Raw genomic sequence first — 57,671 nt, 5'->3', positions numbered from 1 at the left:
TCTGATACCAGTAGAATGATTCTTTTCTACGTCTAGAGAAGTCACCTGTTCCATCATCATATCTTTCTACAAAGATAAAACCATAACGTTTAGCCATTTCACCAGTAGAAGCTGATACTAAGTCAATACATCCCCAAGGAGTATAACCTCTTAAATCAACACCATCTAATACTGCTTCATGCATCTGTTCAATATGACTTCTTAAGTAATCGATACGATAATCATCACGTACTTTACCATCTTCATCAATCTTGTCATATGCACCTAAGCCGTTTTCTACGACAAAGATAGGTTTCTGATAACGATCCCAGATTTCATTTAATGAATATCTTAAACCAATTGGGTCAATCTGCCAGCCCCAGTCAGAAGCTTTAAGATATGGGTTTGATACACCACCTAGGATATTACCTGAACCTGCTTCTTTACTCTTATCTGCTGTCTGACAATTAGACATATAATAAGAACATGTATAGAAATCAACTGGACCAGCCTTTAAGATATCTTCATCGCCTTCTTCCATAACGATGTTGATATTATTTTCTTTAAAGTATCTCTTAATATAGTTTGGATAAGCACCACGGCACTGTACATCTGAACAGAACCAGTTCATCAAATGATTCTTTTCCTGGTTCACAATCTGATCATGAGGATCACATGTTAAACCATAGCTAGTTGCCATAATCTGCATACAACCTACCTGATAATTAGGATCAATTTCATGAGCCATTTTAACTGCAAGTGCACTTGCTACAAACTGATGATGTAAGCCCTGGAAACGATTCTGAGGATTATCTACCTGTTCCATGAAATTCATTGTCTTGATTTCATTTAAAATACCCTGTGATAAGAAACCACCCATTGGTGTAGTCGCTGAGTTGATTTCATTGAAAGTCAACCAGTATTTTACTTTACCTTTATATCTAGTAAAAATTGCTTTACAGAAGTTTAAGTAACAGTCAATCATACGACGATCTGCCCAGGCATTCCATTTCTTAGTTAAGTTAAATGGCACTTCATAATGTGAAATAGTAATTAATGGTTCAATATTGTATTTACGACATTCATCAATTAATTCTTCATAGAACTTTAAACCTTCTTCATTAGGTGTTTCTTCATCACCATTAGGGAAAATTCTAGTCCATGCAATTGAGAAACGATACATCTTGAATCCCATTTCTGCAAATAATGCAATATCTTCTTTAAAACGATGGTAATGATCAATCGCATCATGTGAAGGATAGAAAGTACCTTCTTCTAATACTGGTGTAATGCGTTTACTTACTGTTGCTGTTCCTCCAGTACATACATCAGGGCAGGAAACACCCTTTCCACCTTCCTGCCATCCACCTTCTAGCTGGTTGGCTGCAGTTGCGCCACCCCAATAAAAGTCTTCTCTAAAACTCATTATAATGTCCTCCTTGTTTTCAAGAGTATACTATCAAACATTTAAAGATTAAGCTTATTATTTTCATAATTTGAATTTTATATTGCACAGTGTTATATACTGTTATATACTGTTTATAGGAGGAAGAGATATGCATATTATCATTAATCATTCGTCAATGATTCCTATTTATGAACAAATTGTAGAAGCCATTAAAGAAGCAATACTCTCTAATCAGTTATCTCCTAATGAAGCACTTCCTTCAGTACGTGCTTTATCTAAAGAATTAAAAATCAGTGCTTTAACTGTGAAGAAAGCCTATGATTTCTTGGAAAAAGAAGGCTATACAACAACTGTTCATGGAAAAGGAAGCTATGTATTGGAGGTTTCTCAAAATGAAGTAAAAGAAAATTGTTTAAAAGAAACAGAAGAACTATTATCTCGTGCTATAGAAAAAGGGAAATGTTCTGGCATTACTTATCAGGAAATGCAGGACATGTTATCTCTTATTATGGAGGATGTTTATGATTCACATTGATCATTTGAAAAAGAGTTATGACTCATTTACTCTTGAGTGTAGTTTAGATATTCCTAAAGGTGTGATTACTGGAATTATAGGAATGAATGGTGCTGGTAAGAGTACATTATTCAAAAGCATTCTTGGTATTAATCCTATTGATGAAGGAAACATACAAATACCTGATAAGCAGGATATTGGTGTCGTATTAAGTGAAACAGGATTCAGTGAATTCTTTACTGTATCCGATATAACCAGCATTCTTAAATGCACTTATAAACGTTTTGATGAAGATTTGTTTCATTCTTATTGTCAGCGTTTTGATATTCCTTTAGATAAGAAAACACGTACATTCTCTACAGGTATGAAAGCAAAACTCAATATCATTATTGCCTTAACACATCATGCAAAATTGCTGATCTTAGATGAACCAACTGCAGGACTTGATGTTCTTACTAGAGATGAAATACTTGATATACTAAGAGATTATATGGAACAGGAAGATTGTACTATTCTTATTTCTTCTCATATATCGAGTGATTTAGAATCATTATGTGATGATCTTTATGTAATTGATCATGGGCAGATCATCATGCATGAAGAAATGGATACACTTCTTTCTCTTTTTGGTGTGTTAAAGGTATCTAAAGAAGATTACGATAACTTAGATAAAGATTATCTGCTGGAAGTAATGAAAGAACCGTTTGGTTATTCATGTCTTACAAACGAAAGACAGTTCTATAGTGAAAACTATCCTACTATTGTGATTGAACAGAATCATATTGATACAATGATTCCTATTCTATTAAAAGGAGAGCGCTTATGAAAGGGTTACTCAAAAAAGACTTATTATTACTTAAATCTCAAATAAAGTATATTGTAACGATTGTTGTAATCTGTCTGATTATGGCTTATGCAAATTCTGGATTTGCGTATATTTCTAGTTATCTTACATTCATGGGAACAGGACTTGTCTTCAATTCATTTTCTTATGATATGTATCACAATGAGATGACTTATCTCTTTGCCCTGCCTTTCAGCAAGAAAGAATACTGTTTAGAGAAATATATCTATGCACTCACTATCACATTCATATCATGGCTGATTGCATTCCTCATAAGTTCCGCAACTCATATTAACTTAGAAACAACAATTGTCCAGTTTGCCATGCTCTTTTCCGCATTCATATATATTTCTATCACGATTCCTGTAATGATGAAATACGGTCGTGAAAAAGCAACTATTATTGTCTTAATGTTAATGCTTGTTTTATTTCTTGCAGTCGCAAGTGGTGCCACATCAGTTGGCATGTTGATGAGTCAAATTTCAGCATTCCTACTCATTGGAATATATGCCTTCATTGTACTCGTTGTCTTAATCATCTCATATAGAAGTACAATCTCTATTCTTAACGATAAAGAACTATAAGAAAGAACCGCTACATCTGGTAGCGGTTCTGTTTGTTTATATATTGTCCAATTATTATTCCAAGTAATGATGGAAATACACCATATAATACAATTTCTGAACTTGGTGCAAGAATCTTTTCAATATCTGTCAATGAAACATGAATAAAGCTAAGATAACAGCCAAGTAGCTCCATCATACCAAAGAATAATGTAAGTAAGTAAATAGCACGATGATCTGACTGACCATAGAGTACTGATATAATAAAAGCTGATGCAGGCAATACTAAATACAAAATAAATAATGACACTTCAATAATCTGTCCTGGATGTGTTCTTGACCAGGCAAATAATATATACAAAGACCAAATCACCATATAAATGAGAAATGGAATCCCCTTCTTTAACTTCTTCATACTAACCACTCCCTAATACTATTATATTACAAAATATATGTAATAGTTATGAATTTGATACTTGATCACTAGGAAGCGCTAATAAAAAGATTGTCACAAGAATCATCGCAAAACCAATGAGATCAATACCCTTAAACGGTGTAGATAACCATACAAAGGCAAATAATGTAGCTGAAACAGGTTCAATACTTGCAATCATACTTGCTTTGACTGGTCCAATATCTACAACTCCCTGTAAATACAATGTAAAGGCAGCAGCTGTACCAATAACTATAATACCTATTGTCACAAGTAATCCATCTAAGTCTAATACAGGTGCAAGAGTCCATGTCTTGCCTGCACATAATAGCACAACACCACCAAATAACATTCCAATACCTGTAACTGGTACACTACCATAAACTGCCATCAGACGCTTAGGATAAATAGAATAAGCAGCACTCGTAAAACCACAGGCAATACCCCAGAATAATCCTGTTGGAGTAAGTGCTAATCCGTTTAAACGACCATGTGTTGCAATCACAAAGGCACCACCTAAGGCTAAAACAATACATAATGCTTCAATCTTATTTGGTAATCTCTTTGATGTAAGACAAACGAAGATCATGATATAAATTGGTGAAAGATACTGCAATACTGAGGCAGTTCCTGCATTGGATGTATTAATAGCCTGTAAATAAGTGAACTGACACAACATTAAGACAAAACCAAAACCAAATGTTTTAATCAAGTCTTTCTTTTGACTTACTAAACGTTTCATCGCTTCTTTTTGTGTCAATGCACCAAATAGTGTAATCAATAATCCCGCAAAACACATACGCATAGATGTGAGCCACATCGGATTGGCTTGATAATGAGTAAATAAGAACTGTCCGCTTGCACCTGAAAAACCCCAGCATGTCCCACCAATTAAAGTGAGAAGTACTCCTCTTTTAAAATGTTCCATAATGTCTCCCCCGAAAATATGTCCATATATCATAACACAAAACAATTAAAAGAGAAGTAAAAAAAGGCAGATTTCTCTGCCTTACTTATTGAACTTGAATGTTTTAATACCAGGATAAACTGCACTATCACCTAAAGCTTCTTCAATACGAAGTAACTGATTGTATTTAGCCACTCTTTCAGTTCTACTTGGTGCACCAGTTTTAATCTGACCTGCATTGAGGGCGACAGCTAAATCCGCAATAGTTGTATCTTCTGTTTCACCAGAACGATGAGATACAATGGCTGTCATGTTTGCGTTATGAGCCATCTTAATAGCTTCTAATGTTTCAGATAGCGTACCAATCTGGTTTAACTTAATAAGGATAGAATTACCTGCTTTTAATTCAATACCTTTAGATAAACGTTTAGTATTAGTAACGAATAAATCATCACCTACTAGCTGTACTTTGTCTCCTAATTCCTGAGTCATAAGTGTCCAGCCTTCCCAGTCTTCTTCATCTAAACCATCTTCTAATGAATAGATTGGATACTTTTCAACTAAAGATTTCCAATGTGCAATTAACTCTGCAGATGTATAAGTCTTACCTGACTTAGGTAATTTATAGAAGCCTTTCTTATCTGTCTTCCATTCACTTGATGCAGCATCAATTGCAAGTACAAAGTCTTTACCTGGTTCATAACCTGCATTCTTGACTGCTTCTAGAATAGTTTCAATTGTTTCTTCATCAGTTGATAAGTCTGGCGCAAATCCACCTTCATCACCTACTGAAGTAGCGAGTCCCTTAGACTTTAATAGTGACTGTAATGCATGGAATACTTCAGTCGCCATTCTTAAAGCGTCTTTAAAGCTATCAGCACCTACTGGCATGATCATAAATTCCTGTACATCCACAGTATTTGTGGCATGAGCACCACCATTTAAGATATTCATCATTGGGACAGGAAGCTTATTCGCATTCACACCACCAATGAAGCGATAGAGTGAAATACCTTCACTCTTAGCAGCAGCCTGAGCAGCTGCTAAAGAAACAGCTAGAATCGCATTGGCACCAAAGTTAGATTTATCTTCTGTACCATCTGCTTCAATCATTAGTTTATCAACATGATATGTATCTCTTGCATCAGCACCAATGACTGCTTTCGCAATTTCATTATTCACATGTTCGACTGCCTTAGAAACACCTTTACCACCAAACTTCTTAGGATTGTTATCTCTTAATTCTAATGCTTCAAATTCACCTGTAGAAGCACCACTAGGGCTTGCAGCACGTCCTACTGTACCATCCGCAAGAGTCACTTCTGCTTCTACTGTAGGATTCCCACGAGAATCAATAATTTCACGTCCATATACTTTCTCAATTAAATATTTGTTCATTGTTTACCTCCAAGTTAGTTTTCTCTAACTATGGTTAGTTTAGCATAACCACAGTTATTAAACAAGCAAAATGACCAGAAAAATTAATTTAATATATTTATTGCATTTACCCTATATGTATGATAATATCTACTTGATCAATCCTTTAGAAAAGAGTGGCCACGGCCACTCTTTTTTTACTTGATATTCAATTGTTGTGAGAGACAATGCCCGTCTTTAGAAGTTATCACTATGTTTTTTAGAACCCAATTAAAGATCCTTTTGAAATTAAGCCGATTATTTCGGCTTTTTTACGCTTTATATTTTCTCAAATTATTTTTCATGGTATAGCATACATAGTGATATATTAAATTGGAGGTGTACCCATTACATATTTTCTAAAAAAGGTGAAGCTGAATGGCCGTACTTACCTCTCTATTGTGGAAAGCTACTACTCCCGTGATAAGAGAGGTGCAGCTCATCGCACATATAAATCCTTATCTTCCGTTGAGACATGGAAGGCAAAGGGAATAGATGATCCTGTTGCACATTTTCAAAAGGAAGTTGAAAAACTCAACCAAGAAGCTAAGAATAAAAAAGTTATTAAGATATCAGATAAAACGCCTAAAACGAATCTAGGCTACTTCTCTTTCGTATCCATAATGAATAAGCTTGGATAAAGAAGTATGTGGACTACTTCAATCTATCTAATTCCTTTGAGTATGATATTCTTGAAAGAATACTGCAGTTCAAGGTGCTTAATAACAAATACAGCGCATCAGATATTATGAAATTTACCAGAGGATTTCAGGTAGTTAAAGGTGAAACTAGATATATTAATACAACTCAATCAAGTGATTTTATAATAGATTTAGTAAAGATAACAGATCTTCCACTTACTAATTACTTCCTAACAGAAAGAGAAATAAAGAGAATATTCAGTTACAAAATATAAAATTAACTGTAGATTATTCATTTGTATAACATAAAGAAAGCAGCATGATACTCAAAAGCGAATTTCATGTTACTTTTTTAAAACTATCACTATGTTTAGATGCTGGATTCTAAAGTCATGTATTAAACAAGTAAAATGACCTGATAAATTAATTTAATATATTTATTGCATTTACCCTATGTATATGATAATATCTAGTTAGTTACTACTAACTAGTAACTAAAAAAAACATATCCTTACAATCCTTAAGAAAAGAGTGGCCACGGCCACTCTTTTTACTTGATATTTAATTGTTGTGAGAGACGATGTGATGCAAGCATCACTCTTGTCATTGGTAGATCATGATTAACTGGAGAATCTACACCGAAGTAGACCTTCATAACCATAACCGCAAAAGCATTGGCATCGATAACATATTCAAGATCATGAGGCTGTTCCATATTTGTATAATCCTGATAATAACGTCTTAATTCTGTAAATAACGCAAATAAGGATTTTTGATCTTCCTTCTTAAAAGCATCGATATCAACATATAAGCATCCTTGTTTACCTGATATATATTTCACTAAATGATAGTTCTGACCTTCTGGCATTTCATAAACAACATCTACGCGAGGGACATCCTGAAGACTACAGCCAAAAGAGATCAGTTTCTCTAAATAACGTTTCAACATGAGTCTTACCTCCTTCAACATCACGATTGTGATGTTGGTAGTATTTTACACCAAAAATCAAAAAAAGCAAGAATATCACTTGTAATATTTAAGTAGTAAAATCAAGAAATTATCATTATATATGCTTTTTTAATGCCTCCATATAAGCTTCTCCATAACGTGAAAGAATCATATTCTTTTGTGTAATAGTGCCTACTTTCATAATTTCATCCACTAATAAGGGAACAGAAATAATTGTTTCACCATTCAATTCTTTAGAGATAATACCAGTAGATACTGTATAACCATTTAAACCTATTAATAAGTTAAAGAGTGTCGCACGGTCTCTTACCTTAATATTTCTCTTTCTATCCAATGTACTTAATACTTCTTCTGAGAAATAGAAAGAATTGTATTCTCCCTGTTCAAAAGAAAGATATGGGTAATCTTCTAAGTCTTTAAGAGTTAGTGTCTTCTTATAAGCAAGAGGATGGTGGTAAGAAATAAAGACATGAGGTTTTGCGACAAAGAGTTCTTTAAATTCTAAGTTATTCTGTCTGATCATCTTCATGATGACTTCTTCATTCTTAGGGCATGTATAAAGAACACCTATTTCACTTTTCATAGTAGAAACATCTTCGATAATTTCATGTGTTTCTGTTTCTCTTAATGTAAAATCATATTGGTTAACACCAAACTGTCTAATAACATCTACAAAGGCATTAACTGCAAATGAATAATGCTGGCAGGATACACTAAAATGAGGACTTTGATGTTTATCATTCATATAGCGTTCTTCAAGTAGATCAGCTTGATCTAATACCTGTCTTGCATAACTTAAGAATGTTTCTCCTTCTCTAGATACAATAACACCTTTATTGGTACGTCTAAAGATTGTGATATGCATTTCGCTTTCTAATTCTTTAATCGCATTTGTAAGAGAAGGCTGTGAGATAAATAGTCTTTTAGCCGCCTGAGTAATGCTTCCTGTTTGTGCCACCATGACGACATAACGTAATTGATTGAGTGTCATGAAATCCTCCTTTTCCTGGGAAATTATTTTGTTTTAAGTGTCAGTTCTGCAATCTTTGTCTGACCATCCTGTAAATAGAGTGGTAATGTACGTGACGATGATGTAATAGAATCCTTGTCTGTTTTCTTTAAATAACCTTTAATCCCTTCTTCACTTTCTGCAAGAATGAGATCAGGAACACTACCTACATAGTCTGATAAATCAGGACCATAGGTTTCTCCTGATTCATTTTTAGGATAACCCTTTTCAATGATTTCCTGGCTATCAGGAATAATCAAATGATTATTAATATAGGCAATCTCAAAGCGAGACATCTCATTTGATATATTTTTCTGAAAATAGAGAACACCACATATAGAAATTATAAAAAAGAGGGGAATAACCCAAAGTATTTTATATTTTGACATCCATTACTTCTCCTTCTTGTGTAAATGCGAGAACCTGATCTTTATGATCATATTCTTCTATAAATCTTTCAATGACATCATATTTATTCCAACAATGCATTGGGACAATGTAACGCGTATGACATACTTTTAAGAAGTCTGCAACACCTTCATGATAATTATCTTCTAGACGAGGATCTAAAGGAATAAAGGCTACATCTATATCAAAGTCCTTCATCTTTTCTAGTTCTGTATGATAAAGGTTCTTCTGCCAATCCAGCCACTCTTTATCTTCCCCAGCCCAATTCCAGTTATTGAGATCTCCTGCATGATAAAGAGTATAACCATCTACTTGTACCATAAACGCAATACCTTCATCATTTGATAAATAAGTACTCACTTCTATATTAGAATCAAAATAGACAATATTATCCTTTAAATAAGAGATAGAATCATCTTCTATTTTCTCTATATCACTAGATAGTAAATAATGAACATCTTTGTATTCATTCTTTAAGTCAAAGATCTTCTTAGAATAATGATCACCATGTCTATGACTTGCAAAAACATAAAGTTTCTTTCCTTCAGGTACTTTTGGAATAGTCCCTGTATAATAATCAAATAACAAGCATGTACGATCTGTTTCTATAAAGAAACTGCTATGTGTTATATAAGTAATTTTCAACATAATACCACCTCTATTTTTGTATTATAACACCTTTGATTCTCTCTTCCATCTATTTTATAATACATGAAAAAGGAGAAAAGTATATGACAGCATGTTTATATGTCGGTATGGGTGGTTTTATAGGTTCAGTACTTCGTTATTTAGTCGGTTTGATTCCTTTAAAGACTACACATGGATTCCCATTACTGACTCTATTTATTAATATTCTCGGTGCATTCTTAATAGGTTTTATTAGCACAATAGCTTTAAAGAAGTCTATGAATCCCCACTTAGTTCTATTACTTAAAACAGGATTATGTGGGGGATTTACTACCTTCTCTACATTTGCGTTAGAATCTATTACTTTACATAAGAATGGCAATACAACTCTTGCAATGATTTATATAGTTCTAAGTATAGTACTTGGACTAAGTGCAGTCATTCTAGGTGATTATTGTGCACACTAAAAGGCAGATTTCTCTGCCTTTTTAATTATTTGATTGCTTCTTTTAATGCATGTGCAAGCTGATCTGCACAAGATGTATTTTTCATACCACAGGTATTGCCTTCTAGAATAGCTACGATTTCTTCTGCTTCTTTACCTTCTACAAGTTTACCAATGGCTTTTAAGTTACCATTACATCCTCTAGTAAATACAACGTTATGAATTGTATGACCTTCTAAGTCAAAATCAATAGCAGTTGCACAAGTTCCTTTAGTCTTATAAGTAAAATGTTCCATAACCATATCCTCCATCTCTTATATTAACAAAGGAAGGAATAATGTGGCAAGACCTAAAAAGAAGAAAAAGCCCATACAGTCTGTCACAGTTGTGACAAATACACCTGACGCAAGTGCTGGATCGATATTTAAACGTTTTAAGATAACTGGTACTAAATAACCTGCAATATTAGCTGCAAGCATATTTAAGATCATAGCCAAACCTGCAACTAAACCAAACCATGGGTTACTAGCAAACCACCAGGCACCAATAGCCACAATAATACCAATCACAATACCTGATAATAAACCAACAGTGATTTCTTTACAGAAAATCTGGAAGGCATTGTCTTTATCCACTTCACCTAAAGATAAACCACGACATAAGATAGTAAGTGACTGTGTCCCTGCATTACCACCCATTCCAGTAACAATGGACATAACTGAAGATAAAGAGACAACCTTGGCGATTGTAGATTCAAAGTTTGCGACAACTGCAGCAGCCATAACAGCTGTAAATAAATTGACAATAAGCCAAGGAATACGGCTCTTTGCAGATTCTAATACTGTAGAATCTACACGTTCTTCACCACTCATACCAGCCATTAAGTTGATATCTTCTGTTGTTTCTTCTTCCATGACATCCATAACATCATCAATTTCAATCACACCAAGCATGCGATACTCTGAATCAACAACTGGCATCATATAGAAACCATATTTCATAAACTTCTTAGCCACTTCTTCCTGGTCCATATTAACATCTACTGTTTTTACATTAGGATTCACAATATCCATGATTGGTGTATCGAAAGGAGAAGATACAATATCTCTTAAAGAAATAACACCTTTTAATACCTTTTCTTTATCTAAAACATATAAGTAATAGGTTGTATCTTCTTCAACCTGTGTTTGTAAGTATTCTAATGTCTTTAATACTGTATTATTGGCTTTAATAGAGATAAACTCTGTTGTCATAATACCACCAGCAGTGCTTGGATCATATTTCAACAGGCTCTCAATATGTGTCTTATCCTCTATGTCTAATTTAGATAATACATCTGCACGTTCTTCTGGATCATCTAGTTCACCAATCAAATCGGCTAATTCATCATCACTCATCTCATCTAAGATAGCACTCTGACGATCTTTAAGGAATGTTTTAAGGATTTCATACTGCTCATCCTCATCCTCTTCTTCCTCAATAACATCCGCAATAATATCATTCGGGAGTTTAGAAAGAATATTATTTAACTGACTATGATGATCCTGTAATACATCAAGAATATCCGCGGGGTGAATATCATCTATCGCTTCCTGAATCTGTTCTGAAGTCCCATTTATTAAGAGACTAGTAAGATGTTCTTTTGTCATCTTATCCATGTTATTCACCCTCCTTGTATATATAAAAGTCCTTTGCCATTTTATCATTTTTTATATTAAATCTAAAGTCTTATAATGTAAAACTATTACAAAAAAAGTCATCGTTTAGATGACTTTCATAGCGCCCTGCTGTCTGATATGAGTGACATAGCAACAATGTTTACCCATATACTTTTCTATTTCATTCTTATACTTTCTAGCATAATCATTTTCTACAAATACCTGGATAGTACCTTCAAAACCAGGACCATGTACTCTTACTACACCCTTATCTTTTAGAATCTTTTCACTCATACAGATTGCGAGAGAAATGTTCTGATGAGAAGGATCTTTTGAAGAATAAACATTCTGTAAATATTCAAATGAACTATTACCTGAACGTCTGATCTGAATCTTGAACTCATGGAAGTTACCATCTCTTAATGCCTTTAATTCCTTATTTACACGCTTTTCTTCACTATAGAAATGCATTGCACGTAAAATAGCTCTATCTGAACATACTTTACGCATTGGAATGATATGTTCATAGAATTCATTTTCATCTACTTCTCTTAAGAATTCTTTACCAAAATATTTGGCTACTGATCTCATTTCTTCAATGATAGCACGATATTCTTTCGTTAAGTTAGCTGGTACATCTTTTGTATCTACTATGCATAAAGAATGATTGAACTGTTCAAACTTAATCATCTGTTTCTTAATAAGTGGTTTCTTAGGATCCTTGAAATCAATCTTGATTAAACCACCAATCGCACAAGCCGCCTGATCCATTAAACCACATGGTTTACCAAAATAGATGTTTTCAGCATACTGTGCAATCTGGGCAATAATCAATGGATTAATAGAACCACTATTGTATAAACCATTTAAAATAGTGGCAAGAAGTACTTCTATTGCAGCACTTGATGACATACCTGAATAAAGTGGTACTTCACTTGTAATATAAGCGTTAAAACCGCCTACTTCATAACCTAATTTTTGGAACTGAGATACAATACCTTTAATTAAAGATTCAGTTGTACCCTGTTCATCAAAAGCTAACTTTAATCCTGCTTTACTAATTGTGATAGGGCGAATATCTGGGAATCCTTCAGAAGTAATTCTTACGACATTATCATCTGTAGGTGTAACAACCGCAATAATATCACGGTTAACAGAACATGCAAGCATCTTACCATGCTGATGATCTGTATGCATACCACAGATTTCACTACGTCCTGGTGCACTATAGATTTCTACTTCTTCATCACCATATAATTCAATAAACTGTTTTAAAGCAGTGACATAACGATTCTTCTGTTTTGTAAGTCTGGCATCTTCTGTATAAAGATCCTTGATGAGTGCTTTATATTCCCCTTTGTTAAATCCTGTAATAATCTTACTTGCTTTCTTCACTTGAATCACCTCGAATATATATATGAAATTATTGTTAGTTATCTATTAAGATTTTAACATTTCTTACCATAGTTGTACACTTCTAGACAAATGAATATTCGAAATTAATCACACAATAGTATGTAGTATTCATTTCTTTGACCTTAGAAGTAATTAATTTATTAAGTTCCTTCTTACTATACTTATCATCCTTCATTAATACATCAAAGACAAGGTTTGTATGTGTAGGACCTCTCACTATTCTAAAATCATGGATAGAAAGTGATGAGTCAATAGATTCTACAATACTAGTCACTTTATCTCTTAAATCATTTGTGAGTGTATCATGGATATCAATAGGGTCCATATGGATTGTAGTAAGAATATGGAACTTCTCCATCATTGCACGTTCAATATTATCTATTTCATCATGAGTTGTCATCATATCAATAGAAGCATCTACTTCACAATGAACAGTTAAATAACGACGTCCTGGGCCATAGTCATGCATCATTAAATCATGTATACCCATAACACAATCATAACTCATTAAATAATTTTCTATTTCTTTAATTGTTTCTGGATCTGGTTTGATACCAAGAAGTGGATCAATGGTTGATTTTGCGATAGAGATACCAGAAATGACAACAACTACAGAGACTGCTGCACCAATAAGACTATCCACTGGTAGATCAGTAACTAAAGAAGCCACAAGAGCCACAATAGTGGCAGAAGTTGCCATAACATCATTCATACTATCCTGGGCAGCTGCTTCTAATGCAGTTGAATTGATTTCTTTACCTGCTTTACGATTAAAGTAACCCATCCATATCTTAACTAATACTGAGAATATCAAAGCAATAAGAGCAGGAACACTGAACTTGACTGCTTCTGGATTAAAGAGTTTTAAAACTGCATCCTTTAAACTCATTAAACCAACTAAAATAATTAAAAAAGAAATGCCTAAACCTGTAATATACTCAAAACGTCCATGACCATATGGATGTTCTGCATCTGGATGCTTATTCGCAAGTTTAAATCCAAAGAATGTTGCAATGTTACTTCCTGCATCAGATAAATTGTTGTAACCATCTGCGACAATAGAAACAGAATGAACTAATGTTCCAAAAATAAGTTTAAATACTACAAGTACGATATTACATACTATAGAAATAATAGAACAGACTGTTCCATATTGTTCTCTTACATGTGCATTTTCAGTATTCTTATAATCACGTACAAATGTCTTTATTAATAACTGATACATAAATACTCCCCCTCGTATCTATTAAAAAAGAGAAAGGAACCTTTCTCTAAAAAATTGAAACAATTTTTCTAACGTAAACGTTTCTTCCATCACGTCTTACAAGTTCTAATTCATCCATTTCATCAAGATAGCCTTCAATCTTTGCGGCATTGACTTTCTTATTCGCAATCTTAACTAACATCTCAATAATTGCAGGAGAATCATCTTTTACATAGGCATTATTATCCTGATCATAGTGTGGTTTATTCAATAATGTATTTAATACCGCCACATAAGCCCATTTGACTTCTAGTCTTATAAGGTTATACTGCATCCCATTAAATAATTCACCAGGAATGTAGTATTGATCATTTTTTTCGCTATTTAGTTCTTCTACATCATCTTTTGTAAGTATTTCTATCATCTTTATCTCTCCCATCTCGCCTATTATAACATAGACTTAATTATCTTTCACTCTTTTTGTGAATGTAGTTACATCGTCAAATCCAATATCCTGATAATGCTTTAAAACATCTTCTACATGTTCTCCTACACGATCACTTGTATGAGAATCGGTACCCACTGTAATTATTGTACCACCTAGTTCTTTATAACGCTTCACAATATCAAAATTAGGAAAACCACATGTCTTATTTAATGCATATCCTGATGTATTAACTTCAATACCCTTACCCTTTTGAATAAGTGTCTTTAAGATTTCATCAATAATATCCTGATATAATTCATGTTCTACACGTTTATCTTCATAAGGACCATAACGCATAATATAGTCTAAATGACCTAAACAGTTGAAACAGTCAAATGTCTGTACACATTTCAATGTTTCTTCAAAGAATTCTCTATGTGCTTCTTCTTTTGTTTTACCCTTGAAGAATTCTCCATAATAGAATTCTGTATGATGAATGACATGGATAGAACCAATAACATAATCAAAAGGACATTGTGCTACAAAAGTGTTGATTTCATCAATATGATCCATGTCTAATCCAACTTCTACACCAATCTTAATAATAATACGATCTACATATTCATTCTTCAAGGCACTCAGTTCCATGAAATAAGCATCTGTATCTAGATCAAATGTATCAATAGGATAATCAAAATCACGATGATCAGTAAAACATATTTCATCTAATCCCATTCTAATTGCCTGTTCAATATGTTCACGAGGACTTGCTTCACTATCACCACTAAAATGCGTATGCATATGATAATCAATCTTACGCACTAAGTCCACGCTCCTTCTTATATTCCTCTAATACTTCTGTTTCAGAGAAATGGCGTGTCACTTCATCTTCACCAATCATATAAGTTTCATGACCTTTTCCAAGTAATAAAACAACATCACCCTTACAAGCCATATCTAATGCATGATAAATGGCTTCTTTACGATCAGGAATAATCGTATATTCACCATGATACTTATCAATACCAACCACAATATCATTGCAGATATCTACAATTTTTTCTCCTCTTGGATTATCTGCAGTCAAGATAGAATAACCACCATGTTTTGCGACTACTTCACCAGATTCATATCTTCTAGTCTTAGAACGTTTTCCTCCACTGCCATAAACTACAATTAACTTATTAGGATTATACTGTTCTACAGTAGAAATAATACTTTCAAAAGAGACACCATTATGAGCATAATCGATTAATACACTATAATCAGGTGAGACATGCATAACCTGTCCTCTACCTAATACATGAACCTGTGGTAATGTATTTTGTATATCCTTTGTAGGGACATCAATTAAATAACAGATCATAATTGCGACTAATGCATTATAAGCATTGAACTTACCTGGCATAGAAGCTTTAAAAGAGGCATTAATTAATCCCTTTGTATCAAAGGTAATACCTAATTCACCATTCTCATTATAAAGTTCAATATGTTCCGCTTTTAAATCACTGTCTTTTTCAATGCTGTATGTTAATACCTTGCAAGGAACATCCTTTGTGAACTCTTCAAAATGCTCATCATCCTTATTAAATAAACCAACCTTACAGAAATCAAATAAATGTTTCTTACATGCCATATATTCCGCAAAATCCTTATGTTCATTAGGGCCAATATGGTCAGGTGAAATATTTGTAAAGACACCATAATCAAATTCAATACCAGCCACACGGTTCATCTTTAAAGCCTGACTTGATACTTCCATGACACAATATTCACAATCATGTTCTACCATTTTTCTCATGATACGCTGTAATTCATAAGATTCTGGTGTTGTATTGGCTGTAGGTTCATGGATATCTCCAATAAAAGTACCATTTGTCCCAATAATACCAACCTTCTTACCTGCATGTTCTAGAATAGACTTGATCATTAATGAAGAACTCGTCTTACCCTTTGTTCCTGTAATACCAACAACCTTCAATTCTTTACTAGGATAATTAAAATAAGCACAAGATAATAAAGCCAACGCAATACGTGTATCCTTCACCTTAATATAAGTCATACCTTCTTTTAAAGGGACATCCTGAGAAATCACAATCGCATGAGCACCCTTTTCAATCACCTGATCAATAAAATCATGTGCATTAAAAGCAGCACCAACCATACAGACAAATAGACTGCCTTCTTCTACTTTACGTGAATCATAAACTAATGTTGTAATATCTACATCTTTATTCCCAATGATTTCATATTCAAAACCATTTAATAACTTTTCTAATTTCATACAAACACCTCTCTTACAAGATTATAACAAAAAAAAAGAGAGAATTAAATCTCTCCTCTTGTATGGAATACTTTTTTGTTGCCTGTCACCTTATGTCTTTCCTTTAATTTATCTAAAACATCATCTACAGTTAAGCCATAGGCATTCATTAAGACTAATACATGATAATATAAATCACCAATTTCACCAATCAAATCTTCTTTAGATGTATTTTTAGCTGCAATAACTGTTTCAGTGGCTTCTTCTCCAACCTTCTTACAGATCTTATCAATACCTTCATTTAATAAGTAGTTTGTATAAGACTTTTCTACTGGATGTACTTTTCTATCTTCAATAAGATCATAAAGTTCATGCGCAAAATCACTATTGTCATAAGGAATTACTTCATTAAAGAAACAAGAATAAGAACCTGTATGACAAGCAGCTCCGACCTGTTCTACATAAATAACGATTGTATCTAAATCACAATCTAAATATAGCCCCTTAATATGCTGGAAATGTCCTGATTCTTCCCCTTTATGCCATAACTTATTTCTTGAACGTGAATAGAACCAAGTATCTCCTGTTTCTAACATCTTTTCATATGCTTCTTCATTTACATAAGCAAGCATTAATACCTGTTTAGTCTTGACATCCTGCACAACAGCAGGTACAAGACCATTCATTTTCTCAAAATCTGGTTTCATTGCTTATTTCTCCTTACTGGAATACCTGCCTGTGCACAGGATTCCTTAACTTCATCCACTGTGGCTTCACCAAAGTGGAATAAACTTGCAGCTAACGCAGCATCGCAGTCTGTTTCTTTAAAGACATCTACGATATCTTCTTTACCACCACAGCCACCACTTGCGATTACTGGAATATTGACTGCTGCCACTACTGCTTTCAACATATCGATATCAAATCCATCTCTTGTTCCATCCGCATCCATACTTGTAAGAAGTATTTCACCTGCACCAAGAGATTCACATTTCTTAACCCATTCTATTAAATCAAGTCCAGTATTTGTACGTCCACCTGCGACATAGACATCCCATCCTGAATGATCATCACGTGCTTTCGCATCTACTGCCACAACAACACATTGAACACCAAACTCATCACTGGCTTCCTTAATAATATTTGGATTCTTGACTGCAGCTGAGTTAACAGATACCTTATCTGCACCTGCTGCAAGAATCATACGGAAGTCTTCGACAGTACGAATACCACCACCCACACATAGTGGAATAGAAAGTTCATCAGCCCCTCTTTGGATGAGGTCCTTGATGATGTCTCTGTTTTCATATGTAGCAGTAATGTCTAGAAAGACAACTTCATCTGCACTTTGACGGTCATATTCTTTTGCTAGTTCAATTGGGTCACCAACATCCTTCAAGCCAACGAAATTAACACCTTTTACAACCTTCCCATCTTTAATATCTAGACAGGGAATAATTCTTTTAGCCAGCATTTTCAATGACCTCCTTTAGATTAATACGCCCTTCATAGTATGCTTTACCTACAATACAAGCATAATAATCACGTTTATTTACTTCATAGACATCTTCATCATCTTTTACACCACCAGAGACTACAAATTTAATCTTAGAATTAGCGTGTATTTCTTCATAAAGAGGGAAAGAAGGTCCTGTGAGGGTACCATCTTTAGAGATGTCCGTACATACTATATATTTCACACCTCTCTCTTCTAGTTGATGAATAAATGTCAGATAATCTACATCACTTGTTTCAAGCCAGCCAGCAATACTGACCTTTCTATCTCTTACATCTACTCCTACGACTATTCTTTCTGGTCCATACTTCTTTAATGCTTCATCAAGAAAAGCAGGATTCTTAATAGCAGCCGTACCAAGAATAACGCGATCTACCCCAATCTCCTCTAAATACATAGAGACTGTATCCATATCGCGAATACCTCCTCCTAATTCCATTGGAATAGAAATAGAAGCACGTATTCTTTTAATTGTTTCTTTATTGGTTGCATGGGCATCTTTTGCACCATCTAGATCTACTACATGGAGATACTTTGCACCCATCTTCTCAAATCCTGCTGCTAATTCTTCAGGATGTGATGAATAAACAACTTTCTTATTGTAATCGCCCTTATAAAGACGGACTGCTTCTCCATCTTTTAAATCAATGGCTGGAATAACTAACATGACACCAACTCCTTAAAGGCACGTAAGATCTTCTTACCAATCTCTCCACTCTTTTCAGGGTGGAACTGTGTACCCATGACATTATCTTTATATACAAAAGCAGTAATCTTCTTACCACCATAATTCACATAAGCCCCAATCTCATCTTCTGGACAATGAGCACTATATGAATGTACAAAGTAGACATAATCGCCTTCTTCTACATACTTTAATAAAGGATGAGACTGTTTAATAACTAACTGGTTCCATCCCATATGTGGAAGTTTTGCATCGACTTCCATCTTATCGACAGAACCTTTTAAGAATCCTAATCCTTTTGTATGTCCATTCTCACTGCCTTCTTCAAATAAAAGCTGCATTCCAATACAAATACCAAGTATTGGTGTTCCCTTGTCCTTCACTTCATTCAATACAGGTACAAGATGACATGCTTCTAAATTACTCATAGCTGCAGGAAATGCACCAACACCTGGAAGAATAATGCCATCTGCCTGACGAATAACTTCAGGATCATTTGTGACAACTACATCCATCCCCTGTCTTTTACAGGCATTTGTAACTGATCCTAGATTTCCTACATGATAATCAATAATCGCAATCATTTTATAACACCCCTTTACTTGATACTACCTGCCCCTTATGGGCTTCATCAATTGTGACAGCCTCCTTGATGGCACGTGCCATAGATTTAAATATTGCCTCTATAATATGATGTGTATTCTTACCATAATGTTCATTAATATGTAAAGTCATGAAACAGTTATAGGCAAATGCACGGAAGAATTCTTCTGTCATTTCTACTTCATAGTTACCTAGATGAATATTATCTAGTTCTACATTAAAAACTAAATAAGGACGTCCACTGAAATCTAAGTCAGTCGTTACAAGTGCTTCATCCATAGGGATAGTAAAATGACCATAACGAGTAATACCACGCTTATCACCTAAAGCCTTATTGAAGCACTGTCCTAAGACAATCCCTAAGTCTTCTACAGTATGATGAGAATCAACCTGTAAATCACCCTTACATCTCACCTTTAAATCAAAATTACCATGGAAAGCAAGAAGCTCAAGCATATGGTCCATGAACCCTACACCTGTATCCACATCTGCTTCTCCTTTACCATCAATATTTAAAGAAACATATACATATGTCTCTTTGGTCTGTCTTTCTATTTCTGCCTGTCGCATAAATTAATCCTCAAAACGTACCTTGATACTATTAGCATGTGCATCTAAACCTTCTAGATGTGCAAACTTCATAATATCATCCTTGAATGTACCAAGTACTGCCTGTGGATAATAGCTGAAAGCAGAATGCTTTACGAAATCATAAACACCTAAAGCACTATAGAACTTAGCAGTACCACCTGTTGGTAATACATGGTTTGTACCACTCATATAGTCACCTAATGGTTCTGGTGTATACTCACCTAAGAAGATAGAACCAGCGTTCTTGATATTTGGTAATTGTTCTAATGGGTTATCTACTAATACTTCTAAATGTTCAGGTGCAATCTTATTAGATAAGTTAATACCTTCCTTGATACTATCTACAATAACAGCACCGCCATAGTTATCTAATGAAGACTTGATGATATCTTTACGAGGCAAATCTTCTACCTGTCTAACTAATTCTTTATCTACATTCTTTACTAATTCTTTTGAAGTTGTAATAAGAATCGCACTGGCAAGCTTATCATGTTCAGCCTGACTCATTAGGTCAGCTGCGATATATTTAGGATTTGCGTTCTCATCAGCGACAATAAGAATTTCACTAGGTCCGGCAATCATATCAATATCAACGACTCCATAACATAACTTCTTTGCAGTTGCGACAAAAATATTACCTGGACCCACAATCTTATCTGCTTTCGTAATTGTATCAGTTCCATAAGCAGCAGCTGCAACACCCTGTGCTCCACCACATTTATAAATCTTAGTAATACCAGCTACATAAGCAGCAGCTAAAATAACATCAGAAACCTTACCATCCTTCTTTACTGGTGTAATAATATAAAGATCTTCTACACCCGCAAGCTTTGCAGGTACAGCATTCATCATAACAGTAGAAGGATACGTAGCAGTTCCACCTGGTACATATAAAGCCACTGTGGCGATAGGACGCACTAATTGTCCCATGACAACACCATTATCCTTATACATAGTCCATGATTTTTCAATCTGGTTCTTATGATATTCAGTGATCTGATCCTTTGTGCGTTCTAGAATCTTCATGAATTCAGGTCCTACATTAGTAATAGCATCCATGATTTCCTGTTTAGAAACGATGAAATCATCCTTTCTAGATACATGGAAACCATCAAACTTAGCACAGTATTCCTTTAATGCATCATCCCCATTTTCACGTACATTATTAATGATCTCACTGACTGCCTTATTGACTTCTTCAGATATTTCAGTTTTTCTTGTATGAAGTTTATTTTCTAGTTCTTCATAGTTTCCTTTATAAATCAATTCTTTTAACACTTTAGTGATCCCCCTTCTTTAGTGCATCCACTAGTTTGAATATTTCATCCTTCTTATATTTTAAAGCCACTTTATTCACAACCATTCTTGTAGAAATATCTGAAATCTTTTCAATCACTTCAAGACCATTGGCCTTAAGTGTAGATCCTGTTTCTACAATATCTACAATCGCATCAGATAAACCAACTACGGGTCCTAACTCTACAGAACCTTCCAGTTTAATAATTTCTACATCCTCCTGTTTAGATGCGAAATATTCTTTTGCGGTCTTTGTATATTTAGAAGTAATACGTTTACGACGATTAAATGTCTTTGTGCGGTATTCTGGATAAGCCGCTAACGCAAAATAACATTTACCAATCTCTAAATCTAATAACTCATAATAATCATCAAAATCAGATTCATCCAAAGTATCCTTACCAACAAATCCAACATCCACAATACCGTGTTCTAGGAAAGTCAATACATCATTTGCTTTCGCAAAGATCATTGAAATACCATCCTTTGTCTCTATTAATAACTCACGGTCTTTATTAAAAATAGGATCCATATCAAAGCCCTGCTGTTGTAATAACTTACATACCTGCTTTTCTATTCTTCCTTTAGTAATCGCAATCTTAATCATTGGCTTCATTCTCCTTTCCTATTGCATCCAATACATTATTCAAATGATATGAGAATCCAATAGAAGGTACGTTCTTATAGAAATGATCAAACAAATGGTCATAACGTCCTCCCTGGAGAATTGGATGGGCACTATAATAAGAGAATCCCTTCATCATAATACCTGTATAATAACTTCTCTCAGGTACCATACATAAATCAAAGATAATATTCTCTTTATGCTTAGAGAACTCATACAATGATTCCATCTCTTCAATAGCCTCTAAAAGTTCTTCATCCTTCACAATCTCTTTTACTTCTCTTAAACACTTAATATCCCCAAAAGCACTAGGAAGAATTAATAAGAGTTTATTTAAATCTTCGTCAAAATCATGTGCTTCTACTAAATGTTTCATATCAGAACTTTTCTTTTTCTTTAAGATATCAGTGAGAGAACGATCCATTACAAGAGCCATTAAACGCTTATAGAACTTTGCAGAACCAAGTTCTAGTTTTAAATCACTTAAACCAATATTCTGCATTGTTTCTTCAATTAGTGATAAGCATTCCTGATCTCCCTCACGACCTGGAAGACCAAACAACTCAATACCGCCCTGGAACAATTCAGAACTTCTACCTTTATGTCGTGCCTGAGTACGATATACCTTACCAAAATAACTATAACGTCTTACTTCATCTGTATGAGCATTACTATAAATACGTGCAATAGGTACAGTAAAGTCAGTTCTTAAAGTGATACGCTTCCCTTCATGGTTAATGAACTGAAACATTGTTTCTTCATTTGTCCCAAAACCACTTAACAAGTCTGCATATTCAAATGTAGGTAATAATAACTCCTGGTATTCATGTGCATTGAATGTTCTTCTTAAATGTCCTTCAATCGTACGCATTAAAGAAGCGTCCATTCTAGTTGCATCATTACTTTCTTCAGGAATCAGATATTTAAATTCTTCCAAAGTTATGTCCCCCTTATATATAAAAAGGAACAGGTCCAATGACCTGTTCCTTTATGTCATTGTTTCGTGTCCGTTTTTTTTGAGTTGTATGTCAAAACGGGCTGTATCTAATTGATATAACCCTAACTAGAACCACGATGGTGATGGTGTAAATTGTTGACAAAAATTGTATTTTTCATAAATAATCACCTCAGTTTTTAATATACTACCACATTTTATTCATAAAAAAAAGCATTTTAGTAAAGTTTTATATATAGTTATTGATAAATCATTTGCCTATTTACTGTAAAAAAAAACACCCTTAGGGGTGTTATTTCTCAATTCTAAATGGAGAAGCTGGAATACCTTCTACACTTTCTATTTCTACTTTAGGATTATCATCATTCGCATAAGCTAACATATGATAATTCTGAACTGGTATAATAAGCTTTCTATTTTGAATATGCCCTATACAAGCATGTCCATCTACAATTAAATGAACATCATTTTCTTTCATATCCTGATCATATGTCAAAGTCTCTTCATCTAATATAGGTGTAACTGGTGTATTCTTTTCATAAAGATAATGAGCTACACTATAAGCCAGACGTTTTCCTACTTCCTCTTTACTTGCTGGATGAATATAATCTGGATCACCTGTTTTAAGCGTTGTAACAAGATATGTATCTTTTATAGAACATACAACTTCTCTTTGAACACGTCTTATTTCATCAAAGTGACTATTTTCATATTCAGGTAATTGAATAATAAAGAAAGGAAGATCTTCATCATAAGCTTTACGCCAGCTAGTAATTAATGTCTTAAGAAGTTCACTGTAATACATATACTGTGGACTATCTTCTTCACCCTGATACCATAAAACTGCGTTGACAGGATAATAAAGAGTACGTTTAAACATATGTTCATAAAGACTACCTGGTCTTCGATAATCATAATAACCTTTTGGAGGAGGCCATGGAGTATGTCCAACAATATTCTTAATCTGGGAAAGAGTCATCTCAGGATGTGTGTTAATATATTCCTTCAGTTCTTTTTGATAGTTATTAAATATATTGTAATACTTTTCGGTTTCTTCTTTTTGTATATCTAATGATGGTAAATCATCATAATACGGATCATATACATTCTCTTTAAGTACATTATTACTTTTAAGAACTTCTTCTTCAATCCAGCATGAAGCACTTGTACCACCTTTATTATTAGAAATAATACCGATTGGTATATCTTCATCAAGATAATAACTAAAAAATGAAGCCACTGCAGAAAAGGATGACACTGTTTCTTCATTAAGTTCTTTCCATCTTTGATTATCGTCCTCAAAAGGATAGATATACTTTGGGACTGTCATGATACGTACATTTGAACGATATGAAGGAAGTTTCTTTTCCTTTGACTCTCTCATCTCTAATTCCATATTGGATTGTCCTGCTGCGAGATAAACATCACCTACAAGAATATCATCTAATACAAGCGTATCTCTATCATCTGTAAGAACCATACAATAAGGTCCACCAGGTTTCTCTATTTTAAATGATATCTGCCATCTCCCATCGTTGACAGGCACTTTATATTCCTTTTTTAAAAAAGTCATTCTTACTTCTTTTTCTTCAGAAGTACCTGAAAGAATTATATCTTTATTTCTTTGTAGAACCATATGATTTGAATATGGGTAATCTAATTCCATTTTTAACACCTACTTCTCAAACTTATAATCTATTGAATTCAATATCTCCTTTAATGACTCTAATTTATCTGATTTATTATAATTTAGATAATGTGTATAGATAATATCCGTCATGACTAAAGCAGGAAACTCAGCAGAAATAATATGTGACACTGTCACATTCTTCACATGAGCCACCTTAACAATTTCATCAATAATATCATCATGATAAGCACGCTGCATAGAAGTCATAAGAACTGTTGTCGCATTCTTTTCATGCGCACGTTTAAGTCCCGCAATAACATTTGGATTACTTCCTGAAATAGAAATTCCTATTACTAACGACTCTGACTGAACACGTGGACTATTGGCAGTAATATCACTTTCTGAGTTAATAGCTTCCGCATCAAGACCTAAACGTATTAAACGTGATGCAAATTCCTTTGCGACAAGACCACTTGAACCAATGCCATAAATAAACACTCTTTTTTTTGAATCAAGAAGCTTTGCGATACGTATAATCTGATTATTATCCACTATCTGATAAGTCTGTTCTAATACTTCCTGATATTTATGTATAGAAAATGATGTTAATTGATCTAGTCTCTTATTTTCTTTCATATTCGCATTAAAAGAAAAAACAAACTCTCTATAGCCACTAAAACCTAATTTCTTTGAGAATCGAGATAAAGACGCTTCTGAAACATATATTGTGGAAGCAACAGCCTTACTAGAAAAATCTTCTATTGTTCCATGAAGAAAATAGTCCGCAATCACTTTTTCTACTTGTGTAAAACTATCATATTTCTCTTCAATCATCGTTTTTGTACTCTTTAAATAATTATCCATAATATCACCCAAAACTATTCTATCACAAAATCATAGAATCATTGATAATATGCGTAAGGAGCTGATAGCCCTTCTCATTGGGATGAAGGCCATCTTCAAGTAATAATTCTTTTTTGTTTACAAATGAATCAAAGGCATTAATGTAATTAACACTATCGCCAAGATACTCTATAAAATGTTCATAAATATCTTTTAGAAATGCATTTGAACGTATACCACGCGCATGAGGATATCCTTGAATATCTTCATCACAAGGTAATGGTGAAAGAATAGTAATACGACAATCAGGTAAGTTCTTCTGTATTATACTTACTAACATCTGAATATTCGAGGCAATCTGACGGGGTGAATGTGTCACTGTGTTACCAAGATCATTTGTCCCTACATGTAATAAAACCTGAGCAGGTTTATATTTAATAACTGCTTCATCTACAATCCATAACAATTCATCTGTTGTAGCCCCTGCAATACCACAATTATAAATAGTTTTTTCTGGGAAATATTGATTCATATCATAAAACTCTATAATAGAATCTCCAAAAAATACTGTTTGTCCAGGCTGTGCTGTCTTTTGGTTATAAATAATATCTAACATTCTTTTAAGAGCATCTTCTCTTAATTGGTAAATGCCAGGATTATAAATCATCTGTTCTCTCATTTGAACTTTGCTCCTATCTCAAACATACGATGCCAAGGCATAATAACTTCTATAGAATTAATTGGATACTTATGAGAAATATTTAAAGTAGAATACTCTTTTAATAATGCCTCACCAATTCTTTTTTCTACTAAATCCTCTTTATCTTTAAAATCATAATAAGAAAGTCCGAGTTCAGGTAAATCTTCCTCAATCACCTTTTGTCTTACCTTAGCTTGATAGAAAACATCCTCTATCAAATGATATACAGTATTGGGTGCATGAATCTCTCCTACCTGTATTTCAGAAAGAACAGTCCCTGTTGTATTGCAGTTCGTATTCCATCCTGCATAACCCTTTAATTCTTCTAAAAGATTATAATGATCAAGATATCGAATCAATTCATAATCTCCACCATTCGCATAAGCACTATCAATCACACCTACACTTCTACCTTCTTCAACATATTCCTTAATTCTCTCCACAAAGCTCATTAACTGCCGATAGCTTGAATAAGAGACATCCTTTTTCTTATCAAATGATTCCTGCATAATTTTTCCTGGACAATTCACTGCCAGAACTATATTTGCGTTTGAATCATCCATTACAAGTCTTGCCCCTGTTACAAGAATATGTGATTTTAAGCTTTCAAACATAGGTCTATCCTCATAAAGAGGTACAATCTGTGGACCAAGTATAGAAGCATAAAATGGATAAATCTTAGGATGAACCTGATAGTAATCATTATAAGCTCTCGTCATAAGTGACATACCAACTTCATCAGCACCTGGATAAACCATTACCTTGAATTCTAAACACTTTTCTTTAATTTCTTTAAGAATGATCTTCTGATCTTTTGCGGTATAACCAAAAGGTGAAGAATCATCCTGTGGAATAACAAGAAAATCAATAACATTGTTTTCTAATAATTCAAGTGTTTTTGAATTCATTCTACAGTTTATAAGTCGTCTATCTTCATAGTCTCTGATTACTTCTTCAGGTATATGAAGACTATTCTTTTCAATTTCTTCTTCACTCGTTAATGTTTCTCTTTCTTCTTTATCCTCTAAATACTTCTTTTTAAAGAGTGCATAACCATAATCTTCATAATAATCTGGCTCCTCCTCACTCGAATTATATTGAGGACAACGCATAATACATTGAAATGCATATATTTTAAGATGAGGATTAAGTGTCTTTAATTCCTGAAGAACATCTAGATGTTCTTCTAGAATATCCTCTGTAAGATGATGCAATCTTGAAGAAAGTAATCCTCCATAAAGAAGCATATCTAGTGAAATAACTAAAGCATCCTGAGTGACTGCTTCTTTTAATAAATACTGTCTGATCCTATTAAATGAAGCAGGAATCTTCTTTTTTGGCAAGATATCCAATGGAGGCATTGTAAGATGAACCGAATGGTTAGAAGACGCAATCATCTGAGGATAAATATAATTACATGGTCTTTCATCAAGTGGTAATAATAAGATACGCATACTACTCCTCCTTTATTTTTTCTAAAGCTGCTAGAATACTTTCTACGCAAATAGTACCTTCTACTTCTTCTTTTACATAATAGAATCGATGTGCATATTCCAACATTGCAAGATCACTTTCACTATCACCAATTGCATAGACTTCATCCTCTGGATACATGGTGCGAATAGCTTCTCCCTTAGATATATGTAATGGAACAATTTCTAATGATGTCTTACTTGTAAGAATCGCATCTACCTGTGTAAATTTTTGCTTTATAACTGTTTGGATTTCTTTTAAGCACTCCTCTTTCCCTACAACAAGATAAAGTACAACAGGTTGGTAAGGTATAATGGCTTTAAAATCCTCTTTAATAATTGATGAATCGTAAAATTCTTTTGGAAAATCTGGATTTCTTGGACTCATCCAATAACGATTAGATACTGTATTCATCTCTACTCTTACATCATACTCTGTGAGTAAATCATATATCTTAACAGCTGCTTGTTTATCTAACAAAGCAGCATTTAATTGATTTCCTTGATAAATCACAGCACCATTTTGAGATATTCTCTCAGTAATACCTAGATGATACTTTCTATTGATGGCTACAATATCATGATCTAATCGACCAGTGCATATAGCAAGTCTATAGCCTGATTCTTGATAATCATTAAGGAGAGAAAGGGTCTTCTCTCCTCCAATAATTTCATTCTTTGTATCAAGTAATGTGCCATCTAAGTCAAACACGATTACTTTCATAAATTATTTTTCTTCATCCTTTTCTAATTCTTTATCCATTGCCTTAACAAATGGCATATAAATCAAAACAGAAACAACTAAACAAATAGCAGCTGTGATTAAACCGCCAATCTTACCACCTGTTGCAAGGAAACCACCAATTAGAGGAGGTGTAGTCCAAGGTGTCATAACATATGTATAACCCATAAATCCAGTGACAGTCGCAAGTGTACCAATGCCTAAGCTGACAAGTGTTACAAGAATCATAGGAATAATTAATACTGGGTTCATTACTACTGGTAAACCAAACATGATTGGTTCAGAAATATTGAATAGTGATGGAATAAATCCAAGCTTTGCGATTTGTTTATAGTCTTTACGTTTAGAAACAATTAAAATAGCAAGAACTAATGCAAGCATATTTCCTGCGCCACCCATGAACATTAAAGAATCAGTAAATGGTTTTGTAAGAATATGAGTTGCAGCATGACCTGCAGTAATTGCAGCAGCATTCTGTGTTAAGTTAATTAAGAAAATAGGTTCTAGGATAGGCTGTGAAATAATATAACCTGTATGAATACCAAATCCCCATAAAAGCATATATAAGAAATAAATCACTACAATACCAACTGGAGAAGTGATAATTGCAGTAAGTGGAGTCTGAATAAAGTTAAAGATCAAATCATTTAAAGGTGTACCTACTGCATTTGTAATAAATCTTACAATACCAAAAATAAACATAGTAATAATAACTGGAATCATACTATTAAAGCTTCTAGCAATACCACTAGGAACAGAATCAGGCATCTTGATGATCAATGCTTTACATTTCATTAATCTTCTCATGATCTCTACTGTCGCAAATGCAGCAATAAATGCAGTAAATAAACCAGCAGCACCTAAATAATATGTTCTTATATATTCTCCTGCTTTTGCATCTGTTCCAAAAGTAGTAATAATCAAGAAACATACAACTGCAGTGACTGAAACAGCGTCTTCATCAATCTTATACTCTTTAGCCAAGTTCTTAGCTAATAAATAAACAATTAATAAAGCCATAATATTCATACCAGCGCTACCAATAGCACCGAGAACATTCACAATATCTAATCCCTGGAACCCAAACCATTTATCAAAATAGTTTCCTTTTCCTAAGAATACACAATTCAATAGTGTACATAATGAGCAGCCAATGATAATTGGCATAATAGTTACAAAAGCATTTCTAATAGCGGCTAAGTATTTATTCTTTGATAACACTTCCGCAAATGGCAGAATCTTATCTGCAATCTTATCCATTAAAGCGTTCATTTTATTTTTCTCCTTCTATTACATCTGTAAATCTCTTTGTAATGACTTGTGGTCTTGTAATAATAGAACCTACCACTACGCTATAACATCCTAGTTCTAATACACGTTTTGCTTTTTGAGGAGTATCGATATTTCCCTCTGCAATAACTGGATGTTTAACCTTTTTTAAGATGTCTCTTATGATTTTAAAATCATCCGCATTGATCTGATTCCCCTTGCTTTGGTTGGTGTAACCAACTAATGTCGTTCCAATGAAATCAAATCCTAATTCATCAGCATGTACTGCCTCTTCTACAGTACTGCAATCTGCCATGAATAATTGTTTAGGATGATTTTCTTTTACTTTCTTGAAGAAAGCATCTAAAGATATACACCCTGGACGCGTGCTTATTGTTGCATCCATCGCAATGATGTCACATCCCACCTGAACAAGATGATCTACATCTTCATAAGTTGGTGTAATATAAACATCACTGTCTTTATAGTCTCTTTTAATAATCCCAATAACAGGTAATGGAACTGCCTTCTTGATTGCTTCAATATCTTTAACAGAATTCGCACGAATTCCTTTTGCGCCACCCTGCATTGCAGCAACAGCCATGCGTGACATAATCAAAGAAGAATGAAGCGGTTCATCTTCCAAAGCCTGACAGGAAACTATTAAATGTTTTTTTATTTCCCCAACCATTCTATGTTCTCCTTTCATTACCAATCATAATCAGACTTCCTCATCACTTCAATGAATCTTGCGGGTTTGGAATCTACTTTCAAACAAATAAAAAAAGAACCTCATAACGAGATTCTTATAAGAAAGCACTTTCATATCATCTAGAAGAACTTATATTCCTTTAATAGGGCTTCTAGATCAGAGCCCTCTATTCTTTTTAACAACTCTTTTAAGACAAGACGTTTTGTGAATGACTGACTTTCCATGAAAGTCTCATCACCATATAAAGATGAGAAGACACTTAAATAGTCTTCAATAGAATAACGATAAGCTGGAATACTTCTAGTGATATGTAATAAACTATACACTGCATTCATTGCGGTATGTACGAGATAATCTAAGCTTCCTGGATATTATAAGGTAATGAGACACCTCCTCCTATATAGGCATAGTTTGTTCCATTGGTATGTGCTTCTAGATATTCTATAATAGGTACAATCACTGATTCATACACGCAATACTTAGGAGAAATCATACATTGTGTTGTCAATATATGCATATAACGATGTAATGTCACTTTAAAAGAATAAGCATCATTGACTTGAAATAAAGCATGCCAATAACAGTAGAAATCAGATTCCATAAAGTCCTGACTGAATACATCTTTAACCTGTTTATCTTCTAATTGTTCATCTGAAGTAAAGAAGAAATGAACAAATTCTGATATCAATTGGTCACCCTCAATTGTAAAATAAAACTGGAATTAAATTTTTATATATATTTACCATGTAAAAATTAATATCTTTTCTTAAAATAAGTATTTAACATAATCTTGCAGGCAATGTAGTATTCGTACAATCAAAATAGCTTCTTTAGTATTTTTATAAAATATAATGTAATTATCACATGTTAAAAATCGAAATCCACTATCAATATTATTTTCTAAATACCATACTGGTCCAAGTTGGGGATATTCCTTAAGTTCACTAATTTTATCGAGAATTCCTTTTACTGTTTTTTCTGCTGCAATCGGATTATTCAAATCATCATAGATATAATCATAAATTCTATCCAAATCTTTTCTTGATTTTGGTGAGTAAAATATTTTAATCATTATTGAATCTCTTTTCAAAATGTTTTAGCATTTCATCTTCATCAATCCACCCTTCTTCATTAGCAGAAACAACACTTTCATTTAACATGCTCATAAGTTTCATCTCAGCAACAAGTTTATCGTACTTCATTGCTTTTTCATACATTTCCTCCTGTTCATTGATATCCATAATGGTATAACAACCATGACCATTTTTTGTCAAATAAACAGGTGAACCAACAGATACTTTTTCTAACACTTGATTATAATTTCTTAAATCTGAAATAGGTTTAATAACTGGCATAGCAATCACTCCTTACATCATTATTATACGTATTTATTAAGAATAATTCAAAGTAATATATTTAGAAGAATTCTACTAATAATTGGTTTTCCATTCTTTTATCTAAATGAAAACGGCAGAAATGACTACATGAATAAGACTGCACGCAGGGTGATTGATTACTGTATCAATCATGATATTAGAACTCTTGTTGTGGGATATAATGAAACATTTCAGAAGGATTCCAACATAGTCAAGTTTTTGGGATAAGGATGTCATACCAGTCTATAAGAGTGATGATACTGAAGAATACCATTTCAGTGGAAAGAGAATAAATCTTGAACAGTATAGAACAGCTAGTGGACAAGTTCTGAATGCAGATGTGAATGGTGCATTAAATATCATGCGTAAAAGTAGCGTTGTGGATGCAAATATTGTCTATACAGTAGAGACGAAGTGGACACGCAATAAGAATACGGAGTATTAAGTCGAGGTAGTTCACAAGTAGAAAATGTCATGCCCCTGTTGACATAACATATAAGCGACTGCCTGTCGCACAAAAAAAGAACCTCATAATGAGATTCTTATAAGAAAGTACTTTCATATTATCTAGAAGAACTTATATTCCTTTAATAGGGCTTCTAGATCAGAGCCCTCTATTCTTCTTAATAGTTCTTTTAAGACAAGACGTTTTGTGAATGACTGACTTTCCATGAAAGTCTCATCACCATATAAAGATGAGAAGACACTTAAATAGTCTTCAATAGAATAACGATAAGCAGGAATACTTCTTGTGATATGTAATAAACTATACACTGCATTCATTGCGGTATGCACGAGATAATCTAAGCTACCTGGATATTCATAAGGTAATGAAACTCCTTCACCTATATAAGCATAATTTAATCCATTGATGTGTGCTTCACAATGAGTACTAGTATGAGTGTAAGGAATGGTAGAAGCAGACATCAATGAGAATTCATTGATTTTATCTTGTGGAATACCTAAATGATAAAGCCATTCTGCACATATCTCATAGCCCTTACTTTCTAACATAGACTTTTCTACATAATCACCTGTTTTCTCTGGATGTAATCCATGAAGTAGAATAACACATTCATTCTCTTTCTGGTTCTTATAGTAAGGCTGTCTTGGTATTGTCCAGTTGAGTTCCCAGGCTGATTCGTTAATTGGAATAACACCACCTGTAATATCTTCACCAGAAAGTGGATCTTTTTGAAGAATATTTCTTAAGTAATGGATGATCTTCTCATCCTGAGTTGTAATGACTGCATGAACTATAGAATCTTTACTTTGACTTGTATGAATAAATAGAAGATCCTGATTTGTCAAATCTATAGTTTCTTCCATACCTTCACTCTTAATAGAAAAGGCAGTGGCTTTATTGTCTTCTATTTCTATATGAGTGACTTCAGTATCAAAATGAAAGACTACATGATGTGCCTCTAGATATTCTATAATAGGTACATTCACTGATTCATACATACAATACTTAGGAGAAATCATGCTGTGAGAGGTCAATATATGCATATAACGATGTAATGTCACTTTAAATGAATAAGCATCATTGACTGGAAATAAAGCATGCCAATAATAGTAGAAATCAGATTCCATAAAGTCCTGACTGAATACATCTTTAACCTGTTTACCTTCTAATTGTTCATCTGGAGTAAAGAAGAAATGAACAAGTTCTGATATTAATTGATCACTTAATTGTATATTATGAACAGTCTTCATAGGTGCATCATGATTCAAATAAGTCATTTCATCTAAAACAGTAAGCCCCTCTGTTTCTATAGAAGGTATAGAACGTAATATATCCCATAAATAGAGACTACGATTATCTACAAAGGAAAGATAAGACTCATAATGGTGAAATGAATCTACTGAATCAATAATATGAATATGTTCACCCTTTAATGAACCATCTCTCAATAAATAACAGGCAGTCACTAAACTAGTAAAGTCACTTCCTAATATATATGCATTATGTGCATCAATGTTTTCTCTTTTTCTTGGCTTCACAAATAAATCCATGGCAATCCCCCCTATCCTCATAGTATAGAAAAAATAAAATATAAAAAAATAAACATCCCATACAAGATGTTTATTCTTTATACATTATAGTGTTTTTGTTTAAAAGGTTTCATAGCGTTTTAAAGCTGCTTTGATGTTTCCTTTGATGGCTTTATCTAGTTTACGGATAATAAGTTCTGGGTCCTGTCGCATATCATTATTGATCCACTCTAATGTAAGACCTACAAAAGAATACTTATAGAAATTTGCAAGGAACTCTTTGTCATCTTCTCTGACATTCATTCCTACAGCCTGTTCATCTACAACATCCTTTAATAACTTATATACAATTCTATAAAGATATGTTTCTACATGTTCACGACTGACAGAACGATAAACATTAGTGACAAATGGTTTGTTGTCTAAGATAGCACCAAAGAGTGCATAGAGACCTTCTTCCCATGTATCAGATGTTTTATGGCCCAGCATTACTTCTTCAGCATCCTGAATACATGACCATTCTACGAGATCATAAATATCCTGGAAATGATAATAGAAAGTCATACGGCTGATACCACAGTCTTCTGCAATATCATTAATAGTGATCTTATCAAGAGGCTTCTTTAATAATAAATGTTTCAAAGACGCTTCAATAGCGCGTTTCGTAGTTTGTGACATTTTGGCCCTCCTTATATTCACTATTATGCACGTTGTTTCTACATTTTACAACAAAAACGTATATATGATATTAATAATTGGCATAGTAATAATACATAAAAGAATAGATAATGCGTTAATAACTGAACTTTCAAAAGCATGATTATCATATAATTGCGCAAACTGAGTCACAGTAGATGCAGAAGGCCCACTGGCTGCAAGTAATGAAATCATTAATACCTGTGATGCACTTGGGAATAGTTTTGTCATACCTGTAAAAATAAAAACTAATAAAATAATTGCTGGGAATACAACTAAACGAAGGAAACATACGACATAAGCACGGACATCGGTAAAGACTTCCTTCATATTCATACCAGCAAGTAACATTCCTACTACAAACATACTCAATGGTCCCATTAAGCTGCCCATACCAGATACAGCACTCTGAAACATCGTAGGCAATTTAATCTGTAAGAAGAACATAATGATACCTGCTGCAATCGCAATCATGTTGATGTTCAATAGAATCTTCTTTAAATCAAAATGTGTATCTTCACTAATAATGAACTTACAATGTGTCCACAATAATATAGTCTGTACAATCATATACCCTGAACAATAGAAAACCATTTCGTTCCCTAATACGATAGAAACAAGAGGAAGAATCAAGTTTCCACAGTTAGGATACATGATGGACATTGATTCAATCGCATTAAAATGACATTTCTTTGTGAGTATCTTAGCAAGTATATAATAAATAATATGTACAAGAATAGCTGCACCAATAGATAGTAAGAAACCTTTTAGCTTTTCTTCTGTTAAGTCAATCTGGAATGAATTGATGATTGCACAAGGTGCAGAAACATATAATACAATCTGTGATAAAAGTTTAGATTCTGATATTGTACATATATCTGTTTTAATCAGTACATATCCTACTCCTATCATAATAAATAAAGCGCCAATTTGTGTAGCAAGTGAAATAGCTAAATCCATATCTTTAACCCCCCTAGAAGGCATCATACACTTATTATCTTCTAAAAGCATCTTTTTACATAAGATGAAAAAAGGAATTGGTACAAATTCATAGTGGTAACTTATATATAGCATATTTATAAAAATAACATTTTATATTGTATACAGTGAATTCATTATATATAATTAAATTATAGAAAGCGCTTCCTTATAATTTGGTTGGATATTTGTGTATGCACTACAAAAGTGCATAAAAATGGAGGAAAATATGAATACTCAAGAAAATAGAATTAAGGTATTTGTGAATGATTCTCGTGAAAATTATTCTGTTTTGACTTATTCAGAAAATGGATTATCATTTGATGAAAAAGTAATCGATAATATAGATTACATTGATCTATCTCTATGTTGTTCTAAGGGTGAGGATGGCCGTTATTATTGTATATATAATTTATACTTTGTGTATCTTGATATTGTCACAAAAGATGGAACTTATTTATTTCAACTAATGAATAATGATCAAGTAAATGATTTATTTAAATATCTAATAGCTTCTAACATCAAAATCAATGATCCGTTAGAGTTAATAAAAGCTTATGATACAATAACTGACCCAGTAGAATTATATAAGCATTTTAATAGACATTTTAAAGAATGGAGAGAAACATATAACCTAGAAATCAATAATTTTTATTATTCAGTCATAGAAAATGCTTATATGAAACCATTACAGAATTTGAATCCAGACGAAACACCAAACTTTAGAGAACAATTGAAACAAGTATTTGAAGGATATATAGATATTTTCAAAAAGAATAAATCTGAATAAGTATTATGATGGAGAAGTCCGCTTTGTATAGCTAATTAATGAAAAATCACAAGCTGATATATATCCGTTGGTATTATTATTATAATATAATATATTTATAAATCACTTAACATACGAGGAGAAAATCATGTCTACAAGTATTATTTACTTCTTAATTGTATTGATTCTACAGTTACTCTTATTCCTATTTATCAAACGTAATCATAATAATAGCGTACTACTTGTTTTGATTTCTTTAGGTATTTCTATATCTGCTGCAATATCTTTGTGGAACACAGCTATTCTTATAGATGAATTGGGTATAAGTTCCAGTAGTCTCGATACACTATTCTTTGGTATATCTATCATATTATCTTTAGTTAATATGTATACTGTACTCAAAGAGAAATAATCAGACCATATAGTCATACGACTATATGGTCTTTTTTTAAAAGAAAACACCAAATAGATGCCCATTTGGTATTTCACATGATTTTACATATTCTCCTGTTCTTTCGCAGATTCCTGTAATAATTGATAGTTTTCCATGAACTCTTCACTATTACTCACATAAGCATAAGAAATATACTTATGCGCAATCTTGATCTTATGTTTACTTACTGCCTTGATTGATTTAATATCTTTTACCTCAATCATTTCTGGAAGTAATGCGACATATTTCCATGTATATATCATGATAATATCGCTATATAAGTGAAGATTATAGCCAGCAAGACAGATTAATGCGATAGTGATTGTCATAATAAGAGCTAAGACAAAACGCATCTGTGAATGCCATACAACTTTGGAATAAATAGATAATGCGAGTAATGCAGGAATCATAATAATCATAAATACTGTTACTCTAAAATCTTTGAATTTTTTCATTTATATCACCTTTTCACATTCTACATGGATTAAGGTCATTTGACAAGTTGTTGAATTTGTCTTACACTCATTTCATAAAAATATTGGAGGTATTCAATGAAAATCAAGAAATTTCTGTCTGAACTACTTGGTACTTTCCTACTTGTATTTCTAGGTACTACAGCTTATGCATTACTTGGATCTACAGGATTAGGTTCTACATATAGTACAGTAGCAGGTATTATCGGTATTGCAGTTGTATTTGGTCTTGCAATGACATTCGTTTATTATATGTTCTCTTCTATTTCAGGAGCACATGTCAATCCAGCAGTGTCTGTCGCAATGTATTTTAATGGAACTATCTCTCTCGTAGAAATGATCCTTTATATTGTGGCACAGCTATTAGGTGCACTTCTCGCAAGTGGATTACTACTTGGCATTCTTAAGTGTATTCCTAGTGTATCTATTACTACTTTAGGTGTTGGACAGACAGGATATAGCTCTTTAAGTATGATTTCATTAGATGTAAAAGGTGCTATTCTTATAGAAACTGTATTAACTTTTGTATTTGTATTAGTATACTTACATGTAGCAAATGATGAAAGATTAGAAAGACTATCTGGATTATTAATTGGTGGTGCTTTAACACTTGTCACTATTTTAGGTATCCCATTTACTGGTGCTTCTATTAACCCTGCAAGATCATTTGGTCCAGCAGTTATTATGAAGATACTTGGTAAAGGCACTGCACTTAATCAGTTATGGGTATTCTTATTATCACCACTTATTGGTGCTTTAGTCGCTTATATCGTTTATAAGTTATTAAAAGGTGAAAAGATTGCATAGCTAAACTGATTCAAAAATCTAGGGGCTGTAACGAATAGACAGTATTGACTACTACCTTGAGCGTTACAGCTCTTTTTCATATATACTCTCCTAAAAAATGTTATTCTCTTTTGCATGATGAATACTTATTCATATTTTAGATGCACTTAAAAACATTAGAAAAGAGATAGCTTCCGCTATCTCCCAGAACCCCTGCTATAAGTATGGGACCAAATTCACCAAGATTATTATGTATATACTAGTAATTCGCTTTTTTATTATAACCTAGAATTTGAAGAAGTTTTTAATTTCATCCTTAAAGAAGTAGATAAGTAACACTGTATTTCCAACAAATGGAATTAAAAGACATGAGTGGAAAAATGTTGGTATTGAAACAAACTCAAATAGCGTATCTGCGATAGGGATTGCCACAATTGTTTGATCAGGATAAAAAGAAACTGCAATAAATAAAATCACATAGATAACAAAACAGAAAAGACATTTTATTGTTTTAGCACTCATAAAACTATACCTCTATACATTAAGATTTATATTTAACATCAATATAGGATGCTAGCGTCTTTTTGGAAATATAATTATATGAATTATATAATCCACTTGAATCAAAGTAGTCTGTTCTCATATGTTTTACCAAGAAATCTCCAGATATTCCAAGACGACTATATTTTTTACTATTAGCAGGAATAGTTGTGCTCACAGAAGCTGTATGCGTTAAACTTAAAGTGAAAGAAATACCATCATAACTTGTTTTAAGAGAAGCACTACTGCTCACACCTTTTGCTATTGTATATGATGATGACTTTGTCCAGCTTGGAGTTAACTTATGATATCCAACAAACTTATGCTTCAATGTTTGTCTGGATACTTCACTCGTTTTTGAATATTCCCCACAAGTCATAATATCACCGCTTACTTGTTTATGATTCAAATAAGCCTCATAGTCTTTTTCGGTAGGAAAAAACCATGTCTCTGTTTCGCTTATTTGAACAGGAATAGATAAACTAATATCTGACGCAAATACAGGTGAACATAAAGAAGAAAATAAAGTGATAGAAATTAATAAAGAAATCGTTTTTTTAAATATTTTTTTCATATTTGGATCCTCCTTAAATGTAAACGCTTTCTACACTATATATTATACTGATAAAATAATATTAGTAAATAATTTACCAATTTTTATATATAAATTGTTTTCAATAATCACAATCCTAAAGTATACTAACAAAGTGTAGTTCATGCTTTTTATCACCTTAATCCTAGCTTTATCTTTGTGATAATAATTTCTTATTTTATAGAAATTCTATCATGCGCATAATATAATTAATTTAAGGAGGATTTCGTTATGAAATATGTTGATAAGGTTTTAACAGAATTAAAAGAAAAGAATGCTGATCAGCCAGAATTCATCGAAGCGGCTACAAACATCTTAAAGAGTTTGGAACCAGTTATTGAAGCACACCCTGAATATGAAAATATGGCGATCCTTGAAAGATTTACTGAACCTGAAAGAGTTATTATGTTTAAAGTCCCTTGGGTTAATGATGAAGGTAAGACTATTGTGAACAGAGGTTACCGTGTACAGTTCTCTAGCGCAATCGGTCCTTACAAAGGTGGTTTAAGATTCCATCCTTCAGTAAACCTAGGTATTATTAAATTCTTAGGTCTTGAACAGATCTTAAAGAACTCTCTTACAACTTTACCTATCGGTGGTGGTAAAGGTGGTTCTGACTTTGATCCACAAGGTAAGAGCGATGCTGAAGTAATGCGTTTCTGTCAGTCATTCATGACTGAATTATACCGTCATATCGGTCCTAGCGTAGACGTACCTGCTGGTGATATCGGTGTAGGTGGAAGAGAAATCGGATACTTATTTGGACAGTATAAGAGAATTAAAGATGCTTATGAAAACGGTGTTTTAACTGGTAAGGCTTTACCATTTGGTGGAAGCTTAATTCGTCCTGAAGCTACTGGTTTTGGTGCTGTTTATTATGGTAATGAAGTATTAAAACATTTCAATGACAGCTATGAAGGCAAAACTATTGCTTGTTCTGGATATGGTAACGTTGCATGGGGTGTTGCTCAGAAAGCAACTGAATTTGGTGCTAAGGTTGTTACTATTTCTGGTAGAGATGGTTATGTATATGATGCAGAAGGTGTCAATACTCAGGAAAAATGGGACTTCCTTGTTGAAATCAGAACTAAGAACGATGTTAAGTTAAAAGACTATGCTGAAAAGTTCGGTGCTGAATTCCATCCAGGAGAAAAACCTTGGGGTGTTAAGTGTGATATGGCATTCCCTTGTGCAACACAGAATGAAATCGAAGAAGAAGATGCTAAGAAGTTAGTAGAAAACGGATGTAAGTATATTATCGAAGGTGCTAATATGCCTACTACTCCAGAAGCTATCGCATACTTCACAGGTCATGAAGGTACTTTAGGTCCTGCAAAGGCAGCAAATGCTGGTGGTGTTGCAGTTTCTGCACTTGAAATGAGTCAGAACTCAATGCGTTATAGCTGGACTAAAGAAGAAGTAGATGCAAAACTACATACTATCATGGTAGATATCTACAATAACTCTGTTGCAGCAGCCCAAAAGTATGGCTTAGGTTATGACTTAATCAAAGGTGCAAATATTGCAGGTTTTGAAAAAGTTGTAGATGCCATGATTGCTCAGGGTAACTATTAATATTAACGAGAGTTGTAATGAAATCATTACAGCTCTTTTTTTGTCAAAAAGTATTTTATCATGGTACCCATAATCTTTAGATAGTATTTTTCAAAAACACCTAATTATTTCCTATGGATTGCCATGTAAAAGACTCTTACTAACAATAGTTTATATCTTAATTCTAAATATAATTCAAAAATATAAAAATATTTTTTAAAACTTTTTTTAAATACGTCAAAATGATTGCGTAGTTATCTAGATGAATGTTATATTTAACTTAGATAAAATGTATAAAGTGATGATAGCTATTCTTTCAATAAACAATATATACGAGGTAAAATATGAAAAAGATTATCGCTTTATTAATATGTTTTGTAGCTTTAGTTCCTGTTACTGTATTTGCAAATGAATATAATTATTCTGATAATTATGTTAGCATTATTTTTACTGATGATGTTTATTCTGCCACTAAAAGAGCAGATTACACTACCCATTATGGTATTAGATCAAAAACTGCTTTTGCACAAGTCAAAGCAAATGGTAGAAGCAAAACAAAATCAGGTTATCAAGCAGCTCATGCAAAAATGACAGGTGTTAAGATTGACAACAATCACCAGCACATTTATTGGTATGAATAATTAATCACATAAGTAATAGCTATCATCATTTATAATATAAAAGGAGTGATTGATGTGATTAAAAGACTTCTCAAATGTTTTGTCTTTATCTCGTTGGTATTCTTACTGTGTATATCTGTATTAGATCATTCAGTTATGTATTTCTATACACAAAGTCAATCCGCTATTAATCATTCTAATCATACACTGCTTGTATCCTTCAAATATGGTACAAGTGATGAAGAAAAAGAAGACATAGCCCAATACTTAGATAATAGAAATATCCCCTACTACTTCTCTAACTATGTGAATGACACATCACTTGTTTATGAAATAAGTGATAGTTTTCCTATCAAGCCCTCTATCAAGAAGTTTGGTTCTCCTCTAACAGGTTCACAAACAATCACATATAAGAGAATAAAGAACTGGCATCATATTTATGAAATTACTTTGCTAACAAATGATCAATCTATACAGCGTTACTTAAGTAATGATTCTAATATAATTGTGCAAGAGAATACTGTACATGAAGAAGAGTACTCTATTTTTCTTAAAGATATACTTATGAAATATTCTTTCCTCTATGTTGTATTGTTGTTATCTTTGATTCTATTAAAAGTTTTAGATATGATTGATTATCAAAAACATATAGGTATCTATAAACTCCATGGAATCAATTCAAAGTCCATTCTCTATCAATTAGATCATCAAGAATGGTACAGTTTAGTATTCTTCTATTGGTTTGTATGTCTTATTACAGATTTTATGATTGGTTATAATGGGAATAATCATTGGATACTATTGAAGTATGAAGGACTGTTATTTCTTATTCTATTAGCCTTATATGCCCTTATAGAATTCATATTCTATCTATATATTTCTAGTCATTCAATTAAACAATATATCGTAGGTAGTCACCTCATAGATATGAAATCCTATGTCTTATTTGGTTTTAAAGTGATTGTAGTAGGTATATTATGTGTAATGACTTCTGTATTATATTCTTCTATCTCTAAAGCTCAGTATGAATATAAAACTTTACAGTCAATAAAAGAAAAAACGCAGAATATGGTTGTCATTGATTCCTTTAAAGGAGAATATGTTACAGATCAGCAAGGCTGGAGTGATATATTAAAGAAACTACAAAACTTTATTGATTCACAGAATTCTCTCTATGTAGAATCTCAAGCGCAATTCGATGAAGATATTCTTCATAATATTCCTAATAGTGTACGTGTGAATCAGAATGTATTAGATATCTTTCATATCAAAGATATCAATAATCATTCTATTAAACCTCAATCACAAACATTATTAGTACCACTATCAAGAAAAAATGATTCTTCAATTAAAGAATATGGTGATGGATATGCCATCCAATATATTAAGAATAATCAGAAGATTTATTCTTATTCTACCCATCATAAACATAACGGCTGGTTGATTAATTCTATTATTGTGATAGATGAAAACAATGATCCCTATCTTTATATGATTCCATCACATAATATCAATAAGAAGCTTAAAGAAGCGGGTATTCCACCTGTGCTTAACTTCATAAAGCCTTACAATACACTAAATGAACAGCTAGAAGAACTCAATAAGACAATACAGAAAAATATCATCTCTATTCAATTAACTTCTATTTTGATGTTGATATTAATTTATGAATATATCTTCTTCTATTTCAAGAAATCAATTATGAAGATTTCTGTATTAAAGATTCATGGTATTTCTTTCTTCAAGAGATATCAGGAATATATTATGTTGGAAAGTATATGTTATGTGTTACTGCTTCTACTTTCATTATTTATTCATACTATTCATCCAATCATGATCATTATGATATTGATGGTAGATTGGCTTCTCTCTTTACTTCTCATTTATGCCTTAGAAAAGATCAAGGTAATTTCTTGTCTTAAAGGAGATGAATTAACATGAGTCTAAAAGTATCTCATTTATATAAAAGTTATGATAAACCTATTATCCAAGACTTTAGTTATACCTTTGAAGATAATCATATTTACGCGATTACTGGACCTTCAGGTTGTGGTAAAACCACATTATTATATCTATTAGGATTCTTAGAAAAGAAAGATCAAGGAAGCATACTTATAGATGATAAAGAACCTAAAAGTATTCAGAAACTTTATAAACATACTATTGGTTTCTTATTTCAGAATTATGCATTAATAGAGAATGAAACAATAGAACAGAATCTAAAGATGATTTTAAAGAAAGATCAATATTCTCTTATTCCTAAGGTATTAAAACAAGTGGGTATAGAAGCACCAATAACACAAAAGATATATAAGTTATCAGGTGGACAGCAACAAAGAATTGCCCTGGCAAGACTCTTATTACATGATACAAAAATCATATTATGTGATGAACCAACGGGTAACCTAGATAAAGAAAATAGAGATATCGTCTTTGATATTCTCTATAAGTTATCTAGAAAAGATAAGATAGTCATTATGGTCACACATGATTTAGAACTTGCTTCAAGATGTGATGAAGAAATTAAACTATAAGCTAAAAAGGTGGATTATTCAAATTTCCACCTTTTTCTTATGATTATAGATTATACTTATTATAATATAACAGACTACCACCCCAGCAATCACAAACTTACATTCTTGAGAAAGAAGACCTATTCTCAAAATCAATAAAATCATAAATGTACTGATCATACAAATATTCTCTTGAAGTAGTACTTTTGCGGATTTGTTTTTCTTCATACTTTCAATAAGTTCATAAATAACTACTATTGCATCAAAAATCAAAATAACTGCAGCTATTCCTAAACGATACTTTGATGGAATCGCATCAAGTTCATTAAATATTAGAAATAGGAATGTAATGATTACACCAGTAAAATAATTTAGAATTTTTTTCATAATAAACCCCTCCTACATATAATATTATATTATTTTTTTATTAGACGCTAGGGATTGCGCCTGATTTCTTTTGTTTCTTTTTCTTTCTTCTCTCTTTAATATTATGAGTAATTGCGATTGCCTGGTAAATTATTAGTGAACCTGATAATACTGCACCGATAATCGGATGTACAATACCTAAATGCAAAGGTATAAGAACAATAAGTGAAATAAGCACAAAGATATCAGTTTGTAAAAATACTTCTTTTGATTTGTTCTCTTTCATTCTGTCATTAAAAAGATATCTTAAAATGATTGCATCAAGCACAAAGAGTATAACTAATATAATTGATTGATTTTTTGATAATATTGTGTAAGAATTACCAAACATCAAATACCATACTGTGAACGCAGTACTCAATCTAGTACATATTTTCATGATATTTGTTTTTGTTGAGAATTTCATAATGAATCCTCCTATGAGAGTCTATTATTTTTTGATACTGATTTCATCGATTTCCAATCCTTAACAAAATTGTAGACCAAGCCTATAATTAAGTATAAAATAGCTGCAGATTTTACTTCATTACGATATTTTAATGGACCAACATTAAATACGAGAAGCATGAAAATAGTTGCTGGAACCAAAGTAGAAACAGTATTATCTAAAAACATTTTAATTGAATGATTTTTCTTTCTATTTTCAATAATTGCATATATTGCAAAGATTGCATCGAAAATCAGAATGATAGCCGCTATTCCTAGACGATATTGAGATGGAATCATATTGTTGCCATCTAAAAACTCAAACAAAAACGTAACTACTATACATATACATATATTTAAATCTAATATTTTTTTCATCTCAGCACCTCCTAAATAAAATATGAGTGTTCAAATATAAAGTTTAGTGCTCATCCGCAAACTACTAGTTTTAAGACTATATGACTTTTTTGGACCACTACCAAACTTTATTATAAGAGTTATATAAGTTCTCCTATTATTATGACATTTATATTTTAAACAGCCTTTTACTTGAGTTCCTACCGCTAACTTAAAAGCTGGCATCACTTTTTTAAGGGATGAAATTGAAGTCGCTGTAAAAGCTAAAATACTACCCGCTAGAAATCCAGCTGTTTGATAATCAACAGTGAAATTCATTTTATAATGTGATGCATTTCTAGGATGATTTCTATAGACAAAACATTTATTACTTTTCCCATTAATTGTGAGTACACCTGTCTTTTTATCATATACTATATAATCTACATACTTTGTTTTCTTATTAATTACATCCACATATCTTTTTTCACTATTCTCAAATAATTCATAGGAATAATAATTCAAATTGTTTTCTTCAATATGATCAGCAAAAACAGTAGTTATCGGGATATTTAAAATCATCACAAGAGATAATAGTATTATCATTAATCTCTTCATTGCTTTAAACCTTTCTCTTTTTTAATTTCCATCTAGATGTTAACTAAATGTTATACTATGATATTAAAATTGCCTATAATTCTCGCATAAGAGACACATTTTCATGCATAAAAGACATTCCACAGAAATTACATTTCAATCCAATAAAATAATATGCTAAAATATTACAGAGGTGACGTTATGAATATACTGATTTGTGATGATAATACTGCTTTCGCAATGCAGCTAGAAAAAGATATAAGTGAATACTTTCATAATCCTAATATGAATATAAATGTGGTGACTGATCATTTTGATCAAATAGAAGGTACATATGATGTTATATTCATGGATATTGAATTAAATGAAAAAAATGGTATTGAAATCGCAAAATATCATAAAGATAAGCATAACTGTCTGGTTATATTCACATCAAGTCACGAGAATCTTGTCTTTAATACATTCCAGGTTGAACCTTTTCAGTTCATAAGAAAGAACCATTATGATTATGATAAAAATATTGTCTTTAAGCAGTTAAAAGAGAAACTACTTACTCTTTATATCACTATTACACTTAAAGATAGTAAGCGTTCATTACAGATTCCTATCCAAGATATCCATTCAATTGTTTCTATTGGTCATGATCTCGTTGTGCATACACCTAAAGAAGATTATATGACAACAGGTACTCTTAAAGATTTCTGTAATAATTACATCAATACAACACTCGTTCAGATTCAAAAGAATATGATTATTAACCTTCAATATGTAGAAGATTACAATCGTAATATTATTTTATATAACAATGAAAATCTTTCTGTAGGACGTATTTATAAGAACAACTTTTTACACCACTACAAGGAGTACAAAAAGCTATGATATTTGATTTCTTATTTTTAACTATAAGTATCACAATGCTTTGTTTTTGCATCAGCAGTATTTTATTACCCGAAAAGAAATATTCCTACACTATTCTTTGTACTCCTCTTACTCTCACAGAAATGTTTATTTTTACCAATCCTACTCTCCTCAATAACTTTTTATTGATCTTTCTTATATGTATAACACATGCATATATGCTTTATATTCATAAATATAAATCTGTGATTTATAGTATTTCTACAACACTTCTATTCTTTACTGCTTTACTTTTTGTGAATCTTTTATTTGTTCGTTTATTTTCTATATTAAATATAGGCGATTTTTATGGACTTCTTTTTGGAATTCTATATTGTATGATTTCCTTAGGGTTATTAAAGATATTAAAATATAATAGAAATAATCTTTCCTTCCTTGAAGAGAATAAGACCTTTGGCCTTATTGGGATTATATTACTTATATTAATCTGTTTACTCATGCAAGCTCTTTCTTTTATTAAGCTATCGCAATCTACAATCATCTTAATGACTGTATTAGTATTTGTATTAAGTTTATTATTTCTTTTTCTATTCTTCCAATATAGACAGAATTACTTAGAAAAAGAGAAGTTAAGAATACAAAGAGAAAATAATGATCGAATCAATCATATATATAATTCTTTACTAAAGAAAGAACATCGTATGCTTTATGTATTAAGAAAGCTTGATCATGTAATTTCTGATGAAGAGACACATCAGTTTATTGAGAAAGAAATAGATGATTTAATGAATAAACAATTTGTATCTCATACTAATAATCCTATCTTTGATCATAGATTAACTATTCTTATGCAGAGTTTGAAAGATTATGATATTAAGATGATAGTCATGATTCCTGTTGATACTCGTTTGGATGATGCAAATATTATTGAACAGATGGAAATATTCATTAGAGAACATGTAACAGATCATACAGAAATAAGATTAAAGGTTAAAGATAATCAATTCATTATAAATTGTAATGACAAAACTAAAAACATCCGCTTAAAAACGCCTCATTAACGAGGCGCTTTCTTATAGGTTATAGGATGCAATATATAGCTTATGATCCTGAGCTACTACAATCAGTGATCTTCCTACATCACTTTTCTTATAATACTTATAATCCTGAGTGAAGTCTGGCAACTGCTTTTGTGATACTTTTGCTTCTATGATATATTTATTGAATTCTTCTTCTATTTCATTATTCTTCTTATTATTCAATGTAATGGGAAGATTTTTGTTTTTAACTTCCTGTACCTCATAATATATTCCATCATTAGTAAATGAAGGAGATGGTTTTACTTGATATACAATTGTATTTTCTGAAGGGAAGTCGATATTCCAGTTTTCAGATATAAAATTCATATTCTTATAATAAAGAAGCGTAGAGACAACCACAACAACAATAAGTGTCATAAGAATGATTAGTATTTTCTTGAGTTTCATCATTTCACTCCTTTCCATACTTCAACTCTATATGAGATATGATTCACTGACTATAATTCTTGCACAAGAGACACATTTTTCTGCATAAAAGACATTGAAAAAGTGCAGCCTAAGCTGCACTCTATTATAAGTCTACACCATAATCAGTGACTACAACCTGTCCTGTAATAGGTGCTGCATCATCACTTGCTAAGAAAAGAGTGACTCTTGCAACATCTTCTGGACTACATGGTTTAAGGGATAAATCACTATGAGCACTCATAGCCCCCATCATCTTCATATCCATTGTATCAGGTGTTAAACCTGCTGCCATATCTGTAGTAATACTACCAGGACAAATCACATTACAACGAACATTTTCTTTCGCAAAACGCATTGCAGTATGTTTAGTGACACCAATAATAGCTGCTTTAGTAGAAACATAAACTGCTCCTCCAGCACCAAACTGACCTGCAACACTTGCAATATTTACAATAGAAGCACCACTTGTCATAACCTTTAATGCTTCAGACATACAATACATTGTACCCTTCTGGTTAATATCAATAACTCTATTTAAGTCATCATAATCAATACGATTAATCGCATTTAATCCTTTATCAAGTACACCTGCATTATTCACTAATACATCTACTTTACCAAATGTTTCTACAGTTTTAGAAACTAGATTCTTTACATCATCAATCTTAGAAATATCAGTAGGTACACATAAAACAGTACCTCCTGCTTCTTCAATTTCTTTACCTACTTCTTCTAATACTTCTTTTCTTCTTGCTGAAATAACAACCTTTGCACCTTCACTTGCAAATAATTTTGCAATAGCTTTACCAACACCTGCGTTACCGCCTGTAACGATAGCGACTTTATTATCTAATTTACCCATATCCGAGCCTCCTTGATATCAATAGTATCATAACTGTAAGCGTATTCATAGAGATAACAATCAAATTATTGTATAAAAAAACACCTCAAGAATAATCTTGAAGTGTTTGAGCTATTACTGTTCTTCTGGTAATTCCTTAAGATCATCATCACCAGTTACATAGTGTAAGATAGTCTTTGCAGCAGTTCTAGGACCATCATACTCCTTACCCTTAATACCAAGTCTTGTACGAAGTACACCAACCTGTACACCCTGTTCAAACATCTTATGGAAGAATTCCTGTAATAATGGTTCTGTCTGTTCTTTTCTCTGAACTGGACCAAATGGGTTTGCGAAATAAGAGCCAACTAAACCATATTCAGTAGTAGTACCCTTAGCCATACGGTTACCAGCTCTGAATACCTTTAATGCATCTTCTTCATTATCAAAGAATTCTAAGGCTTCACCTTCAGCTTCATAGTTATTAGCATATAAGAAGATATCTACATCATGATCAGCGATAACATCCTTATAATCAGTAATAGGAATTACGATACGTGCATTGACCTTATCTGGGTTCATGAATACAGATCTATCTAATTCCTTAAAGCTGTAACCAGCATCTAAGTCATCAAGACGAACGAAGGCACCAACTTCTGTACCTGAAGTCTTTACTTTACCGTCAACTAATGATAAGCAACCCATATCATCATAGATAGTCTTGATATCTTCGATATAAGCTTCACCATAAGCCTTGATTTGTTCAATAGTTTCTGATTTACCAGCACCAGAGTCACCCATTACGACGATATTCTTTTCAGAACCATCATGTAACTTCATCTGGATCATAGCACCATGGATAGGTAATTTGTGGTGGTTGATGTTAGATACGTTGTGAAGTGTTAAACACATCTTCTTCATATATCCGAAGTAATCGAATTCATCACTTGCTGATAGTTTAGCAACCATCATATCGTTCTTGTCATCCTGGAAGAATGACTGATCCTTCTTACCGTCTTCATAACCATATACATATACTAGATCTGGTTTATTATGTCTATATTCTGATTCATCAGCAAGTTCAAATAAGTTACATAAAGTAACACCCTGTGCCATGAACTTAGTATTGAAGTAAACGAAACATAATAACTTACCAACCTTTGCAGGGTAACATAACCACTGATCAGGATTAAATGTTAAATCAGTAACTGGATTTGTTCTACTTTCTGGGAATACACCATCTCTTTTATTTCTCTTAGAATAAGTGATAAATGGTGGATGAATAACAACCTGTTCAATGAATGGAACATCCTTTAAACATTCATAATCATCAGGTAAACCTGTAGTTAAGTGAGTAACAGTTAAACCAGCATTCACACCTGCTGTAATCTGTCTTAATACCTTATCGTTCTTACCTACAGCTCTCTGCATTGAACGATATACTTCTAATACAAGTTTTTCAAACTCTTCCTGAGCGTCAGCGAACTGTACACTCTGGTAACCTGATTTCTTTGAGTCATTGAAAACAATTGCATATCTCTGAAGTTTTCTCCAGTATAAATAAATGTCTTCAATTAACTTTACGAACATATCACGATCTTCAAAATACACTGCATATTCTGGTCTTAATGCACAAACCTGTTCTGCATCAAGTACAAGTAATAACTTGAAAATGCTTCTTAAATCTCCTAATAAGAAGAAATCATCCGCATTGCGTTCATGTAAATAAATATATAACTGTGTTTCTAATCTGCGCTGATTCTTAATGAATTTCTCCAATACTTTAGAGAAAGATTCACTTTCCACTAATTCACATCTACTCTGACAGAATTCTTCAGAGAAGTTTAAGATTGCATTACCTCTAGTAATTTCGAATTTCTTAGCCATTTTTTCATCCTTTCTAAATAGATTATGTTAGCTCCTATCTACTTTAACCCCATAATAACAGAGAAATTTACAATATGCAAAGCCTAATTTTGTAATTATCATATGTAAGCGTTATTATTTATGGAATTTAGTAAATTCCAATTTTTCGCTTGCTAAGTTAGTTAAATCTAATATGTAACATAAAAAAGACCTTTACTAGAAGGCCTTAAAGAATACTTTACCAACTATTTCTTTCTTAAAAGAAACAGCACCTATATAACGGGAATCTGTAGAATGGTTTCTATTATCCCCCATAATAAAGACATCACCTTTAGGAACTGTATAAGTCCAGTTAGTGTCTGTCATTTGTTCGTTTATATATGTTTCATTGACTTTCTTACCATTACGGTAGAGTTCATGATCAATACATTCTATTGTATCACCCTGCTTGCCAATGACTCTTTTAATGATCTGTCTCTGCTGTCCTAATATATTACATTTCGCAATGATAACATCACCATATTTTACATCATCATAATGATAGAACTGCTTATTAACTAAGACAATGTTCCCTTCATGATAATTAGGTTCCATAGATTGTCCTTCTACATGAGAAATCTGGACAAAGAATAAGAAACCATATGTAAGAATCACTGTCACAAGAATAACTTTTACATATTCTAATATTGTTTGTTTCATATTTTTCATTTTAATCACCGAAACGATTATATCATAATTTTAAGATAATTCCTTGAATAAACTAAAAATAAAAGGAATAGGAATAATACTTGCGCATAAATCAGATATAGGCTGAGCTAAGGAAAGACCTGTAACACCCCATATATGAGGTAACACGATTACTAGTGGGATAAAAGCCAAACCACTTCTTAAAGCAGCTAGGAATGTCGCTATGACACTTCTACCAATACTTTGGAATAACATATTTGCGCCGATACTAATAGCCATAAAGAATATCGCAATACATTCAAATTTCATCGCAAGCTGCGCAATAGAGAGTACTTGACTATCCTGTGTAAAGAGTAAGAGAAGCGGTTTTGTGAAGCATAAACAGATGACACTAATAATACTTAATAGAATAGTAGAAAGAGTCACAGTGAAGATAAATGCCTGTTTCAAACGGTCATATCGTTTAGCACCATAGCTAAATGCTGATACTGGCTGGAAACCCTGACCTATTCCTACTCCTACCGAGAAGATGAGATTGGATATACGACTCACAACACTCATTGCCGCAATCGCTTCATCTCCATAGATTCCTGCCGCAAAGTTAAGAGTCATCACACTGATACTATTTAATCCCTGACGACAGAGTGATGGGAATCCTACCGCAACAATACTTCCTATAACATATTTTTCTAAACTTACATATTGCCATTTAAAGCAGCTTTGTGTCTTTCCTTTGTGATACATAGAATAGAGAATGAATGCACTGATATATTGAGACAGGGCAGTAGAGAGTCCTGCACCTGTGACACCCATATGAAATATTCGCATAAAAATATAATCACCAAAGATATTAATAATAGAACCGGATGTGAGTCCAATCATTGCAAGTGATGCTTGTCCTTCATATCTTAGTATATTATTCATCACACATGATGAAGTCATAGCAGGTGCTGCAATCAAAATAAAGAAGGCATACGCTCTTGCATAAGGTAATATAGTAGAAGTTGAACCCATTAAATACATAAGTGGATTCAAGAATATAAGGCCTAGTACCGCAATTAAAGCACCAAAAAAGAGTGAGCCAAAAAAGCTTGTAGATGCAAATATACGTGCTTCTTCTACTCTTTTTGCCCCTAGTCTTCTTGATATATTTGCGCCTGCTCCATGTCCAAACATAAAGCCAAAGGCTTGTAATATCGCCATCAATCCAAAAACAATCCCTACTGCACCTGTTGCACTTGTCCCTACTGTAGAAACAAAATACGTATCAGCCATGTTATAGATATTAGTAACCAACATTGAGATTGTTGTTGGTAATGCGAGAGTAAGTATCAGAGAAGGGATTGGCTGCTTGATCATTCTCTCATACTGTGATTCATATTGTGTCATAAAATTCTCCCCTTTTGGTTATTTATTATAGAACTACATCACACTTAAAACAATCAAGGTTCACTTTCTGAAAAAATTGTGATAATGTAAGAGATGCGAGGTATGAGAAAATGTATAAAAAAATATTAACACTAATATTATGTGCTTTCTTTGTATTAACTGGATGTTCTTCTAAAACAGCTGTTAAATCACAAGCGAGTACATATGCAGTCCTTACTAAAAAGAAAAAGGGTGAGCTTCTTAAAATGAAAAAGCATTATGATCTTATTGTAGTGAGAAGTAAAGGTTTAACTACAGAAGATATGAAGGTTTTAAGAAAGAAGTCTAAACAGATTTATTTCTATATGAGTTTAAAGAAACCACATCACAAAGCTGAAACTTTAAAGGCTGATGGTATCTTTATTAGTAAGATTGATGATGCAGATGCATTAGATGCTCTTATCAAGGAAGCAAATCAGAATAAGTTAAAGGTTATTGTGAATAATGCCTATGATTATAGAGAAACTGTTTATAAGAATTCTAAGATGGTTGCAGGTGTAAACCAGACTAGTATGATGACTAAAAAACAAGGGAAGAAGTATGTAAAACAGGATACTGAAGTATCAACACGCTTAAAGAAATATTTAAGTACATGCCAGGAAAAAGGTATTGCGACTTATTTAGTAGAGTATACTAAAAATACTGACTGGAGAGCTGCAATCAATGCTTATTGTAAGAAGCATCATATTACTTACTACAATCCAACTATTAAGTAAGACACATGGTAACATGTGTTTTTCATGTACAAAAAAGACCTCCGAAGAGGTCTATTAATAGAAAACCCGAGCAAACATCGTTTGCACAATGCCGCTACTGTAAAAGAATATCTTTTTCCACCTGTCACGATGATACACTGTCTAAAACCAACTGTCAATGACTGATCTGAGAATTTTGAAGCGTCTTTTTACTTACTACAATCCAACTATTAAGCAAGACACATGGAAACATGTGTTTTTCATGTACAAAAAAGACCTCCGAAGAGGTCTTTTAATAGAAAACCCGAGCAAACATCGTTTGCACAATGCCGCTACTGTAAAAGAATATCTTTTTTCATCTACTGCAATGTTACACTGTCTAAAACCAACTGTCAACTACTAATCCTAGAAATTTGAAAGTTCCTTGGATTAATTTATTTGTCTTATAATAGGTAGAATTTCTATCAATCCTTCTTATTAATTTCTTCAATTCCCCACTTTCATATAAGGCAACTCCTTCACTTCTTACCATTTTCTTATGCATATACAATAATGTAATAATCTGTTGAATTCTCTCGTTACTCATTCTATTCTTTCTGAAATTAGAATTCATATGCGGAATATTCATTAGTTCTTCTGTAATGTCTTTCTTTGTTCGATGTTCTGCAGTATGAGATCTCAAATCATTTAATATACAATTACTATGAGCTGATGCATTTCTAATTTTTTTACAAGTTAACAACCCATAATAATCATATTTCATTTCCTTATCAGAGAAACGATTAGCACAATAGTGATAAAATCCAACCAATTTCCCAAACGATATTATTTCAATAAATGCCCAAACAGGATAATTACCTTCGTATTTTTCAATAATATCCCTGCAATAGATACCTCTTCTGTTCCTATTAATCTCAGATTCAAAATAATTCTTTTGCCTGTCATCCAAAGAACCAATATAATCTTTGACTATTTGATAACCATCTTCATCATACTCATCCATTTTCCTTAATAATTGTAGCTTCGTATGATGTTCAATATCCAAAGCCATTTCTACTACTCTATAGCGAAGACGCATATCAATGATTGACACATCTACTAGATACGCAAATTCCAAATTAATATACTTTCCCTCATTTTTTCCACCTGGATGTTTATCATAATTTTTTCTAAAAGAAGTCAGCTTATAATAATTATTGTTGTACTTGAGATATTGTTTGGCTGATTCCTCATCCATGATATTGAAAAGTATTCCCTTGTCTTTCAAATGTTGAATCTGTTCATCTAGAGATAATCTTGGTTTATCATTTTCCATCATCAGTCTCCTTTAAACGTATCAAAAAAACTATAAGATTACTCTTATAGTCTTCTACTTATTCATACTATTTAAAACTACTTTTTTCTCATTATCAAAGACATTGTTTACATCCAAATCTTCTTGCACATCCATTACATATAGGTTTTGATGCACATTCTATACAATGTTCACTGAATTCTCTTTTATACAATTGATCTTCTCTTAATTCATTATCAAAGAAATCATAAAGATGATATATAGGTTTCTTTCCTTGATAATTCATTCTAGAACGATAGGCTATTCTTGTCTGAGCTACTTTCCCTTTCACTCGATAATGAATACCATCCTTCACAAAATGAGATCCTGTCTCAATAAAAGTGAATGTTGTATTCTTATTCACACATTGATTATGTAAAGATTTAATCCAATCGAAGTCACATGCTCTTGTACCACCATAATTCTCTCCACCGCATGTCACTTCTTCTATGCGTCCATCTAAATACTTTTCTAAATCAATAGGACCAATAAGAGGTGCTAACATCACTCCTTTATGTTTAGCAGGAATATCTAATAGAATAGGTATACGTTCATCAGCACGTTTCTGATTCTCACATGTAACATTAAGTATTACATTCTCGTATCCATCACCCCAGTTATCTGGTAAGCATTCTTTGAGTCTTTCTGCTCTTTTAGTAAGTATATAAAAGATTACATCCTGTCTTCTTCTGATCATTGACCAGACATCATCTCTCCATATATCTGCCTCTTCTAGACAGAAATCACTTGTCATACAGACTCTTATCTTTTCTCCACTTTGTATCTTATATGTACCATCTCTATTTCTAGAGAGTGGATATGCAAAATCATTGGTCTTATATATATGTGAACCATCTTGATTTCTCATCTTATCCAAAACATACATATAACAATTCATACACCCTTCTGAATACTTTACACATCCATGCCAGGGATTCCAAATATCATGCATTACTAACTCCTTATCAAACTTACTTGTTTTATTTCAAACCATTTAATAATACGTCCTACACATATGCCATAGAGTGGTGAACGTGTTACTAAACAGAGAATAATAGTTGCTGCAATCATTGTAATATCAAAACAGTTCTTACACAAGGAATACGCCTTATTATAGTGGTTAAAAATACTTAAGATCACTCCATCTACTGGTGCTAAGACTAAATGAGACTGCACCATTGTATAGACACCAAAAGCTATACATATATTACCTGCAAGTAAAATCACTATACGTAATCCTAGAGATTCAGGAGATGCAGGAATAATGATTTGATACAGATCTAAGATATATCCCATAATAAATGAGAAAGGGACTTCTAGTAACATATCCATTTTCAACTTTCTTTCTATCAATAGCTGAGCAACAACTAAAACCATATATAACATGATATTCGCTACACCAAATGAAATAGGTGTCATTTCTTTGAATGCATAAGGAAGTGTTGCTTGATGATGAATGGGTTCAGAATGGAAATGAATTCTGCAAGAGAATGGTATCTTGTAGGGACACCGCATGGTGGTGATTTGGAATATATCCGGGCAAGGATACCGGAGTAAAGGTCTCTGTACCCCTGGGGGCGCAAGGGTACTTTTGATGGATGGTACGTCTGTCGAAAGTGCTTTTGCGTTACTTTTGACAAAAGTAACAAAACCGCCGTATCCGGCGAATATTTCTTTTTATACCATAGCTGGCAAAGATACAAATTTATGTGCCATGTCTGGCACTTGTTTTAGTAAGCGGGGTGAGGAATATAACGATGAAACGAACAATCAGTGGTATGATCGGGACAGGATCTCTGGCTCATAACAGACGAGCTTTTATAGCAGAAAATGTTGATCCAGACAGAGTGCAATTAAATATTTGTTACCGGAATGAGAATCTGAAAGGGCACTCGGAAGGTTGCTCTTTGGCAATCTAAGAATAGAGTTTTGGGATAGAATATGATAAAATGCAAGAGATAAATCGGGGTTTTTCGGAGGGGCGAATGTAGATGAGTTTTATAGATGATGCATTATCAGAAATTAGTAATGGTGAGGACTTTGTTCAGGCAATGGCAGATATTTATGAATATCCAGAAGTAAGAAGTGAGTTATATAAATTACCATCTTGGATTAGAAATATCATAACAGTCATTGATTATGACACGGAATTAGCTATGAATGGTTTAGATTTTAAATCTTATGGGAATATTATTGATGCTTTGACTAATATGGGATTAACGGAAGAAGCAGAAGTACTAATTACTTTTGAAAAGAAACCTTCACAAGAGGAAGCAGATATTTGCTATTCAAAACTTGCTATTAATAATGATTATGACGCATTTTGGAATAAAGTATATTCGTATGCTGACGAAAATATAAAGAGATAACTTCCAGTTTGTATAATTGAAAAAAATAAAAAATGCATAGACAACTGTGTCTATTAGTGAAAATACGACATTTCTCGCTTTGTGTCGTGTTATTTGCAGATAACAGCTTCTATATTTGATGATGAAAGGAGGAGTTGAGGTGGACCAAGTAAAAATCGGGAATTTTTTAAAAAAACTTCGCAAAGAAAAAGGCATTACACAGGAG

Annotated in this window: 67 protein-coding genes and 1 pseudogene (2 of these 68 cut by a window edge); 17 read left to right on the top strand and 51 right to left on the bottom strand. The window is 32.7% G+C overall.

Going from position 1 to position 57,671, the window contains the following annotated elements; all coding sequences use genetic code 11:
* Nucleotides 1-1,405: the 5' portion of a glycoside hydrolase family 1 protein gene (locus tag H8909_RS01625; RefSeq protein ID WP_187011594.1), read on the bottom strand. Its footprint begins 35 nt before the window's first position; only the first 1,405 of its 1,440 coding nucleotides appear in the window; the start codon lies at nt 1,403-1,405; its stop codon lies off the left edge, out of view.
* A 130-nt stretch (nt 1,406-1,535) separates the two neighbouring features.
* Between H8909_RS01625 and H8909_RS01620 the strand changes: the two genes are divergently transcribed.
* The 3 genes from H8909_RS01620 to H8909_RS01610 are packed head-to-tail and all read left to right on the top strand — an operon-like array spanning nt 1,536 to nt 3,329.
* Nucleotides 1,536-1,922, top strand: coding sequence for a GntR family transcriptional regulator (locus H8909_RS01620; protein WP_187011593.1), 387 nt, complete (start codon nt 1,536-1,538; stop codon nt 1,920-1,922).
* Complete coding sequence (locus H8909_RS01615; RefSeq protein ID WP_187011592.1) at nt 1,909-2,727, top strand: ABC transporter ATP-binding protein; 819 nt, start codon at nt 1,909-1,911, stop codon at nt 2,725-2,727. Before H8909_RS01620 ends, H8909_RS01615 begins: the two co-directional genes overlap by 14 nt.
* A complete protein-coding gene (locus H8909_RS01610) occupies nt 2,724-3,329 on the top strand; it encodes an ABC-2 transporter permease (RefSeq protein WP_187011591.1) in 606 nt (201 codons plus the stop codon). Before H8909_RS01615 ends, H8909_RS01610 begins: the two co-directional genes overlap by 4 nt.
* Nucleotides 3,330-3,339: 10 nt before the next feature.
* Here the strand turns inward: H8909_RS01610 and H8909_RS01605 are convergent, their stop codons facing one another.
* The 3 genes from H8909_RS01605 to eno form a co-directional block, all read right to left on the bottom strand.
* Nucleotides 3,340-3,723 (bottom strand): hypothetical protein, encoded by a 384-nt coding sequence (locus tag H8909_RS01605; RefSeq protein ID WP_187011590.1) that lies wholly within the window; start codon nt 3,721-3,723, stop codon nt 3,340-3,342.
* Between the two features lie 46 nt (nt 3,724-3,769).
* Nucleotides 3,770-4,669, bottom strand: coding sequence for a DMT family transporter (locus H8909_RS01600; RefSeq protein ID WP_238928187.1), 900 nt, complete (start codon nt 4,667-4,669; stop codon nt 3,770-3,772).
* An 81-nt stretch (nt 4,670-4,750) separates the two neighbouring features.
* The gene (gene eno / locus H8909_RS01595; RefSeq protein ID WP_006506063.1) at nt 4,751-6,046 is read right to left on the bottom strand and encodes a phosphopyruvate hydratase; all 1,296 of its coding nucleotides are present in this window, start codon (nt 6,044-6,046) and stop codon (nt 4,751-4,753) included.
* 365 nt (nt 6,047-6,411) lie between these two features.
* Here eno and H8909_RS13865 point away from each other — a divergent pair.
* Nucleotides 6,412-6,761, top strand: a pseudogene (locus tag H8909_RS13865) (IS1634 family transposase); the annotation flags it as partial.
* A 494-nt stretch (nt 6,762-7,255) separates the two neighbouring features.
* On the opposite strand, the gene H8909_RS01590 reads toward H8909_RS13865, so the two are convergent.
* The 4 genes from H8909_RS01590 to H8909_RS01575 all read right to left on the bottom strand — a co-directional run bounded on the left by H8909_RS01590 (nt 7,256) and on the right by H8909_RS01575 (nt 9,740).
* Complete coding sequence (locus H8909_RS01590) at nt 7,256-7,654, bottom strand: hypothetical protein (RefSeq protein WP_129981330.1); 399 nt, start codon at nt 7,652-7,654, stop codon at nt 7,256-7,258.
* A gap of 115 nt (nt 7,655-7,769) precedes the next feature.
* Nucleotides 7,770-8,666: a LysR family transcriptional regulator gene (locus tag H8909_RS01585; RefSeq protein ID WP_022424431.1), complete on the bottom strand. Its 897-nt coding sequence runs from the start codon at nt 8,664-8,666 to the stop codon at nt 7,770-7,772.
* A gap of 23 nt (nt 8,667-8,689) precedes the next feature.
* Nucleotides 8,690-9,073: a hypothetical protein gene (locus tag H8909_RS01580; RefSeq protein ID WP_187011588.1), complete on the bottom strand. Its 384-nt coding sequence runs from the start codon at nt 9,071-9,073 to the stop codon at nt 8,690-8,692.
* A complete protein-coding gene (locus H8909_RS01575; RefSeq protein WP_187011587.1) occupies nt 9,060-9,740 on the bottom strand; it encodes an MBL fold metallo-hydrolase in 681 nt (226 codons plus the stop codon). The genes H8909_RS01580 and H8909_RS01575 overlap by 14 nt, the downstream gene beginning before the upstream one ends.
* A gap of 83 nt (nt 9,741-9,823) precedes the next feature.
* On the opposite strand from H8909_RS01575, the gene crcB reads away from it, so the two are divergent.
* The gene (gene crcB, locus H8909_RS01570; RefSeq protein ID WP_006506058.1) at nt 9,824-10,186 is read left to right on the top strand and encodes a fluoride efflux transporter CrcB; all 363 of its coding nucleotides are present in this window, start codon (nt 9,824-9,826) and stop codon (nt 10,184-10,186) included.
* A 25-nt stretch (nt 10,187-10,211) separates the two neighbouring features.
* Here crcB and H8909_RS01565 read toward each other — a convergent pair whose 3' ends face one another.
* The 29 genes from H8909_RS01565 to H8909_RS01425 form a co-directional block, all read right to left on the bottom strand.
* The gene (locus H8909_RS01565; protein ID WP_022424427.1) at nt 10,212-10,460 is read right to left on the bottom strand and encodes a TIGR03905 family TSCPD domain-containing protein; all 249 of its coding nucleotides are present in this window, start codon (nt 10,458-10,460) and stop codon (nt 10,212-10,214) included.
* Nucleotides 10,461-10,478: 18 nt separating this feature from the next.
* The gene (gene mgtE, locus H8909_RS01560; RefSeq protein ID WP_117458256.1) at nt 10,479-11,822 is read right to left on the bottom strand and encodes a magnesium transporter; all 1,344 of its coding nucleotides are present in this window, start codon (nt 11,820-11,822) and stop codon (nt 10,479-10,481) included.
* Between the two features lie 105 nt (nt 11,823-11,927).
* On the bottom strand, nt 11,928-13,217 hold the full coding sequence (locus H8909_RS01555) for a galactokinase (protein ID WP_187011585.1): 1,290 nt from the start codon (nt 13,215-13,217) through the stop codon (nt 11,928-11,930).
* Between the two features lie 82 nt (nt 13,218-13,299).
* Nucleotides 13,300-14,463, bottom strand: a complete 1,164-nt coding sequence (locus H8909_RS01550) for a cation diffusion facilitator family transporter (RefSeq protein WP_187011584.1) — start codon at nt 14,461-14,463, stop codon at nt 13,300-13,302.
* A gap of 46 nt (nt 14,464-14,509) precedes the next feature.
* Nucleotides 14,510-14,866, bottom strand: a complete 357-nt coding sequence (locus H8909_RS01545; RefSeq protein ID WP_022425662.1) for a hypothetical protein — start codon at nt 14,864-14,866, stop codon at nt 14,510-14,512.
* Nucleotides 14,867-14,902: 36 nt separating this feature from the next.
* Nucleotides 14,903-15,691 carry a histidinol-phosphatase HisJ family protein gene (locus H8909_RS01540; protein ID WP_187011583.1) on the bottom strand — a complete coding sequence of 263 codons (789 nt, stop codon included), beginning with the start codon at nt 15,689-15,691 and terminating at the stop codon, nt 14,903-14,905.
* Entirely contained in the window at nt 15,684-17,153 is a 1,470-nt protein-coding gene (locus tag H8909_RS01535; protein WP_187011582.1) for a UDP-N-acetylmuramoyl-L-alanyl-D-glutamate--2,6-diaminopimelate ligase, read from the bottom strand. Before H8909_RS01535 ends, H8909_RS01540 begins: the two co-directional genes overlap by 8 nt.
* A 44-nt stretch (nt 17,154-17,197) precedes the next feature.
* Entirely contained in the window at nt 17,198-17,839 is a 642-nt protein-coding gene (gene hisIE / locus H8909_RS01530) for a bifunctional phosphoribosyl-AMP cyclohydrolase/phosphoribosyl-ATP diphosphatase HisIE (protein ID WP_006506050.1), read from the bottom strand.
* Complete coding sequence (gene hisF / locus H8909_RS01525; RefSeq protein ID WP_187011581.1) at nt 17,836-18,606, bottom strand: imidazole glycerol phosphate synthase subunit HisF; 771 nt, start codon at nt 18,604-18,606, stop codon at nt 17,836-17,838. The genes hisIE and hisF overlap by 4 nt, the downstream gene beginning before the upstream one ends.
* Nucleotides 18,596-19,315, bottom strand: coding sequence for a 1-(5-phosphoribosyl)-5-[(5-phosphoribosylamino)methylideneamino]imidazole-4-carboxamide isomerase (gene hisA / locus H8909_RS01520; protein WP_187011580.1), 720 nt, complete (start codon nt 19,313-19,315; stop codon nt 18,596-18,598). Before hisA ends, hisF begins: the two co-directional genes overlap by 11 nt.
* Complete coding sequence (hisH, locus tag H8909_RS01515; protein WP_129981340.1) at nt 19,309-19,917, bottom strand: imidazole glycerol phosphate synthase subunit HisH; 609 nt, start codon at nt 19,915-19,917, stop codon at nt 19,309-19,311. Before hisH ends, hisA begins: the two co-directional genes overlap by 7 nt.
* A 1-nt stretch (nt 19,918) precedes the next feature.
* The gene (gene hisB / locus H8909_RS01510) at nt 19,919-20,506 is read right to left on the bottom strand and encodes an imidazoleglycerol-phosphate dehydratase HisB (protein WP_006506046.1); all 588 of its coding nucleotides are present in this window, start codon (nt 20,504-20,506) and stop codon (nt 19,919-19,921) included.
* 3 nt (nt 20,507-20,509) lie between these two features.
* Nucleotides 20,510-21,805, bottom strand: a complete 1,296-nt coding sequence (gene hisD / locus H8909_RS01505) for a histidinol dehydrogenase (RefSeq protein ID WP_187011579.1) — start codon at nt 21,803-21,805, stop codon at nt 20,510-20,512.
* A 1-nt stretch (nt 21,806) separates the two neighbouring features.
* Nucleotides 21,807-22,430 (bottom strand): ATP phosphoribosyltransferase, encoded by a 624-nt coding sequence (gene hisG / locus H8909_RS01500; protein ID WP_055233264.1) that lies wholly within the window; start codon nt 22,428-22,430, stop codon nt 21,807-21,809.
* Entirely contained in the window at nt 22,423-23,385 is a 963-nt protein-coding gene (locus tag H8909_RS01495) for an ATP phosphoribosyltransferase regulatory subunit (RefSeq protein ID WP_202985880.1), read from the bottom strand. Before H8909_RS01495 ends, hisG begins: the two co-directional genes overlap by 8 nt.
* Nucleotides 23,386-23,695: 310 nt before the next feature.
* Nucleotides 23,696-25,069, bottom strand: coding sequence for a sialate O-acetylesterase (locus H8909_RS01490; protein ID WP_187011578.1), 1,374 nt, complete (start codon nt 25,067-25,069; stop codon nt 23,696-23,698).
* A gap of 9 nt (nt 25,070-25,078) precedes the next feature.
* Entirely contained in the window at nt 25,079-25,897 is an 819-nt protein-coding gene (locus tag H8909_RS01485; protein ID WP_129981345.1) for a MurR/RpiR family transcriptional regulator, read from the bottom strand.
* Between the two features lie 22 nt (nt 25,898-25,919).
* Nucleotides 25,920-26,555: an SGNH/GDSL hydrolase family protein gene (locus tag H8909_RS01480; RefSeq protein WP_187011577.1), complete on the bottom strand. Its 636-nt coding sequence runs from the start codon at nt 26,553-26,555 to the stop codon at nt 25,920-25,922.
* Nucleotides 26,552-28,030 (bottom strand): DUF4127 family protein, encoded by a 1,479-nt coding sequence (locus H8909_RS01475; protein WP_187011576.1) that lies wholly within the window; start codon nt 28,028-28,030, stop codon nt 26,552-26,554. The genes H8909_RS01480 and H8909_RS01475 overlap by 4 nt, the downstream gene beginning before the upstream one ends.
* Before the next feature lies 1 nt (nt 28,031).
* The gene (locus H8909_RS01470) at nt 28,032-28,772 is read right to left on the bottom strand and encodes an HAD-IIB family hydrolase (RefSeq protein ID WP_187011575.1); all 741 of its coding nucleotides are present in this window, start codon (nt 28,770-28,772) and stop codon (nt 28,032-28,034) included.
* A 3-nt stretch (nt 28,773-28,775) separates the two neighbouring features.
* Nucleotides 28,776-30,062, bottom strand: coding sequence for a PTS sugar transporter subunit IIC (locus H8909_RS01465; RefSeq protein ID WP_187011574.1), 1,287 nt, complete (start codon nt 30,060-30,062; stop codon nt 28,776-28,778).
* 1 nt (nt 30,063) lies between these two features.
* A complete protein-coding gene (locus H8909_RS01460; RefSeq protein WP_187011573.1) occupies nt 30,064-30,750 on the bottom strand; it encodes an N-acetylmannosamine-6-phosphate 2-epimerase in 687 nt (228 codons plus the stop codon).
* Nucleotides 30,751-30,890: 140 nt separating this feature from the next.
* Entirely contained in the window at nt 30,891-31,097 is a 207-nt protein-coding gene (locus H8909_RS01455; RefSeq protein ID WP_129982136.1) for a hypothetical protein, read from the bottom strand.
* A gap of 29 nt (nt 31,098-31,126) precedes the next feature.
* Entirely contained in the window at nt 31,127-31,459 is a 333-nt protein-coding gene (locus tag H8909_RS01450; protein ID WP_022425680.1) for an oleate hydratase, read from the bottom strand.
* 78 nt (nt 31,460-31,537) lie between these two features.
* On the bottom strand, nt 31,538-31,843 hold the full coding sequence (locus H8909_RS01445) for a type II toxin-antitoxin system RelE/ParE family toxin (protein WP_187011572.1): 306 nt from the start codon (nt 31,841-31,843) through the stop codon (nt 31,538-31,540).
* On the bottom strand, nt 31,836-32,126 hold the full coding sequence (locus H8909_RS01440; RefSeq protein WP_006504885.1) for a hypothetical protein: 291 nt from the start codon (nt 32,124-32,126) through the stop codon (nt 31,836-31,838). The genes H8909_RS01445 and H8909_RS01440 overlap by 8 nt, the downstream gene beginning before the upstream one ends.
* A gap of 588 nt (nt 32,127-32,714) precedes the next feature.
* Entirely contained in the window at nt 32,715-34,163 is a 1,449-nt protein-coding gene (locus tag H8909_RS01435) for an oleate hydratase (protein ID WP_187011571.1), read from the bottom strand.
* Nucleotides 34,164-34,262: 99 nt separating this feature from the next.
* A complete protein-coding gene (locus H8909_RS01430) occupies nt 34,263-34,820 on the bottom strand; it encodes a TetR/AcrR family transcriptional regulator (RefSeq protein ID WP_187011570.1) in 558 nt (185 codons plus the stop codon).
* Nucleotides 34,821-34,865: 45 nt separating this feature from the next.
* Entirely contained in the window at nt 34,866-35,798 is a 933-nt protein-coding gene (locus H8909_RS01425) for an AEC family transporter (RefSeq protein ID WP_187011569.1), read from the bottom strand.
* 247 nt (nt 35,799-36,045) lie between these two features.
* On the opposite strand from H8909_RS01425, the gene H8909_RS01420 reads away from it, so the two are divergent.
* Entirely contained in the window at nt 36,046-36,606 is a 561-nt protein-coding gene (locus tag H8909_RS01420) for a hypothetical protein (protein ID WP_187011568.1), read from the top strand.
* Nucleotides 36,607-36,733: 127 nt separating this feature from the next.
* Entirely contained in the window at nt 36,734-36,997 is a 264-nt protein-coding gene (locus tag H8909_RS01415; RefSeq protein ID WP_187011567.1) for a hypothetical protein, read from the top strand.
* 83 nt (nt 36,998-37,080) lie between these two features.
* Here H8909_RS01415 and H8909_RS01410 read toward each other — a convergent pair whose 3' ends face one another.
* Nucleotides 37,081-37,473 carry a hypothetical protein gene (locus tag H8909_RS01410; RefSeq protein ID WP_117458238.1) on the bottom strand — a complete coding sequence of 131 codons (393 nt, stop codon included), beginning with the start codon at nt 37,471-37,473 and terminating at the stop codon, nt 37,081-37,083.
* A 96-nt stretch (nt 37,474-37,569) separates the two neighbouring features.
* Here H8909_RS01410 and H8909_RS01405 point away from each other — a divergent pair, with 96 nt between their 5' ends.
* Nucleotides 37,570-38,298: an MIP/aquaporin family protein gene (locus tag H8909_RS01405; RefSeq protein WP_187011566.1), complete on the top strand. Its 729-nt coding sequence runs from the start codon at nt 37,570-37,572 to the stop codon at nt 38,296-38,298.
* 520 nt (nt 38,299-38,818) lie between these two features.
* Here the strand turns inward: H8909_RS01405 and H8909_RS01400 are convergent.
* On the bottom strand, nt 38,819-39,391 hold the full coding sequence (locus H8909_RS01400; protein ID WP_187011565.1) for a hypothetical protein: 573 nt from the start codon (nt 39,389-39,391) through the stop codon (nt 38,819-38,821).
* Nucleotides 39,392-39,640: 249 nt separating this feature from the next.
* Between H8909_RS01400 and gdhA the strand changes: the two genes are divergently transcribed.
* The 4 genes from gdhA to H8909_RS01380 all read left to right on the top strand — a co-directional run bounded on the left by gdhA (nt 39,641) and on the right by H8909_RS01380 (nt 44,117).
* Nucleotides 39,641-40,984: an NADP-specific glutamate dehydrogenase gene (gene gdhA, locus H8909_RS01395; RefSeq protein WP_187011564.1), complete on the top strand. Its 1,344-nt coding sequence runs from the start codon at nt 39,641-39,643 to the stop codon at nt 40,982-40,984.
* 323 nt (nt 40,985-41,307) lie between these two features.
* Nucleotides 41,308-41,604 (top strand): hypothetical protein, encoded by a 297-nt coding sequence (locus H8909_RS01390; RefSeq protein WP_187011563.1) that lies wholly within the window; start codon nt 41,308-41,310, stop codon nt 41,602-41,604.
* A gap of 54 nt (nt 41,605-41,658) precedes the next feature.
* Nucleotides 41,659-43,524, top strand: coding sequence for a DUF1430 domain-containing protein (locus H8909_RS13725; protein ID WP_187011562.1), 1,866 nt, complete (start codon nt 41,659-41,661; stop codon nt 43,522-43,524).
* On the top strand, nt 43,521-44,117 hold the full coding sequence (locus H8909_RS01380; RefSeq protein WP_187011561.1) for an ATP-binding cassette domain-containing protein: 597 nt from the start codon (nt 43,521-43,523) through the stop codon (nt 44,115-44,117). The genes H8909_RS13725 and H8909_RS01380 overlap by 4 nt, the downstream gene beginning before the upstream one ends.
* Nucleotides 44,118-44,135: 18 nt before the next feature.
* Here the strand turns inward: H8909_RS01380 and H8909_RS01375 are convergent, their stop codons facing one another.
* Genes H8909_RS01375 through H8909_RS01360 form a run of 4 tightly spaced genes read right to left on the bottom strand, consistent with a single transcriptional unit; the run spans nt 44,136 to nt 45,902 of the window.
* On the bottom strand, nt 44,136-44,483 hold the full coding sequence (locus H8909_RS01375; protein ID WP_187011560.1) for a hypothetical protein: 348 nt from the start codon (nt 44,481-44,483) through the stop codon (nt 44,136-44,138).
* Between the two features lie 40 nt (nt 44,484-44,523).
* Complete coding sequence (locus H8909_RS01370) at nt 44,524-44,928, bottom strand: hypothetical protein (RefSeq protein WP_187011559.1); 405 nt, start codon at nt 44,926-44,928, stop codon at nt 44,524-44,526.
* Nucleotides 44,929-44,939: 11 nt separating this feature from the next.
* Nucleotides 44,940-45,326: a hypothetical protein gene (locus H8909_RS01365; protein ID WP_187011558.1), complete on the bottom strand. Its 387-nt coding sequence runs from the start codon at nt 45,324-45,326 to the stop codon at nt 44,940-44,942.
* A 30-nt stretch (nt 45,327-45,356) separates the two neighbouring features.
* Nucleotides 45,357-45,902: a hypothetical protein gene (locus H8909_RS01360; protein ID WP_187011557.1), complete on the bottom strand. Its 546-nt coding sequence runs from the start codon at nt 45,900-45,902 to the stop codon at nt 45,357-45,359.
* A gap of 180 nt (nt 45,903-46,082) precedes the next feature.
* Here H8909_RS01360 and H8909_RS01355 point away from each other — a divergent pair, with 180 nt between their 5' ends.
* Together H8909_RS01355 and H8909_RS01350 are read left to right on the top strand one after the other, a co-directional pair.
* The gene (locus H8909_RS01355; protein WP_187011556.1) at nt 46,083-46,760 is read left to right on the top strand and encodes a LytR/AlgR family response regulator transcription factor; all 678 of its coding nucleotides are present in this window, start codon (nt 46,083-46,085) and stop codon (nt 46,758-46,760) included.
* A 356-nt stretch (nt 46,761-47,116) separates the two neighbouring features.
* Nucleotides 47,117-47,800 (top strand): hypothetical protein, encoded by a 684-nt coding sequence (locus H8909_RS01350; protein WP_187011555.1) that lies wholly within the window; start codon nt 47,117-47,119, stop codon nt 47,798-47,800.
* Between the two features lie 12 nt (nt 47,801-47,812).
* Here the strand turns inward: H8909_RS01350 and H8909_RS01345 are convergent, their stop codons facing one another.
* From H8909_RS01345 to H8909_RS01325, 5 genes are all read right to left on the bottom strand, one after another.
* Nucleotides 47,813-48,226, bottom strand: coding sequence for a hypothetical protein (locus H8909_RS01345; RefSeq protein WP_187011554.1), 414 nt, complete (start codon nt 48,224-48,226; stop codon nt 47,813-47,815).
* Nucleotides 48,227-48,350: 124 nt separating this feature from the next.
* Entirely contained in the window at nt 48,351-49,109 is a 759-nt protein-coding gene (locus H8909_RS01340) for an SDR family NAD(P)-dependent oxidoreductase (RefSeq protein WP_187011553.1), read from the bottom strand.
* Between the two features lie 114 nt (nt 49,110-49,223).
* Nucleotides 49,224-50,975 (bottom strand): phosphoenolpyruvate carboxykinase, encoded by a 1,752-nt coding sequence (locus H8909_RS01335; protein ID WP_117460203.1) that lies wholly within the window; start codon nt 50,973-50,975, stop codon nt 49,224-49,226.
* A 195-nt stretch (nt 50,976-51,170) separates the two neighbouring features.
* Nucleotides 51,171-51,662 (bottom strand): signal peptidase I, encoded by a 492-nt coding sequence (gene lepB / locus H8909_RS01330; protein WP_187011552.1) that lies wholly within the window; start codon nt 51,660-51,662, stop codon nt 51,171-51,173.
* 30 nt (nt 51,663-51,692) lie between these two features.
* On the bottom strand, nt 51,693-53,030 hold the full coding sequence (locus tag H8909_RS01325; protein ID WP_187011551.1) for an MATE family efflux transporter: 1,338 nt from the start codon (nt 53,028-53,030) through the stop codon (nt 51,693-51,695).
* A 110-nt stretch (nt 53,031-53,140) separates the two neighbouring features.
* Here H8909_RS01325 and H8909_RS01320 point away from each other — a divergent pair, with 110 nt between their 5' ends.
* Nucleotides 53,141-53,785 (top strand): hypothetical protein, encoded by a 645-nt coding sequence (locus tag H8909_RS01320; protein WP_187011550.1) that lies wholly within the window; start codon nt 53,141-53,143, stop codon nt 53,783-53,785.
* 358 nt (nt 53,786-54,143) lie between these two features.
* Here H8909_RS01320 and H8909_RS01315 read toward each other — a convergent pair whose 3' ends face one another.
* The 3 genes from H8909_RS01315 to H8909_RS01305 all read right to left on the bottom strand — a co-directional run bounded on the left by H8909_RS01315 (nt 54,144) and on the right by H8909_RS01305 (nt 56,483).
* A complete protein-coding gene (locus H8909_RS01315; RefSeq protein ID WP_187011549.1) occupies nt 54,144-55,079 on the bottom strand; it encodes an Abi family protein in 936 nt (311 codons plus the stop codon).
* 94 nt (nt 55,080-55,173) lie between these two features.
* Nucleotides 55,174-56,049, bottom strand: a complete 876-nt coding sequence (locus tag H8909_RS01310) for a DUF5131 family protein (protein WP_187011548.1) — start codon at nt 56,047-56,049, stop codon at nt 55,174-55,176.
* A gap of 2 nt (nt 56,050-56,051) precedes the next feature.
* Complete coding sequence (locus H8909_RS01305; protein WP_187011547.1) at nt 56,052-56,483, bottom strand: DUF6198 family protein; 432 nt, start codon at nt 56,481-56,483, stop codon at nt 56,052-56,054.
* Between the two features lie 605 nt (nt 56,484-57,088).
* Here H8909_RS01305 and H8909_RS01300 point away from each other — a divergent pair.
* Together H8909_RS01300 and H8909_RS01295 are read left to right on the top strand one after the other, a co-directional pair.
* Entirely contained in the window at nt 57,089-57,466 is a 378-nt protein-coding gene (locus H8909_RS01300; protein WP_117460232.1) for a hypothetical protein, read from the top strand.
* A 139-nt stretch (nt 57,467-57,605) separates the two neighbouring features.
* A protein-coding gene (locus H8909_RS01295; RefSeq protein ID WP_199410121.1) for a helix-turn-helix domain-containing protein crosses the window boundary here: on the top strand, nt 57,606-57,671 show its beginning. The gene runs 540 nt beyond the window's last position; 66 of the gene's 606 nt are visible here — the first part of the coding sequence; the start codon lies at nt 57,606-57,608; its stop codon lies beyond the right edge, outside the window.

It is taken from the genome of Catenibacterium faecis, assembly GCF_014306455.1.
Classification (GTDB): Bacteria; Bacillota_I; Bacilli_A; order Erysipelotrichales; family Coprobacillaceae; genus Catenibacterium; species Catenibacterium mitsuoka_A.
This window is presented reverse-complemented; position numbering and strand designations above follow the sequence as displayed.

Coding starts and splice junctions, on each gene's coding strand:
- H8909_RS01620 (WP_187011593.1), top strand. CDS start 1,536: ATGCATATTATCATTAATCATTCGTCAATGATTCCTATTTATGAACAA.
- H8909_RS01615 (WP_187011592.1), top strand. CDS start 1,909: ATGATTCACATTGATCATTTGAAAAAGAGTTATGACTCATTTACTCTT.
- H8909_RS01610 (WP_187011591.1), top strand. CDS start 2,724: ATGAAAGGGTTACTCAAAAAAGACTTATTATTACTTAAATCTCAAATA.
- H8909_RS01605 (WP_187011590.1), bottom strand. CDS start 3,723: ATGAAGAAGTTAAAGAAGGGGATTCCATTTCTCATTTATATGGTGATT.
- H8909_RS01600 (WP_238928187.1), bottom strand. CDS start 4,669: ATGGAACATTTTAAAAGAGGAGTACTTCTCACTTTAATTGGTGGGACA.
- eno (WP_006506063.1), bottom strand. CDS start 6,046: ATGAACAAATATTTAATTGAGAAAGTATATGGACGTGAAATTATTGAT.
- H8909_RS01590 (WP_129981330.1), bottom strand. CDS start 7,654: ATGTTGAAACGTTATTTAGAGAAACTGATCTCTTTTGGCTGTAGTCTT.
- H8909_RS01585 (WP_022424431.1), bottom strand. CDS start 8,666: ATGACACTCAATCAATTACGTTATGTCGTCATGGTGGCACAAACAGGA.
- H8909_RS01580 (WP_187011588.1), bottom strand. CDS start 9,073: ATGTCAAAATATAAAATACTTTGGGTTATTCCCCTCTTTTTTATAATT.
- H8909_RS01575 (WP_187011587.1), bottom strand. CDS start 9,740: ATGTTGAAAATTACTTATATAACACATAGCAGTTTCTTTATAGAAACA.
- crcB (WP_006506058.1), top strand. CDS start 9,824: ATGACAGCATGTTTATATGTCGGTATGGGTGGTTTTATAGGTTCAGTA.
- H8909_RS01565 (WP_022424427.1), bottom strand. CDS start 10,460: ATGGAACATTTTACTTATAAGACTAAAGGAACTTGTGCAACTGCTATT.
- mgtE (WP_117458256.1), bottom strand. CDS start 11,822: ATGGATAAGATGACAAAAGAACATCTTACTAGTCTCTTAATAAATGGG.
- H8909_RS01550 (WP_187011584.1), bottom strand. CDS start 14,463: ATGTATCAGTTATTAATAAAGACATTTGTACGTGATTATAAGAATACT.
- H8909_RS01545 (WP_022425662.1), bottom strand. CDS start 14,866: ATGATAGAAATACTTACAAAAGATGATGTAGAAGAACTAAATAGCGAA.
- H8909_RS01535 (WP_187011582.1), bottom strand. CDS start 17,153: ATGAAATTAGAAAAGTTATTAAATGGTTTTGAATATGAAATCATTGGG.
- hisIE (WP_006506050.1), bottom strand. CDS start 17,839: ATGAAACCAGATTTTGAGAAAATGAATGGTCTTGTACCTGCTGTTGTG.
- hisF (WP_187011581.1), bottom strand. CDS start 18,606: ATGCTGGCTAAAAGAATTATTCCCTGTCTAGATATTAAAGATGGGAAG.
- hisA (WP_187011580.1), bottom strand. CDS start 19,315: ATGTTAGTTATTCCAGCCATTGATTTAAAAGATGGAGAAGCAGTCCGT.
- hisH (WP_129981340.1), bottom strand. CDS start 19,917: ATGATTGCGATTATTGATTATCATGTAGGAAATCTAGGATCAGTTACA.
- hisB (WP_006506046.1), bottom strand. CDS start 20,506: ATGCGACAGGCAGAAATAGAAAGACAGACCAAAGAGACATATGTATAT.
- hisG (WP_055233264.1), bottom strand. CDS start 22,430: ATGATTAAGATTGCGATTACTAAAGGAAGAATAGAAAAGCAGGTATGT.
- H8909_RS01490 (WP_187011578.1), bottom strand. CDS start 25,069: ATGGAATTAGATTACCCATATTCAAATCATATGGTTCTACAAAGAAAT.
- H8909_RS01485 (WP_129981345.1), bottom strand. CDS start 25,897: ATGGATAATTATTTAAAGAGTACAAAAACGATGATTGAAGAGAAATAT.
- H8909_RS01480 (WP_187011577.1), bottom strand. CDS start 26,555: ATGAGAGAACAGATGATTTATAATCCTGGCATTTACCAATTAAGAGAA.
- H8909_RS01475 (WP_187011576.1), bottom strand. CDS start 28,030: ATGCGTATCTTATTATTACCACTTGATGAAAGACCATGTAATTATATT.
- H8909_RS01470 (WP_187011575.1), bottom strand. CDS start 28,772: ATGAAAGTAATCGTGTTTGACTTAGATGGCACATTACTTGATACAAAG.
- H8909_RS01465 (WP_187011574.1), bottom strand. CDS start 30,062: ATGAACGCTTTAATGGATAAGATTGCAGATAAGATTCTGCCATTTGCG.
- H8909_RS01460 (WP_187011573.1), bottom strand. CDS start 30,750: ATGGTTGGGGAAATAAAAAAACATTTAATAGTTTCCTGTCAGGCTTTG.
- H8909_RS01445 (WP_187011572.1), bottom strand. CDS start 31,843: ATGATTAAAATATTTTACTCACCAAAATCAAGAAAAGATTTGGATAGA.
- H8909_RS01440 (WP_006504885.1), bottom strand. CDS start 32,126: ATGCCAGTTATTAAACCTATTTCAGATTTAAGAAATTATAATCAAGTG.
- H8909_RS01435 (WP_187011571.1), bottom strand. CDS start 34,163: ATGGATTTATTTGTGAAGCCAAGAAAAAGAGAAAACATTGATGCACAT.
- H8909_RS01430 (WP_187011570.1), bottom strand. CDS start 34,820: ATGTCACAAACTACGAAACGCGCTATTGAAGCGTCTTTGAAACATTTA.
- H8909_RS01425 (WP_187011569.1), bottom strand. CDS start 35,798: ATGGATTTAGCTATTTCACTTGCTACACAAATTGGCGCTTTATTTATT.
- H8909_RS01420 (WP_187011568.1), top strand. CDS start 36,046: ATGAATACTCAAGAAAATAGAATTAAGGTATTTGTGAATGATTCTCGT.
- H8909_RS01415 (WP_187011567.1), top strand. CDS start 36,734: ATGTCTACAAGTATTATTTACTTCTTAATTGTATTGATTCTACAGTTA.
- H8909_RS01410 (WP_117458238.1), bottom strand. CDS start 37,473: ATGAAAAAATTCAAAGATTTTAGAGTAACAGTATTTATGATTATTATG.
- H8909_RS01405 (WP_187011566.1), top strand. CDS start 37,570: ATGAAAATCAAGAAATTTCTGTCTGAACTACTTGGTACTTTCCTACTT.
- H8909_RS01400 (WP_187011565.1), bottom strand. CDS start 39,391: ATGAAAAAAATATTTAAAAAAACGATTTCTTTATTAATTTCTATCACT.
- gdhA (WP_187011564.1), top strand. CDS start 39,641: ATGAAATATGTTGATAAGGTTTTAACAGAATTAAAAGAAAAGAATGCT.
- H8909_RS01390 (WP_187011563.1), top strand. CDS start 41,308: ATGAAAAAGATTATCGCTTTATTAATATGTTTTGTAGCTTTAGTTCCT.
- H8909_RS01380 (WP_187011561.1), top strand. CDS start 43,521: ATGAGTCTAAAAGTATCTCATTTATATAAAAGTTATGATAAACCTATT.
- H8909_RS01375 (WP_187011560.1), bottom strand. CDS start 44,483: ATGAAAAAAATTCTAAATTATTTTACTGGTGTAATCATTACATTCCTA.
- H8909_RS01370 (WP_187011559.1), bottom strand. CDS start 44,928: ATGAAATTCTCAACAAAAACAAATATCATGAAAATATGTACTAGATTG.
- H8909_RS01365 (WP_187011558.1), bottom strand. CDS start 45,326: ATGAAAAAAATATTAGATTTAAATATATGTATATGTATAGTAGTTACG.
- H8909_RS01360 (WP_187011557.1), bottom strand. CDS start 45,902: ATGAAGAGATTAATGATAATACTATTATCTCTTGTGATGATTTTAAAT.
- H8909_RS01355 (WP_187011556.1), top strand. CDS start 46,083: ATGAATATACTGATTTGTGATGATAATACTGCTTTCGCAATGCAGCTA.
- H8909_RS01350 (WP_187011555.1), top strand. CDS start 47,117: ATGATTTCCTTAGGGTTATTAAAGATATTAAAATATAATAGAAATAAT.
- H8909_RS01345 (WP_187011554.1), bottom strand. CDS start 48,226: ATGAAACTCAAGAAAATACTAATCATTCTTATGACACTTATTGTTGTT.
- H8909_RS01340 (WP_187011553.1), bottom strand. CDS start 49,109: ATGGGTAAATTAGATAATAAAGTCGCTATCGTTACAGGCGGTAACGCA.
- H8909_RS01335 (WP_117460203.1), bottom strand. CDS start 50,975: ATGGCTAAGAAATTCGAAATTACTAGAGGTAATGCAATCTTAAACTTC.
- lepB (WP_187011552.1), bottom strand. CDS start 51,662: ATGAAAAATATGAAACAAACAATATTAGAATATGTAAAAGTTATTCTT.
- H8909_RS01325 (WP_187011551.1), bottom strand. CDS start 53,030: ATGACACAATATGAATCACAGTATGAGAGAATGATCAAGCAGCCAATC.
- H8909_RS01320 (WP_187011550.1), top strand. CDS start 53,141: ATGTATAAAAAAATATTAACACTAATATTATGTGCTTTCTTTGTATTA.
- H8909_RS01315 (WP_187011549.1), bottom strand. CDS start 55,079: ATGGAAAATGATAAACCAAGATTATCTCTAGATGAACAGATTCAACAT.
- H8909_RS01310 (WP_187011548.1), bottom strand. CDS start 56,049: ATGCATGATATTTGGAATCCCTGGCATGGATGTGTAAAGTATTCAGAA.
- H8909_RS01305 (WP_187011547.1), bottom strand. CDS start 56,483: ATGTTATATATGGTTTTAGTTGTTGCTCAGCTATTGATAGAAAGAAAG.
- H8909_RS01300 (WP_117460232.1), top strand. CDS start 57,089: ATGAGTTTTATAGATGATGCATTATCAGAAATTAGTAATGGTGAGGAC.